65 protein-coding genes (2 of these 65 only partly in view) are annotated in these 53,311 nt (G+C 63.0%); 48 read left to right on the top strand and 17 right to left on the bottom strand.

All coding sequences use genetic code 11. The features are described from left to right. From V1273_RS12725 to V1273_RS12770, 10 genes are all read left to right on the top strand, one after another. On the top strand, positions 1–509 hold the 3' portion of the coding sequence (locus V1273_RS12725) for a DUF3305 domain-containing protein (RefSeq protein ID WP_334409801.1). Its footprint begins 10 nt before the window's first position; the window shows 509 of its 519 coding nt (coding positions 11–519); the start codon falls outside the window, past its left edge; it ends in the stop codon at positions 507–509. Beyond that, positions 506–1,210 carry a DUF3306 domain-containing protein gene (locus tag V1273_RS12730; RefSeq protein ID WP_334412202.1) on the top strand — a complete coding sequence of 235 codons (705 nt, stop codon included), beginning with the start codon at positions 506–508 and terminating at the stop codon, positions 1,208–1,210. The genes V1273_RS12725 and V1273_RS12730 overlap by 4 nt, the downstream gene beginning before the upstream one ends. A 124-nt stretch (positions 1,211–1,334) precedes the next feature. Continuing rightward, positions 1,335–2,123 (top strand): molecular chaperone TorD family protein, encoded by a 789-nt coding sequence (locus V1273_RS12735; protein WP_334409802.1) that lies wholly within the window; start codon positions 1,335–1,337, stop codon positions 2,121–2,123. A gap of 33 nt (positions 2,124–2,156) precedes the next feature. Next, a complete protein-coding gene (locus tag V1273_RS12740; RefSeq protein WP_213285296.1) occupies positions 2,157–2,372 on the top strand; it encodes a hypothetical protein in 216 nt (71 codons plus the stop codon). 13 nt (positions 2,373–2,385) lie between these two features. Beyond that, positions 2,386–5,352, top strand: a complete 2,967-nt coding sequence (locus V1273_RS12745) for a formate dehydrogenase subunit alpha (RefSeq protein ID WP_334409803.1) — start codon at positions 2,386–2,388, stop codon at positions 5,350–5,352. A gap of 14 nt (positions 5,353–5,366) precedes the next feature. Next, a complete protein-coding gene (gene fdh3B, locus V1273_RS12750) occupies positions 5,367–5,963 on the top strand; it encodes a formate dehydrogenase FDH3 subunit beta (protein WP_028348819.1) in 597 nt (198 codons plus the stop codon). A 68-nt stretch (positions 5,964–6,031) separates the two neighbouring features. Then, positions 6,032–7,072, top strand: a complete 1,041-nt coding sequence (locus tag V1273_RS12755; RefSeq protein ID WP_334382869.1) for a formate dehydrogenase subunit gamma — start codon at positions 6,032–6,034, stop codon at positions 7,070–7,072. A gap of 35 nt (positions 7,073–7,107) precedes the next feature. Continuing rightward, positions 7,108–7,263 (top strand): hypothetical protein, encoded by a 156-nt coding sequence (locus V1273_RS12760; RefSeq protein WP_334409804.1) that lies wholly within the window; start codon positions 7,108–7,110, stop codon positions 7,261–7,263. A gap of 14 nt (positions 7,264–7,277) precedes the next feature. Further along, a complete protein-coding gene (locus tag V1273_RS12765) occupies positions 7,278–7,658 on the top strand; it encodes a DUF971 domain-containing protein (protein WP_334368010.1) in 381 nt (126 codons plus the stop codon). A gap of 12 nt (positions 7,659–7,670) precedes the next feature. After that, complete coding sequence (locus V1273_RS12770; protein WP_334409805.1) at positions 7,671–9,005, top strand: c-type cytochrome; 1,335 nt, start codon at positions 7,671–7,673, stop codon at positions 9,003–9,005. A gap of 31 nt (positions 9,006–9,036) precedes the next feature. Here the strand turns inward: V1273_RS12770 and V1273_RS12775 are convergent, their stop codons facing one another. Beyond that, the gene (locus V1273_RS12775; RefSeq protein ID WP_334368012.1) at positions 9,037–9,252 is read right to left on the bottom strand and encodes a hypothetical protein; all 216 of its coding nucleotides are present in this window, start codon (positions 9,250–9,252) and stop codon (positions 9,037–9,039) included. Positions 9,253–9,843: 591 nt separating this feature from the next. On the opposite strand from V1273_RS12775, the gene V1273_RS12780 reads away from it, so the two are divergent. Both V1273_RS12780 and V1273_RS12785 read left to right on the top strand, forming a co-directional pair. Next, entirely contained in the window at positions 9,844–10,191 is a 348-nt protein-coding gene (locus V1273_RS12780; RefSeq protein ID WP_334409807.1) for a cupin domain-containing protein, read from the top strand. Positions 10,192–10,222: 31 nt separating this feature from the next. After that, positions 10,223–10,372: a hypothetical protein gene (locus V1273_RS12785; RefSeq protein WP_176722018.1), complete on the top strand. Its 150-nt coding sequence runs from the start codon at positions 10,223–10,225 to the stop codon at positions 10,370–10,372. 195 nt (positions 10,373–10,567) lie between these two features. Here V1273_RS12785 and V1273_RS12790 read toward each other — a convergent pair whose 3' ends face one another. Further along, positions 10,568–10,795: a DUF2188 domain-containing protein gene (locus tag V1273_RS12790; protein ID WP_334409808.1), complete on the bottom strand. Its 228-nt coding sequence runs from the start codon at positions 10,793–10,795 to the stop codon at positions 10,568–10,570. A gap of 122 nt (positions 10,796–10,917) precedes the next feature. Next, on the bottom strand, positions 10,918–11,112 hold the full coding sequence (locus V1273_RS12795; RefSeq protein WP_334409809.1) for a hypothetical protein: 195 nt from the start codon (positions 11,110–11,112) through the stop codon (positions 10,918–10,920). A 122-nt stretch (positions 11,113–11,234) separates the two neighbouring features. Here V1273_RS12795 and V1273_RS12800 point away from each other — a divergent pair, with 122 nt between their 5' ends. The 4 genes from V1273_RS12800 (at position 11,235) to V1273_RS12815 (ending at position 12,730) form a co-directional block, all read left to right on the top strand. Beyond that, positions 11,235–11,390, top strand: coding sequence for a hypothetical protein (locus tag V1273_RS12800; RefSeq protein ID WP_334409810.1), 156 nt, complete (start codon positions 11,235–11,237; stop codon positions 11,388–11,390). 47 nt (positions 11,391–11,437) lie between these two features. Beyond that, on the top strand, positions 11,438–11,623 hold the full coding sequence (locus tag V1273_RS12805; protein WP_057847714.1) for a hypothetical protein: 186 nt from the start codon (positions 11,438–11,440) through the stop codon (positions 11,621–11,623). Positions 11,624–11,706: 83 nt separating this feature from the next. Next, a complete protein-coding gene (locus V1273_RS12810; RefSeq protein ID WP_057847844.1) occupies positions 11,707–11,943 on the top strand; it encodes a hypothetical protein in 237 nt (78 codons plus the stop codon). 211 nt (positions 11,944–12,154) lie between these two features. Further along, positions 12,155–12,730 carry an NUDIX domain-containing protein gene (locus V1273_RS12815; protein WP_334409811.1) on the top strand — a complete coding sequence of 192 codons (576 nt, stop codon included), beginning with the start codon at positions 12,155–12,157 and terminating at the stop codon, positions 12,728–12,730. Positions 12,731–12,917: 187 nt separating this feature from the next. On the opposite strand, the gene V1273_RS12820 is transcribed toward V1273_RS12815, so the two are convergent. The 3 genes from V1273_RS12820 to V1273_RS12830 all read right to left on the bottom strand — a co-directional run bounded on the left by V1273_RS12820 (position 12,918) and on the right by V1273_RS12830 (position 14,501). Then, entirely contained in the window at positions 12,918–13,097 is a 180-nt protein-coding gene (locus V1273_RS12820) for a CsbD family protein (RefSeq protein ID WP_334368018.1), read from the bottom strand. 167 nt (positions 13,098–13,264) lie between these two features. Next, positions 13,265–13,987: a DUF72 domain-containing protein gene (locus tag V1273_RS12825; RefSeq protein WP_334409812.1), complete on the bottom strand. Its 723-nt coding sequence runs from the start codon at positions 13,985–13,987 to the stop codon at positions 13,265–13,267. A 202-nt stretch (positions 13,988–14,189) separates the two neighbouring features. Beyond that, positions 14,190–14,501 carry a hypothetical protein gene (locus tag V1273_RS12830; RefSeq protein WP_334368020.1) on the bottom strand — a complete coding sequence of 104 codons (312 nt, stop codon included), beginning with the start codon at positions 14,499–14,501 and terminating at the stop codon, positions 14,190–14,192. A 514-nt stretch (positions 14,502–15,015) separates the two neighbouring features. Between V1273_RS12830 and V1273_RS12835 the strand changes: the two genes are divergently transcribed. Then, positions 15,016–15,225, top strand: a complete 210-nt coding sequence (locus V1273_RS12835; RefSeq protein ID WP_334409813.1) for a DUF6496 domain-containing protein — start codon at positions 15,016–15,018, stop codon at positions 15,223–15,225. A gap of 279 nt (positions 15,226–15,504) precedes the next feature. On the opposite strand, the gene V1273_RS12840 is transcribed toward V1273_RS12835, so the two are convergent. Both V1273_RS12840 and V1273_RS12845 read right to left on the bottom strand, forming a co-directional pair. Next, on the bottom strand, positions 15,505–15,936 hold the full coding sequence (locus V1273_RS12840) for a CBS domain-containing protein (RefSeq protein WP_334368021.1): 432 nt from the start codon (positions 15,934–15,936) through the stop codon (positions 15,505–15,507). A gap of 135 nt (positions 15,937–16,071) precedes the next feature. Then, entirely contained in the window at positions 16,072–16,404 is a 333-nt protein-coding gene (locus V1273_RS12845) for a hypothetical protein (protein ID WP_334384274.1), read from the bottom strand. Positions 16,405–16,547: 143 nt separating this feature from the next. Here V1273_RS12845 and V1273_RS12850 point away from each other — a divergent pair, with 143 nt between their 5' ends. Then, positions 16,548–17,003: a host attachment family protein gene (locus tag V1273_RS12850; RefSeq protein WP_334382862.1), complete on the top strand. Its 456-nt coding sequence runs from the start codon at positions 16,548–16,550 to the stop codon at positions 17,001–17,003. A 162-nt stretch (positions 17,004–17,165) separates the two neighbouring features. On the opposite strand, the gene garD is transcribed toward V1273_RS12850, so the two are convergent. Beyond that, complete coding sequence (gene garD, locus V1273_RS12855; RefSeq protein ID WP_334409815.1) at positions 17,166–18,701, bottom strand: galactarate dehydratase; 1,536 nt, start codon at positions 18,699–18,701, stop codon at positions 17,166–17,168. Positions 18,702–19,023: 322 nt separating this feature from the next. On the opposite strand from garD, the gene ytfQ reads away from it, so the two are divergent. The 11 genes from ytfQ (at position 19,024) to mmsB (ending at position 31,400) form a co-directional block, all read left to right on the top strand. Further along, positions 19,024–19,989, top strand: a complete 966-nt coding sequence (gene ytfQ, locus V1273_RS12860; protein WP_334382861.1) for a galactofuranose ABC transporter, galactofuranose-binding protein YtfQ — start codon at positions 19,024–19,026, stop codon at positions 19,987–19,989. Positions 19,990–20,125: 136 nt separating this feature from the next. Continuing rightward, positions 20,126–21,670 carry a sugar ABC transporter ATP-binding protein gene (locus V1273_RS12865; protein WP_334382860.1) on the top strand — a complete coding sequence of 515 codons (1,545 nt, stop codon included), beginning with the start codon at positions 20,126–20,128 and terminating at the stop codon, positions 21,668–21,670. A gap of 11 nt (positions 21,671–21,681) precedes the next feature. After that, entirely contained in the window at positions 21,682–22,665 is a 984-nt protein-coding gene (locus V1273_RS12870; RefSeq protein ID WP_442894151.1) for an ABC transporter permease, read from the top strand. Further along, the gene (yjfF, locus tag V1273_RS12875) at positions 22,662–23,645 is read left to right on the top strand and encodes a galactofuranose ABC transporter, permease protein YjfF (protein WP_334382858.1); all 984 of its coding nucleotides are present in this window, start codon (positions 22,662–22,664) and stop codon (positions 23,643–23,645) included. The genes V1273_RS12870 and yjfF overlap by 4 nt, the downstream gene beginning before the upstream one ends. After that, on the top strand, positions 23,642–24,421 hold the full coding sequence (locus V1273_RS12880) for a FadR/GntR family transcriptional regulator (protein WP_334382857.1): 780 nt from the start codon (positions 23,642–23,644) through the stop codon (positions 24,419–24,421). The genes yjfF and V1273_RS12880 overlap by 4 nt, the downstream gene beginning before the upstream one ends. Next, positions 24,418–25,350 (top strand): Gfo/Idh/MocA family protein, encoded by a 933-nt coding sequence (locus V1273_RS12885; RefSeq protein WP_334382856.1) that lies wholly within the window; start codon positions 24,418–24,420, stop codon positions 25,348–25,350. The genes V1273_RS12880 and V1273_RS12885 overlap by 4 nt, the downstream gene beginning before the upstream one ends. Then, entirely contained in the window at positions 25,347–26,486 is a 1,140-nt protein-coding gene (locus V1273_RS12890; protein ID WP_442893724.1) for an aldose epimerase family protein, read from the top strand. The genes V1273_RS12885 and V1273_RS12890 overlap by 4 nt, the downstream gene beginning before the upstream one ends. Continuing rightward, positions 26,483–27,385 carry an SMP-30/gluconolactonase/LRE family protein gene (locus V1273_RS12895; RefSeq protein ID WP_334409818.1) on the top strand — a complete coding sequence of 301 codons (903 nt, stop codon included), beginning with the start codon at positions 26,483–26,485 and terminating at the stop codon, positions 27,383–27,385. Before V1273_RS12890 ends, V1273_RS12895 begins: the two co-directional genes overlap by 4 nt. A gap of 113 nt (positions 27,386–27,498) precedes the next feature. Next, a complete protein-coding gene (gene chvE / locus V1273_RS12900) occupies positions 27,499–28,572 on the top strand; it encodes a multiple monosaccharide ABC transporter substrate-binding protein (RefSeq protein WP_334409820.1) in 1,074 nt (357 codons plus the stop codon). Between the two features lie 84 nt (positions 28,573–28,656). Beyond that, complete coding sequence (mmsA, locus tag V1273_RS12905; RefSeq protein WP_334409821.1) at positions 28,657–30,222, top strand: multiple monosaccharide ABC transporter ATP-binding protein; 1,566 nt, start codon at positions 28,657–28,659, stop codon at positions 30,220–30,222. Continuing rightward, positions 30,219–31,400, top strand: coding sequence for a multiple monosaccharide ABC transporter permease (gene mmsB, locus V1273_RS12910; RefSeq protein WP_213252346.1), 1,182 nt, complete (start codon positions 30,219–30,221; stop codon positions 31,398–31,400). Before mmsA ends, mmsB begins: the two co-directional genes overlap by 4 nt. A gap of 10 nt (positions 31,401–31,410) precedes the next feature. Here the strand turns inward: mmsB and kdgD are convergent, their stop codons facing one another. Then, on the bottom strand, positions 31,411–32,361 hold the full coding sequence (gene kdgD, locus V1273_RS12915) for a 5-dehydro-4-deoxyglucarate dehydratase (protein ID WP_334409823.1): 951 nt from the start codon (positions 32,359–32,361) through the stop codon (positions 31,411–31,413). Positions 32,362–32,425: 64 nt separating this feature from the next. After that, positions 32,426–33,352, bottom strand: coding sequence for a LysR family transcriptional regulator (locus V1273_RS12920; protein WP_334409824.1), 927 nt, complete (start codon positions 33,350–33,352; stop codon positions 32,426–32,428). Between the two features lie 237 nt (positions 33,353–33,589). On the opposite strand from V1273_RS12920, the gene V1273_RS12925 reads away from it, so the two are divergent. Genes V1273_RS12925 through V1273_RS12935 form a run of 3 tightly spaced genes read left to right on the top strand, consistent with a single transcriptional unit; the run spans position 33,590 to position 36,557 of the window. Then, on the top strand, positions 33,590–34,570 hold the full coding sequence (locus tag V1273_RS12925; RefSeq protein WP_334409825.1) for a Bug family tripartite tricarboxylate transporter substrate binding protein: 981 nt from the start codon (positions 33,590–33,592) through the stop codon (positions 34,568–34,570). 10 nt (positions 34,571–34,580) lie between these two features. Beyond that, entirely contained in the window at positions 34,581–35,030 is a 450-nt protein-coding gene (locus tag V1273_RS12930) for a tripartite tricarboxylate transporter TctB family protein (RefSeq protein WP_334409826.1), read from the top strand. 27 nt (positions 35,031–35,057) lie between these two features. After that, the gene (locus tag V1273_RS12935; RefSeq protein ID WP_334409827.1) at positions 35,058–36,557 is read left to right on the top strand and encodes a tripartite tricarboxylate transporter permease; all 1,500 of its coding nucleotides are present in this window, start codon (positions 35,058–35,060) and stop codon (positions 36,555–36,557) included. A 12-nt stretch (positions 36,558–36,569) separates the two neighbouring features. Here V1273_RS12935 and V1273_RS12940 read toward each other — a convergent pair whose 3' ends face one another. From V1273_RS12940 to V1273_RS12950, 3 genes are read right to left on the bottom strand one after another with little or no spacing between them, the layout of a single operon-like run. Further along, positions 36,570–37,259 (bottom strand): DUF1045 domain-containing protein, encoded by a 690-nt coding sequence (locus V1273_RS12940; protein ID WP_334409829.1) that lies wholly within the window; start codon positions 37,257–37,259, stop codon positions 36,570–36,572. 20 nt (positions 37,260–37,279) lie between these two features. After that, positions 37,280–38,473, bottom strand: coding sequence for an alpha-D-ribose 1-methylphosphonate 5-triphosphate diphosphatase (locus tag V1273_RS12945; protein ID WP_334409831.1), 1,194 nt, complete (start codon positions 38,471–38,473; stop codon positions 37,280–37,282). Continuing rightward, positions 38,470–39,135, bottom strand: a complete 666-nt coding sequence (locus V1273_RS12950; RefSeq protein WP_334368040.1) for a transferase hexapeptide repeat family protein — start codon at positions 39,133–39,135, stop codon at positions 38,470–38,472. The genes V1273_RS12945 and V1273_RS12950 overlap by 4 nt, the downstream gene beginning before the upstream one ends. Positions 39,136–39,450: 315 nt before the next feature. Between V1273_RS12950 and phnC the strand changes: the two genes are divergently transcribed. The 3 genes from phnC to phnE all read left to right on the top strand — a co-directional run bounded on the left by phnC (position 39,451) and on the right by phnE (position 42,424). Further along, positions 39,451–40,356 carry a phosphonate ABC transporter ATP-binding protein gene (gene phnC, locus V1273_RS12955; protein ID WP_334409832.1) on the top strand — a complete coding sequence of 302 codons (906 nt, stop codon included), beginning with the start codon at positions 39,451–39,453 and terminating at the stop codon, positions 40,354–40,356. A 69-nt stretch (positions 40,357–40,425) separates the two neighbouring features. Beyond that, on the top strand, positions 40,426–41,535 hold the full coding sequence (gene phnD, locus V1273_RS12960; protein ID WP_334409833.1) for a phosphonate ABC transporter substrate-binding protein: 1,110 nt from the start codon (positions 40,426–40,428) through the stop codon (positions 41,533–41,535). Between the two features lie 55 nt (positions 41,536–41,590). Further along, positions 41,591–42,424: a phosphonate ABC transporter, permease protein PhnE gene (gene phnE, locus V1273_RS12965; protein ID WP_334368043.1), complete on the top strand. Its 834-nt coding sequence runs from the start codon at positions 41,591–41,593 to the stop codon at positions 42,422–42,424. 169 nt (positions 42,425–42,593) lie between these two features. On the opposite strand, the gene phnF is transcribed toward phnE, so the two are convergent. Then, positions 42,594–43,322: a phosphonate metabolism transcriptional regulator PhnF gene (gene phnF / locus V1273_RS12970; protein ID WP_334409835.1), complete on the bottom strand. Its 729-nt coding sequence runs from the start codon at positions 43,320–43,322 to the stop codon at positions 42,594–42,596. Positions 43,323–43,426: 104 nt separating this feature from the next. Between phnF and phnG the strand changes: the two genes are divergently transcribed. From phnG to V1273_RS13015, 9 genes are read left to right on the top strand one after another with little or no spacing between them, the layout of a single operon-like run. Next, on the top strand, positions 43,427–43,888 hold the full coding sequence (gene phnG / locus V1273_RS12975) for a phosphonate C-P lyase system protein PhnG (RefSeq protein WP_334409836.1): 462 nt from the start codon (positions 43,427–43,429) through the stop codon (positions 43,886–43,888). Between the two features lie 4 nt (positions 43,889–43,892). Then, positions 43,893–44,501, top strand: a complete 609-nt coding sequence (gene phnH / locus V1273_RS12980; RefSeq protein WP_334409837.1) for a phosphonate C-P lyase system protein PhnH — start codon at positions 43,893–43,895, stop codon at positions 44,499–44,501. Positions 44,502–44,504: 3 nt separating this feature from the next. Further along, on the top strand, positions 44,505–45,608 hold the full coding sequence (locus V1273_RS12985) for a carbon-phosphorus lyase complex subunit PhnI (protein WP_334409839.1): 1,104 nt from the start codon (positions 44,505–44,507) through the stop codon (positions 45,606–45,608). After that, the gene (locus V1273_RS12990; protein WP_334409841.1) at positions 45,605–46,489 is read left to right on the top strand and encodes an alpha-D-ribose 1-methylphosphonate 5-phosphate C-P-lyase PhnJ; all 885 of its coding nucleotides are present in this window, start codon (positions 45,605–45,607) and stop codon (positions 46,487–46,489) included. The genes V1273_RS12985 and V1273_RS12990 overlap by 4 nt, the downstream gene beginning before the upstream one ends. After that, positions 46,482–47,282 carry a phosphonate C-P lyase system protein PhnK gene (gene phnK / locus V1273_RS12995; protein ID WP_334409842.1) on the top strand — a complete coding sequence of 267 codons (801 nt, stop codon included), beginning with the start codon at positions 46,482–46,484 and terminating at the stop codon, positions 47,280–47,282. The genes V1273_RS12990 and phnK overlap by 8 nt, the downstream gene beginning before the upstream one ends. 8 nt (positions 47,283–47,290) lie before the next feature. Further along, entirely contained in the window at positions 47,291–47,989 is a 699-nt protein-coding gene (phnL, locus tag V1273_RS13000) for a phosphonate C-P lyase system protein PhnL (protein ID WP_334368050.1), read from the top strand. A gap of 13 nt (positions 47,990–48,002) precedes the next feature. Continuing rightward, positions 48,003–49,157 carry an alpha-D-ribose 1-methylphosphonate 5-triphosphate diphosphatase gene (locus V1273_RS13005; protein ID WP_334409843.1) on the top strand — a complete coding sequence of 385 codons (1,155 nt, stop codon included), beginning with the start codon at positions 48,003–48,005 and terminating at the stop codon, positions 49,155–49,157. Continuing rightward, positions 49,154–49,762: a phosphonate metabolism protein/1,5-bisphosphokinase (PRPP-forming) PhnN gene (phnN, locus tag V1273_RS13010; protein WP_334368052.1), complete on the top strand. Its 609-nt coding sequence runs from the start codon at positions 49,154–49,156 to the stop codon at positions 49,760–49,762. Before V1273_RS13005 ends, phnN begins: the two co-directional genes overlap by 4 nt. Position 49,763: 1 nt before the next feature. Continuing rightward, complete coding sequence (locus tag V1273_RS13015; RefSeq protein ID WP_334368053.1) at positions 49,764–50,375, top strand: pyridoxamine 5'-phosphate oxidase family protein; 612 nt, start codon at positions 49,764–49,766, stop codon at positions 50,373–50,375. A 21-nt stretch (positions 50,376–50,396) separates the two neighbouring features. On the opposite strand, the gene V1273_RS13020 is transcribed toward V1273_RS13015, so the two are convergent. Continuing rightward, on the bottom strand, positions 50,397–50,660 hold the full coding sequence (locus V1273_RS13020; protein ID WP_334368054.1) for a hypothetical protein: 264 nt from the start codon (positions 50,658–50,660) through the stop codon (positions 50,397–50,399). 135 nt (positions 50,661–50,795) lie between these two features. Between V1273_RS13020 and V1273_RS13025 the strand changes: the two genes are divergently transcribed. From V1273_RS13025 to V1273_RS13040, 4 genes are all read left to right on the top strand, one after another. Continuing rightward, positions 50,796–51,122, top strand: coding sequence for a hypothetical protein (locus V1273_RS13025; protein WP_334368055.1), 327 nt, complete (start codon positions 50,796–50,798; stop codon positions 51,120–51,122). Positions 51,123–51,415: 293 nt separating this feature from the next. After that, positions 51,416–51,496, top strand: a complete 81-nt coding sequence (gene pqqA / locus V1273_RS13030; protein WP_035728097.1) for a pyrroloquinoline quinone precursor peptide PqqA — start codon at positions 51,416–51,418, stop codon at positions 51,494–51,496. A 267-nt stretch (positions 51,497–51,763) separates the two neighbouring features. Beyond that, positions 51,764–52,624 carry a hypothetical protein gene (locus V1273_RS13035; RefSeq protein WP_334368056.1) on the top strand — a complete coding sequence of 287 codons (861 nt, stop codon included), beginning with the start codon at positions 51,764–51,766 and terminating at the stop codon, positions 52,622–52,624. 122 nt (positions 52,625–52,746) lie between these two features. Then, on the top strand, positions 52,747–52,983 hold the full coding sequence (locus V1273_RS13040) for a hypothetical protein (RefSeq protein WP_334368057.1): 237 nt from the start codon (positions 52,747–52,749) through the stop codon (positions 52,981–52,983). 18 nt (positions 52,984–53,001) lie between these two features. Here the strand turns inward: V1273_RS13040 and V1273_RS13045 are convergent, their stop codons facing one another. Beyond that, positions 53,002–53,311: the 3' portion of a hypothetical protein gene (locus tag V1273_RS13045; protein ID WP_028350821.1), read on the bottom strand. Its footprint extends 35 nt past the window's final position; 310 of the gene's 345 nt are visible here — the last part of the coding sequence; its start codon lies beyond the right edge, outside the window — the gene reads right to left on this strand; its stop codon occupies positions 53,002–53,004.

A 53,311-nucleotide genomic window follows, 5' to 3' on the forward strand; every position in this document is an offset into this window, starting at 1 on the left:
CGGAAGCATCCCGCGAGGTCGGCGTGGTGGTGCGGCGCCGTTCGATCGACAATCCCTGGATCGACCAGTTGTGGTCGCCGGCAATGATCCTGGATGAGGTGCCGGCGACCGCACCCTGGACTGCGCTGTCCACCGAAGCCGACGCGACGATCTATTACGCTGGATCGGCCAGCATCGACCTGTTCAGCTCGGAAACGGCGAACTACCGCGACAACCTTGCCGATGGGGAGCCGCGGATCTGGGTCGCGTTGCGGCGCCAGGATGGTGGTCCTGAGCTTGAGCTGACGAAAGTGACCGCCGACCCGACCGAAGGGGAGGCGATGTTCGAAAGCGGCTGCGACGTGATCGGTACCGTGCCGATGCCGCCCGAAATCGCGTCATGGATTGCCGCCTTCGTCGATCGATTCCATGTCGAGCGTGTGTTTCACAAGCGCAAGCGGGATCGTGCCAGCGGCGATCGGCCGCGCGTGCCGGGCGGCGGGCCGGACGAGAAGATGGGTCGCAAATGAGTGGTCCGGACGAAGCCGATCGGGACAAGGGCTTTCTGGCGCGATGGTCGCAGCGCAAGCAGGAAGCCAAGCAGACCGAGCCGAAGCGGGATACGCCGGCTGCCGAAAGTGGCGATTCGTCAGCTCCACCTTTAGCGCAGCCCGAAGAGGTCGTGCCGGAGTTCGATCTGTCGACGCTGCCAAACCTCGAGGAGCTGACGGAGACCAGCGATATCACCGCCTTCCTTCGCAAAGGCGTTCCCGAACATTTGCGGAATGCGGCTTTGCGAAAATCCTGGGCGCTGGATCCCGCGATTCGCAACTACGTCAGTCCAGCACTTGAATATGCCTACGACTGGAATGCGCCGGGCGGAGTGCCCGGCGGTGGCGAGCTCGGCGCAGGCGTCGACGTGGCGCGGCTCGTCGCGCAAATCATGGGCGAGCAACCGTCTGAAACAACGAATTCCGACGCAAGTTCCGGAACCGAGATGGCAGGTCCTTCGCCACAACCGGCCGAACGTGAACTCTCGGCAAAACCGCAGGAAGACCTTCCTGAGGAGTCTTTGCGACAGTCTGATGAACCCTCGACAGAAACGGAACTCGTTTCAGAAGCGAAACGGGGTACAGGGGAATCCGCGCCGGTGGGCGAATTCGAGGCAGCCAAATCTGTTGCATCGCAGCAACGAGTGCGACGCCATGGCACCGCAAAACCAATTGTTTAGACAAAAGTATTTGCGGACATAGGCCTCGCCTATGCTACAAATTCTCCCTGGAATAATTCCAGTTCTAAAGTGTGTGCCTGAATAAGAGGCACTCGGGCGCGGGCGGGGAGAATTCGGTAGCACCATGCGTGATGCCGGGCTGGAACTAGCAATCAAGGCAGCAGGTGGCGTCGGATCGCTGGCGCGGGGGCTCGGCATTGCGCAGCCGTCCGTTTCCGCATGGTCGCGTATTCCCGCCGAGCGGGTTCTCGCGGTCGAGGCGCTGACGCAGGTGGACCGTCTCGCGCTGCGTCCCGATCTCTACGGATCGTCCGAGGATCAGGTGACATCGAAATCCGAAATCGACGAGATCGATCAACTGCGTGCCGCGGAATACGGCCTGTTGTCGTTGCTGCTTGGCAAGGCGCCCGATGCGGAAACGCTGCAACGGGTAGCAACGCTGAAGGGCGACGGATCCGATCTCGGCATGGCGCATGTCGAACTCGCGTCCGCCGCTGCGGCGACGGATGATCGTGCCGTTAGCAAGGAATTCTTCGATCTCTTCATCGGGCTCGGCCGTGGCGAGCTGCTGCCCTATGCCTCCTACTATCTGACCGGCTTTCTTCACGAGCGTCCGCTGGCGCGGGTGCGCGAGGATCTGCGTGCGCTCGGAATCGAGCGCGCAGGTACCTCGCGTGAGCCGGAAGATCACATCGCCATCCTGCTCGAAGTCATGGCGGGCCTCGCACGCGGCGACTTCGAGGCCGAGTTCGCCGAGCAGGCGCGCTTTTTCGAGCGTCATCTCAAGCCGTGGGCGGCGCGGATGTTCGCCGATCTCGAAATGTCGCAATCGGCGCGCTTCTACCGCGCCGTCGGCCGCACCGGCCGTGTCTTCATGGAATTGGAATCAGAGGCCTTCACGCTGTCCGAGTGACGGTGAAAGGCGACGAGAATAGGAGAGATCGCAATGAGCAAGCCATCTGAGAGTAAGGGAAAGTCACAGGCCGCCGGGGTGGATCGGCGCAGCCTGTTTCTGATGGGCGGTTCGGCGGTCGCCGCGGCAGCCGTTGTCCCGCTTACTGGAAGCGAGGCGGCTGCGGACGAGTCGCAGGCCGAGCGCGTCAAGGCGCGCTACAAGGAAAGCGACCACGTCAAGAATTTCTATCGCGTCAACCGCTATTGATGGGACCACGCACATGTTGATGAAGCGAAGAGATGGATCCGCGGGCAAGGCGCGTTTGCAAGGTATCGCCGCCGGCCTCGCGTCGGGAGTTCTCGACCGCCGTACGTTTCTGCGGCGGTCCGGTCTGGCGGCCGGCGCGGGCGCCGCGATCGGCCTGATGCCGCTCGGCTCGGTGCGCAAGGCGCAGGCAGGACCTGAGAAGGTCGGCGCGCCCACCGAAATCAGAAAGAACATCTGCACGCATTGCTCGGTCGGTTGCACCGTGATCGCCGAAGTGCAGAACGGCGTCTGGGTCGGCCAGGAGCCGGCGTGGGACAGCCCGATCAACCGCGGCTCGCATTGCGCCAAGGGCGCAGCCGTGCGCGAACTCGTCCATGGCGACCGCCGGCTGAAATATCCGATGAAGCTGGTCAACGGCGAGTGGCAGAAGATCTCGTGGGATCAGGCCATCAACGAGATCGGCGACAAGATGCTGGAGATCCGCGCCAAGTCCGGCGCCGATTCCGTCTATCTGCTCGGCTCCGCGAAGTTCTCCAACGAGGGCGGCTATCTGTTCCGCAAGTTCGCGGCGTTCTGGGGCACCAACTCGATCGATCACCAGGCCCGCATCTGTCATTCGACCACCGTCGCCGGCGTCGCCAATACCTGGGGCTACGGCGCGATGACGAATTCCTACAACGACATGCGCAACTCGAAGACGATCATCTTCATGGGATCGAACGCCGCCGAAGCGCATCCAGTGTCGTTGCAGCACATCCTCTCCGGCAAGGAGCTCAATCGCGCCAACGTATTCGTGCTCGATCCGCGCTTCACCCGCACCGCGGCGCATGCCACCGAATATGTGAGATTCCGCGGCGGCACCGATATTGCCGTGATCTGGGGCATGTTGCACCACATCTTTAACAATGGCTGGGAAGACAAGGAATTCATCAAGCAACGCGTCTACGGCATGGACCAGATCCGCGCCGAAGTTGCGAAGTGGACGCCAGAAGAGGTCGAGCGCGTCACCGGCATTCCCGGCGAGCAACTGAAGAAAGTTGCCGAGACCTTTGCCAAGCAGAAGCCATCGACCATTGTCTGGTGCATGGGCGGCACCCAGCATACGGTCGGCACGGCCAACGTCCGCGCTTACTGCAACCTGCTGCTGGCGACCGGCAATGTCGGCTCCTTCGGCTCGGGCGCCAACATCTTCCGCGGCCACTGCAACGTGCAGGGCGCGACCGATATCGGGCTCGATATCGTGACGCTGCCGCTCTACTACGGCCTCGTCGAAGGCGCCTGGAAGCATTGGGCGCGCGTCTGGGAAGTTGAGTACGACTACCTGCAGTCGCGCTTCGACGAAGTGCCAGCGAAGGCGGGCCGTCCGGCACGCACCCGCAAGCAGAACATGGAACTGCCGGGCATTCCGTGGACCCGCTGGTTCGATGCGACGCTGTCCAACCCCGACGACGTCGATCAACGCGACGCCGTGAAGGGCGTGGTCATCATGGGCCACGGTGGCAATACCGTGCCGCGCATGACGGAGATGGTGAAGGGCCTCGAAAAACTCGAACTGCTCGTGGTCGCCGATCCGCATCCGACGACCTTCGCTGCGATCTCGGAGCGCAAGAACGGCACCTATCTGCTGCCGGCCTGCACCCAGTTCGAGACCTCGGGCTCGCGTACGGCCTCCAACCGCTCGCTGCAGTGGGGCGAGCAGATCGTCAAGCCGATCTTCGAATCGAAGGACGACTACGAGATCATCTATCGGCTGTCGGAAAAGCTCGGCTTCGCCGACAAGATGTTCAAGAACATCAAGGTCGAGAACAAGCATCCGTCGGCCGAGGACCTCTTGCGGGAAATCAACCGGGGCGGCTTCTCGACCGGCTACTCCGGCCAGTCGCCGGAGCGGTTGAAGGCGCACATGAAGAACCAGGGCAAGTTCGACCTGGTGACCCTGCGCGCCAAGGCGGATGAGCCGGAGATCGGCGGCGACTATTACGGCCTGCCGTGGCCGTGCTGGGGCACGCCGCAGATCCGACATCCGGGCACGCACACGCTCTACAACACCAACCTGCACGCCAAGGATGGCGGCGGCACGTTCCGCGCGCGCTTCGGCGTGGTCTACGAGGAGAAGCAGCCGGACGGCTCGGTCAAGAATGTCAACATGCTGTCCGAAGGATCCTACAGCAAGGGGTCGGAGCTCACCGACGGCTATCCCGAGTTCACCTATGGCGTGCTCAAGAAGCTCGGCTGGGACAAGGATCTGACCGCGGACGAGCTTGCGACCATCAACAAGATCGGCGGCAACAACCCTGATGGCGTCGGCTGGGCGGTCGATCTGTCGGGCGGTATCATCCGCGTCACGCTGGAGCACGGTGTGATGGCGTATGGCAACGGCAAGGCCCGCGCGGTGGCGTGGAATCTGCCGGATCCCGTGCCGGTGCATCGCGAGCCGATCTACACCGCGCGGCCCGATCTGGTCGCGAAGTACCCGACGCGTCCGGACGGGCGTCAGTTCCGCATGGCCAATCTCGGCTTCTCGATTCAGAAGGCGGCGGTCGAGAAGGGACTCGCCAAGCAATTCCCGATCATCCTGACTTCGGGACGCCTCGTCGAATATGAAGGCGGCGGCGAAGAGACCCGATCCAACAAATGGCTCGCGGAATTGCAGCAGGACATGTTTGTCGAGGTCAACACCTCGGATGCCGCCGAGCGCGGCATCAAGGATGGCGGCTGGGTTTGGGTTTACGGTCCGGAAAACAGCTCGAAGGCCCGCGTCAAGGCGCTGGTCACCGACCGCGTCGGCAAGGGGGTGGCGTTCATGCCATTCCACTTCTCCGGATGGTTCCAGGGCGTCGACCAACGCAGCAAATATCCGAAGGGCTCAGACCCGATCGTGCTGGGCGAAAGCGTCAACACGATCACGTCCTACGGCTACGACCCGGTCACCGGCATGCACGAGGGCAAGGTGACCCTGTGCCAGATCCAAGCGGCGTGAGAGGAGAATAGATCATGGCTCGCGTCAAATTTCTTTGTGATGCCGACCGTTGCATCGAGTGCAATGCGTGCGTGACCGCCTGCAAGAACGAACATGAAGTGCCGTGGGGCATCAATCGCCGCCGCGTCGTCACCATCAATGACGGCAAGCCCGGCGAACGCTCGGTCTCAATGGCCTGCATGCATTGCACGGATGCGCCGTGCGCCGCGGTTTGCCCGGTGTCGTGCTTCTACACCACCGCCGACGGCGTCGTGCTGCACTCCAAGGATCTGTGCATCGGCTGCGGCTACTGCTTCTACGCCTGTCCGTTCGGCGCGCCGCAATATCCGAAGGTCGGCAACTTCGGATCGCGCGGCAAGATGGACAAGTGCACCTACTGCGCGGGCGGACCGGAAGCCGACTCCACCCCGGCCGAATACGCCAAATACGGCGCCAACCGTCTGGCCGAGGGCAAGCTGCCGATTTGCGCCGAGATGTGCTCGACCAAATCACTGCTCGCCGGCGACGGCGCGATCATCGCCGAGATCTACAAGGAGCGGGTGATGAAGCGCGGCTATGGCTCGGGCATGTGGGGCTGGAAGACGGCCTACAGCGATTCACCGACCGGCTGATGCAACGGCCGCCGCGCTTCGGCGCGGCGGCATCAGGGTAATTCCGATAACCGAAAGGCGTTGTGCAAATGCCAGGCTCATCTTCAATTCTCAGGTTCGCAAATCTCAAATTCGCGGTTTTCAAGCCGCTGCTTGCCGCGCTCGCGCTGTTGTTCGTTTTCGCACAGCCCGCGGCAGCGCAGATTTCCTTCAAGCCGACCGCCGAGGCCGTTCAGGAAGACAAGCTTCTGAACGCGCTGAAGGAGGGCGACAAGATCACCGGGCGCGTAACTATCCCCGACCGGAATGCGGCCAATCTGATCCAGCCCGCAGGGCGCGACTGGCGCGACTTCCAGCGCAGCAAGCTGCCCTGGATCGGCGGCATTGCCATTCTTGGAATGCTGGCTGTGCTCGCGATCTTCCTGATGGTGCGTGGACGAATTCGCGTGCACGGGGGATTTTCGGGCAAGACGATGCTACGCTTCGCGAGCTTCGAGCGCTTCACGCACTGGCTCACCGCAAGCTGCTTCATCATCCTGGCGCTCTCGGGCCTGAACGTCAGCTTCGGACGCACCCTGATCCTGCCGCTGTTCGGCCCCGATGCTTTTGCGACCATGTCGGCCTGGGCCAAGCTTGCGCACAACTACCTGGCATTCCCTTTCATGCTGGGGCTTGCGATCATGTTCCTGATCTGGATCAAGGACAACATTCCGGGCAAGCTCGATTGGGAGTGGCTCAAGCAGGGCGGGGGCCTTCTGTCTGACGACAAGCATCCGCCGGCCAAGCGTTTCAACGCGGGCCAGAAGGGGATTTTCTGGATCGTGATCATCGGCGGCGTGCTGATGTCGGTGTCCGGCTGGTTCCTGCTGTTCCCGTATCTTCCGGGCAACGTCACGGCGCTCCAGTTCTGGACCGTGATCCACGCCGTGATCGCGATGCTCTTCATCGCCGCCATGCTGGCGCACATCTATATCGGCTCGATCGGCATGGAGGGGGCGTTTGATGCAATGGGAACCGGTGAGGTCGATCTCAACTGGGCCAAGGAGCATCACGCGATCTGGGTCAAGGAACAGCAGGCAAAGGGCGAAGCTCCATCTGATGGCACGGCCCGCGCAGTACCGGCCGAATAGTCCGGTCTGGCGCAAGCAAAACGTGAGGAAGTGACATGAAATCCTTTATTGCGGCTCTGGCGTTTGCCATCGTCGCTGCCGGCGGCGTTGCGATGGTGCTCAACAACATTCAGCAGTCGAGCTCCGTCGCCTATACGACCACGGGCGCCAGGGTCAGCGATCCCGGCCATCATCTGATCGGCCCGGGCTGACGCCGGCGGTGGGCGTGCCTGACGTCACGCTGGCGTGGCCGGTCGAAATTCGCCTGCCGAAGGATCGCCGCACGTTGCGCGTTGCCTTTGACGATGGGCGCACATTCGATCTCTCCGCCGAATTGCTTCGGGTGACCAGCCCGTCGGCCGAAGTGCGGGGGCATTCCGAGGCCGAGCGCAAGACCGTCGGCGGCAAACGCAATGTCACCATTCTTTCGGTCGATCCTGTCGGCAATTATGCCGTCAGAATAGGGTTCGACGACATGCACGCGACCGGCATCTACTCCTGGGCGTTTTTGCGCGATCTCGGTGAGAATGCCGAGCGGCGCTTTCAGGACTACCTCGACGACCTGCAGGCCAAGGGGCTCGACCGCGACCGGCCGGGCGTACGCTGAGGGCCAGCGGGAATGGCATCCAGCGATTCGGCGAAAGCTTCGCGTCGCAAGGCGGGCCGGTCGGCGCTTCTGGCGCTTGCGGCCGTGCTGATCGCGCTGCCGATCGGCGCAACGGCCGCCGTCGCGCAACTCCGCGGGCATGGTGGGCCGGTTCGGGCCCTGGCGATCTCGGCCGATGGCCAAAGCGCGATCTCCGGCAGTTTCGATTCAACCGCGATCCGCTGGTCGATGACGCGCAATGCGGCCGAGCAGGTGCTTCGTTTCCATTCCGACGCGATCAACGCGGTCGCGCTGCTCGGTGAGGGACGCGCGGCGACCGCCGGCGCCGATGGCCGCATCGCCATCTGGACCTTTGGCAAGGCAGAGCCGGACGCGGTGCTCGAAGGTCACACGGCGCCGATCGTGGCGCTGGCCGTATCGCCTGATGGCGCGACGCTCGGGTCGGCGTCGTGGGATCACACGGTGCGGCTCTGGCCGCTCGCAGGCGGCGCGCCGCGCGTGCTCGATGAGCATACGCAGAACGTCAACGGCGTGGCGTTTACGGCCGATGGCCGCACGCTGGTCAGCGTCAGCTACGACCTCAGCGTTCGCATCTGGCCGCTGTCGGGCGCGCAGCCGCCGACGGTCGTTCCGTTGCCGACACCGCTCAACGCCGTGGCCACGGGCCGTGACGGTGAAATCGCGGTCGGCGGTGCCGATGGCAAGGTCTACTTCCTGACCGCCGGCGGCGCGCGAGCCGGTGACGTTGTGGCAGGGCCACGGCCGGTGATCTCGATTGCGATTTCGCCTGATGGCGCGCATGTGGCCGCCGCGGGCATCGGCGGCACGGTCGCGGTGATCGACCGCAAGGCGCGTACGCTCGCGCGCACGCTGGTCGGCCCGGGCCTTCCGGTCTGGTCGGTCGTATTCGCACCCGACAGCCGCACGCTGCTCACGGGCGGCGCTGACAACATCATCCGGCGCTGGAACGCCGCGACGGGCGAGCCGGTCGATCCGCTCCTCGTGGAAACGGCAGGAGATCCGCTCGCCGCCTATGCTGGCGATCGCGGCGCGGAGGTCTTTCGCGCCTGTGTGGCCTGCCATACGCTTGGTGCCGATCAGGTCAACCGCGCAGGCCCCACGCTCGCCGGCATCTTCGGCCGACGAATTGCAACCGCGCCCGGATATAATTTTTCCGAAGCGCTCAAGCGCCTCGATATCGTCTGGACGCCGGAGACGGTTTCCAAATTGTTCGAAGTCGGGCCGCAGGCCTACACGCCCGGCACCAAGATGCCGGAGCAGCGCATAGGCTCGGAGCAGGACCGCGCCGCGCTGGTGCAATTCCTCGAGCGGGCGACAAAGCGATAGAGCGCTCGGCGCGGCGACTACGCCGATTGCGTCAATGCTTCGCGGGTGGTGTCGAGAAGACCAGCGACATATCCTCGTATTCCTCGATCGGAAGCCTGGTGACGCCCGCGGAGGCCGGAGATTTCTTCGACAACGCCACGCCGGTGGTTACGGTAGAACGTTCATCGGAAATTGAGTACGAGCGCATCGTGGTTGCGACCGCGAGCAGGGCGACTGCCACGAATCCGGAAATCAACAGACGGTTCATGAAATGCTCCGTTGGTTCGAAATACAGTGTGGCTTGCACCACTGCATTACGGCCAACGGTCACGCGCGAATGTGGCCTGCGTCACCTATCACGATCTTGTTTTTTGACGATCGGGCCGGTTCCCTTGCGCGCAACGAAAACGCGCGTCCGCATTTGCCGAACGTTTCCAGCGGCGAACTACGCACATGGACCGGAAGCTGCTTACGGAGCAGGACGACGGCCGGTCCGCGGGTTGAGCGGACCCGTTGGCCGGCGCCTCAAGGCTTCCGGCAAGAACTTTTCACCCGGAGCGGCAACGGCGATAGAGCGAACGTCCGCCGCGCATTGGGCGCGTTCGTGCTCAGTCTGATTGTCCTTGAACCTTCGCTTGACGTCGAGGCCCCCAACGGGATCGTTGACGCCGTGTTGAATGTCCCTGAAGTCGTCCACAAGATCCTCCCCGACTTCCATCGGCCCGCTCGTTCGGGAAACGCGGACCGGAGATTCAGGTTCCTCCTGCATCCGTCGGGAGGCGGCGTTAAATTGAAGCATTAAATGGAACCGGCAGTGCCCAAGCCCAATTGACTCCAGTGAAGCGAGATGGAGCGGCAGATGAGCGACAGCACCGTCAAGAAGGTATCCAGCAAAACGGCACCCAAGGGAACGATGGGTCAAACCTACTATCTCGTTTCCGGCAAACGCCTCTCGATGCGCCTATGGGAAAACGAACAGCCGCAAAGCGACGTATCCCGGCCGAGAGATTACGAAACGGTGGGCTATGTCGTGAATGGACGTGCTGAACTTGTTATCGAGGGCCAGACGATAAGGCTGGAGCCAGGCGACTCTTGGCTGGTGCCTGCGCATGCCGAACACAGCTATCGCATTCTCGAACCATTTACGGCCGTGGAGGCGACCGCACCGCCCGCGCAAGTGCATGGCCGCGACGAAGTAAAAGCGTAGCCGGCACACAACAAGATTTTGGGAGAACGTAATGGGACTCGAAGCAGTCTATTTCATCGGAGCGTTCGTGCTTCTTACCGCGCTGATCTATGGGACGCTGAGCTATCGTTATCGCAACAGGGCCGCGACGCAGGCCGGCGATGAAATCGTGAAGCAGCGGTATCGGGAGAACCAGGGCTGAGGCCGGGAAAATTCGATTTTCTAACAGGAGTATCTTCAACAGGAATATCTTGGCCCGGATCAGCCAACGGATCGCGCGAATGCGCGCCCCGCGACGAGCGCAATAGCGCGTAGTGATGACAGGCTCGGTGACGTCCGCGTTGTCTCGGGCACGTGTCTACGACGATCTATATCCGACTTCGCTGGACTGCGGGCATCACAGCACGCCTTGCGCGTCCTCGGCGCCGAGTGGGGTCTTGTAACCGCCGTCGCGACCGGGGACGCCGATATGAATCTCGTGCCCTTGGCGCATCGCCAGCGACGCGGCAGCGACGGCCGCCTCGAAGGCCGCTTCCTTCGTGTCATATCTATTCTGCGCATTCCCGTCATGGAGGACCGTCCAGCCGTCCGGCTCGGAGACGATCATGTATTCGGCCAATCCCATCGGAGCCTCCCTGCTGTTCGCAAGGCCAACGTCGAGACCGTTGCCGGGTTCCGATCGCGTGACCGCTTGGCAGGGCGTTACGCGCGCTGTGCCGGGCTCCGGGGGTATCCCTGCAGCGACGGTCAGGTTTTCGGGGGACGTCCACGCTTGGCAAATGTCAGTCCCTGCATGTCGGCCGCGTTCTGTAGAAGACCTGCGCGCTTCAAAGCTTCGCTTCGTGCAGGACCATGAGGCATGGCCCGCGCCTTCTCCAGCGCCGCCAGCGCTTCGGAATGCAGGTCCCGCTGGGGCCGATCTTCGACCTTTTTCTTGTCCATTCAGAAAGATTAGGAGGCGGGAACATCGCCTGTCTGTACGATTCTAGACGTTGGAACCCTGATCCACCGATTTATCGGAACTAAATCCCGTGCATTCCGCTTCCAATTCTGGAGGTGTCCCAATGAGCAAGGAAAAGCCCACCGATGATCCGCGCCAGCAGACCGACTGGGGATCACACAAGCAGACTGACAAGCCGTGGAAAGAGATGCCGGAGAAGGAGCAGCGGTCGTCGTCGAAAGTAGACTTGGAAAAGTGGCATGAGACCAACACCCATTAGTCTACTGCGTCTAGACGCAGTAGAATTAGCTCGGCACCGTGGGATGGATGGAGACGCTGCAGATGCTTGAAGAGAAATTGAAGGAAGCAATCGTTGCTGAACTGAAACGGCAGGCAGCGAATGATCCGCGGGCGCTCAGCATCGATGACTCCGAAGGCCTCGTCGTCAAGGGCAGGATCGATCTGGACGATCTGACGATGGTGATTGCGGGAGCTGTTGCCGGAGGACCGTGAGCGTTTCCGCAAAGGCTGCCATCTGCTACTGCAGGAACGGAGATTGCCGCCGGGCGTTCTTTCAAAAATGGTCGGACGCGAAGATGACGGAACCGCTGCCCCTGTTGATAGAGAGTTCAATTGAAATCGCCTGGGACTATCTCGAACGTACGGGAGAATTGGGCGATGCAATGGTGGCCGGCCGCTTTCTCAGCGACACGATAGAACTGATGGTGCGGCGTGGCGAGCGGCGGCGGTTGATGCTGGCCAACAAGGCAATCGCGGCCTATCAGCAATTCAGGCGGCAGCAGTCCGAACATCCGGTGCTCGCCTCGGCCTGATGATCCCGTTTGCGCGAGCGCAAGTTGAAGAGGCGCTTCTGTTTTGACGTGTTTTCTTGACGTGAACCGGTGTCCACCTCGGATCAAGTCCGGGGGAGGCTTTCGCTGGAAAACGCTTCGCTGGTGTTCGTTTTCCCGAAGGGATCGAAGCCTGATCACCGGCGTTTAGAGCCCATGAAAATGGACGGCGAGACCGTATGGACGCGAGACCGTGCGCATATGCAAGGTCGAGACCATTGCTCAGGGCAAGGGAAAGCTGATCCGCGTGAGCTACGAACAGCGCAGGCGCGACGGCGAACGCCAACGGCGCCAGCGCGAGATCTACGACAACGGCAATTCGGCCGTCATTCTTCCCTATGATGAGGATCGCAAGACCGTGCTGCTCACCCGGCAATTGCGGCTGCCAGTATTCCTGCAGGACGGCATGGAGCGAACCGTAGAGGCGTGCGCCGGCAAGCTCGATGGCGAGGAGGCCGAAGGGCGCATTGTGAAAGAGATGCAGGAAGAGCTCGGTTACAAGATCTCGAAACTGGAACGGTTGTTCGAGCTCTATGTGAGCACAGCCGCGATCATGGAAAAGGTCGCTTTCTTCACCTGTATTTATTCGCCGGCGAACAAAGTGTCCGACGGCGGCGGGCTCAAGGAAGAGGGAGAAGATATCGAGGTAGTCGAGACCACGTTGGAAGCGGCTGCTGCGATGATCGCGACCGGCGAAATCGTCGACGCAAAGACGGTCGTTCTCATCCAATATTTGAGCAACCGCATGCAGGCGACGCCTCGCGGCTAAGCCGCGGCGGCGAGCACCGGCTGTGCGAGCATTCGCTCATTGTAGGAAGTTTCGCCGTGGTCTGGCAGCGGATTCATCGCCGTGCGCGGCATCGGCTGATGCTGGCTGGGAAAGGTGGCCGCGGATAGTGCAGCACTGTATCTCTCTCCCAAAGCGGCGGCGGCTCTGCAGCCCCTTGGTGGTGCGGCTAGGTGAGGCGGTGGAGGTTTCCCAACGGATTGAGCTCGCTGGGATCCTTATCCTCATCCTCGATCTTGCGCTGTTCCGCCTTGGCTTCCTCTTGCAACTTTCCGTCGCCGACGACTTCGGCGATGACTTCCTTGGTCTTCCCCGCAACTCGGCGGGTCGTCCGTTTAATGGTACCCATAATCGTGACCTGCGGCGGTGGGGTCTGGTCCAGGTCAATGTCCGACCGCCGCCTTCGTTCCTGTGCGCACGGGAGTGCGGTCGCGCTCCGTAATGCAACACGTGTTGTTGCTCGCAGAGAAGGGGACGCCGACTAGCCGATGGACGGCCGCGCCGCGATCAGGCGTGTCACATTAGCTCGATCAGGCGTCGGGCATCGGCCGGCGCGGCGCTCTTCTGGTCATTGTCGAAATAGACGAACACGTCGCAGCCCTGCCTTTTCCAGGACCTGATGTGACGGGCCCAACCGGCAAGGGCGGCCTCGCCATAGTGATCTCGATAGCGGCCTCCGGGCCCATGCCCGCGGACGTATACGAAATCGGCGGTGCGTTTCCACGGCGCCGGTGCGTCATGATGATCGGAAATGCAAAGCGAGACGTTTTGCTCGCGCAGCAGCCGGAGGATCCTGGGCTCGTACCAGCTCGGATGCCTGAATTCGAAGCTGTACCGGCGCTTCTTCGAGAGCAGCTTGAAGAACGAGGCAAGCCGGTCGGCGTTGGCCTGGAAATTCGGTGGTAGCTGAAACAGCACCGGTCCCGCCTTCCTGCCGAGCAGGGAGAGGCGGCTTTCGAGCAGTTCGAGGCTGTTGACCGAATTCTCCGAGAGCCGCTTCCAATGCGTGATGAATTTGGATGCCTTCCAGGCGAATACGAAATTGCTTCCGGTCTGCGCGCGCCAGGCCTTTACCGCTTCCGGCGTCGGCGTCCGGTAAAACACCCCGTTCAGTTCGGTGGTGGGGAATTGACCGGCGTAAAATTGTAATTGCTCCTTGAGCGGCAGTCCCTTTGGAAAGAACGGCCCGCGCCAGGAATCGTATTGCCAACCCGACGTGCCGATCAGGACCCGCGGCATGGCATCACGGCTTCACGACGACCTTGATGAAGCCGTCCTTCTCGTGCTCGCAGCAAGCATCGCCATTGCTATGCCACGCCGGCGCTTTCATTCCAAAGCTCTCCGTATCAGTTGATGATGAGAATGATCGGCGATGCCGAGTTGTTCCGGCATCGGCTCAGGGTGAGGAATGGGACATGCGACAACGCGACCTGAGTGAGCATCAGGCGTGGTCCGGAGCCTCTTCGAGGTCGTCCAGTTCCACGAGAAAGGCCAGCAGCAGGTCTTCCTGCGGCTGCGCGGCATCCCGTGCGGCTTCCCGGTACAGGGCAATTTCGTTCTCGGTCGAGCGTCGGGCCCGGAGCCGCGCCTTGCCATCCCAGAGAGGTGCACCGTTCGAGGTCAAGCCGGCGATATCCTGACGCAGCCAATGCTCGTGACAAAGCTGCTGAGATTCCCGCAAGTTCTTGGCTTCGAAAGCGAGGGTGGGTCTTCCGCCAATGTCCAGGGTAAAAATCGCGGGCAGCAACGTCATCCAAGCCAAGCCATATGTCTGATGAAGGGGCCGCCGAAGGCGACAAGTGCGCCGGACATTCCGATCCGCATCGCAATTCGCGTCAGGTTCATGCCGGCGGCCTGATGTTGTCTGTCAGGCGGTTCAGTTCTTCTGAATCGAGCGGATCTGCAACGAACCTGATTTCGGTCGCATTACATTTTGCGCATTCGAAGGTTCGCTTTTCGGAACGGTCGGCACCCATGACAACGTGGGCCAGTTGCATTCGAGTCAGGCATCTGACGCAATGCGGACATTCGATGGGTAAGAGGGCGGCGAACATCTGGCTAACCTCGCTGCAAGATTAACCCGCCGAGGAACTGTCGTCTGTCGGATCCCTGACATATGCCTTTGCGGCAATGCCGAGCAAAACGCAGGAAAATTTCCTGCAGTGCGAAAACGCGGCCGAACCCGCCGCCGGGATCGAAGCGAGGTGCAAAGGAACCATAGGGAGTATCGCTGATTGATACAGAGCTGTTGCGGGACCTAGCAAGAGATGGCGAAGAAAGCGAAGAAGCGCAAATATTCAAAGGGCGCGGTAAAGAAGGTAGGCCGCGCCATGAAGAAGCGCAAAGCCGGCACGCTGAAGAGCGGCCGCTCCGGCAAGAAGGTAAAGAGCAGGAAACAGGCGATCGCAATCGGCTTGTCCGAAGCCCGAAAAAGGGGCGCCAAGGTGCCAAAGAAGCGTTCGAAGAAGAAGTCCTAGTCCGATCGGGCCAGATCGGTGGCCGGATACGCTACCATCCAATCGTCAAGCAGTTCATCCCCGGAATCGTCGAGCGCACGAGGCCGACAGCGCTCGGGATTTCGGGACGGCGAGATTTTTCGGCTTCGGGGGAACGTTGGCTTTCGTGTCATCGGTCTACGCCGCTCCGTCGGCGTCCCCCCGTCCGCGGGACGACGATTAGAACGGCGAGGGGTTGACCGGGGTTCCTGTCACCCGCGCAAAATCGACGGGGGACGTCTCTACCGGCTTTTCCGCAGATCAAACCTGCGCATGCTGCCCGCCGGGACGTGAAATTCGGCTCAACGCCGCACCCGTCCCGTTGCCGCTTTGCACCAGCGCGATGTCGCCCAGCGCAATGATGCCGACGAGCCGCTTGTCGCGATTGAGCACGGGCAGGCGGCGGACCTGGATGTCACCCATGTTGGCGCACACCTCGTCGAGATCCTGGTCTTCGTAGCAGTACTTGACGTCGGCCGTCATCACGTCGCCGACCCGCGCCTCCGGGCCTCGGCCCATGCCGATCCCGCGGATCGCGATATCGCGGTCGGAAATCATGCCGACCAGGCGTTCATTGTCCGTTACCGGGAGCAACCCGACACCGAGCGCCGCCATGGCCTGCGAGGCGTCTCTTAACGTGTCATCGGGAGTGCAGAGTTGAACCTCGGGTGTCATCGCATCGGAAACTTTCATGTGAGTCCCTCCGCTTGCCGGTTCTTCACCCGCTAACAGGCACGTCGGATCGCCGTTCCAGTAGGGCAAATGCAATATTCCGACACTGGTGGAGAGACCTCAGACAAGCCCGAAGTCTCTCCTCGATTGTCCTACCTACCAGCGGTTGCTGTCCACGCCGACGCCCACGCTTACGCCAGGTGCCCGGAAACCAACGCCGGCTCGCGGCCCGTCGTCCCAATCGCGATCGCGATAATATCGACGCTCGATATATCTTTCGCGCGGTGCATAGGCGTATGAATCGCGGACGATGACGCGGCTGCCGCCGCGAGTGCGATAACAGCGCCCGTCTTCGTCACAGACCATGCGGACCTGCTGTATCAGGTCGGAGTTTTTGTATTCGCTGTCGGTGTAGATGTCGGAGGCATTTGCGCTGCCTGTCAGGAGCAGACCCGTGCCGGCCAGCAGGCCGATTGCGATTTTCCTCATTAAAGTTCCTCTCGTTCGAATGCTGCCCGCGGGCACAAAGCCTCGTAACCGCTTTGGTTCCGGGACTAAGTCGATGGAGGAGAAAGTTCCTGTAGAGGCAACCAGCCAGAAATTCATGCGTTGGGCCACATGGAGCACCGAATATGACCTCTGAAGCGAAACCCCGCATTTCTCACAACGCACTTGTTCTCATCGGCGATGGCCAAAAGGCCCTCTTTCTCCGCAACAAAGGCACCCCGCAGCAACTCAATTTGGAGGTCGAGCACGTGCTTGAGCAGGAAAATCCGGCGACGCGCGAACAGGGAACCGATCGCCCCGGGCGGTCCGTCCAGAGCATCGGCGCAGCCCGAAGCGCAATGGAGCAAGCCGACTGGCATTATATCGCTGAAGAGCGGTTCGCTGGCACCATTGCCGACGCGCTCTATCGGCTTGCCCACGGCAATCGTTTCGAAAAATTGGTTGTGGTCGCACCGGCGAAAGTTCTGGGCAACCTTCGACAGGCCTTTCATGCCGAAGTGACAGAGCGGATCGTAGGCGAGATTCCGAAGCAGTTAACTTCCCACCCGATACCCGATATCGAAAGGCTGATGGCGGCTTAGCTCTCGCATGTCCCGGACGCGGCGCAGCGCTTAGCGCTGCACCGCAGAGCCGGGACCCACCGCCGCAGCGTGTGGACCCCGGATCAGCAGCGCACCACGCCGCTACCGCGGCGCGCTGCGCAGCATCCGGGGAACGCTGGCCACCGACGGTTCAGTTTTGACTCAGGTCACCGGACCGGGATTGAACAGCGCGAGCGCGTTGGTCAGCTTCCAGTGCTCGGCCCAGGTCTCGCGGCCGCTCGCCACGTCGAGGATCAGGCGGAATATCTCCCAGCCGACGTCCTCGATCGTCGCATCGCCGGTTGCAATGCTGCCGGCGTCGACGTCGATCAAGTCGTGCCAGCGTTGCTTCAACTCGCTGCGGGTCGAGATCTTGATGACCGGCACGGCGGCAAGTCCATAGGGCGTGCCGCGGCCGGTGGTGAAGACATGCAGCGTCATGCCGGAGGCCAATTGCAACGTACCGCAGACAAAATCGCTTGCCGGAGTCGCGGCAAAAATCAGCCCCTTTTGGCTAACACGCTCGCCCGGCGCCAGCACGCCCGCGATCGGGCCGGTGCCGGACTTGATCACCGAGCCCATCGCCTTCTCGACGATGTTGGAGAGGCCTCCCTTCTTGTTGCCCGGCGTGGTGTTGGCGCTGCGATCGGCTTCGCCGCCGGCGAGATAGCGGTCATACCAGGCCATCTCGCGCACCAGTGCGTCGGCAACGTCCTGGGTCGCTGCGCGCGGCGTCAAGAGATGGATCGCGTCGCGCACCTCCGTCACTTCGGAGAACATCACGGTGGCGCCGGCGCGCACCAGCAGATCCGCAGCAAAACCCAGCGCAGGATTGGCAGTGACACCCGAGAACGCATCGCTGCCGCCGCATTGCATGCCGACAACCAGCGCCGAGGCCGGGCAGGTTTCACGGCGGCGCCGGTTCAAAATCTTGAGGCGCGCATCGGCCATCTGCACGATGTCCTCGACAATCTCGCCAAAGCCGGTGAGGCCTTCGTCCTGCATGCGTATGATTTCGTCATCGGCGCTCATCCCCTCGGGCAGCAGCAGTTCGGGCTGCAGCTTCTCGCAGCCGAGGCCAACGATCATCACCTCACCGCCGAAATTGGGATTGCGCGCCAGGTTCTGCAGCGTGCGGATCGGTACGGCGGCGCCCGGTGCGTTGATCGCAACGCCGCAGCCATAGGCATGCGTGACCGTAACGACGTCGTCGACGTTGGGATATTTCGGCAATAGCTCCTTGCGAATCCGCTCTAGTGCGAATTCGACCGTGCCGGCGACGCATTGCACGCTGGTCGAGATCGCGAGGATGTTGCGGGTGCCGACCGAACCGTCGGCATTGCGATAGCCTTCGAACGTGTAGCCTTCCAGCGGCGGCAGCCGGATCGCGCCGCCGTTCGGCCTTGGCAGATTATCGAACGAGGGCGCGTCGGGCATTTGCACCAGCGATTCCCTGACCCAGCTCCCCTTAGCGATCGGCGCTGCGGCATGACCGATGATCTCGCCGTAGCGGCGAATGGCTTCGCCTTCTCCGATATCGGCGAGGGCAACCTTGTGGCCTTGCGGGATCTGTTCGATCAGCCGCAAACCGCACGAGAACTCAGCGCCCGGCTGCAGACCTCCGCGGTTCGCGACGATCGCGACGTTATCGTCCGCGTGCATGCGGATGTAGAGCGGTTTCGCGGTGACGGGCTGCATATCGAATCCTTGTTCGCGGGCGGTATCAGAACAACGCGTAGCTGCGCTGTGTCAGTGAGGCAATCAAGGTCAAACCTCGCGCGTGATCAAGCAGCCCCGGGCAAGGCGCCGGGCGATGAGGGCGCTGGCCTTCTGTGGGAGCAAATGCTCGGCTGACGCGGGCTCGGTTTGGAACCAAATAGTCAAATAATATGACTAGTCAGGGCTAATCTTCCGTGAAATATTCCCCAGCGCTGCCGCCAATGGACAGCGCTAGAGGTGCTTTGATACCGATTTCGGTGATGCGAGGCACCCTGACAACATTTTTGGGAGAATGCGCCTCATGACCTCCAAAGCCCTCCTTGCGGCCACCGCCCTGGTCGCCATCACCCTCTCGCTGCCGGCAACCGCCGCTGAATTGACCGTCGGCTTCTCCCAGATCGGATCCGAATCCGGCTGGCGGGCGGCGGAGACCTCGGTCTCCAAATCCGAGGCCGCCAAGCGCAAGGTCACGCTCAAGATCGCCGACGCCCAGCAGAAGCAGGAGAACCAGATCAAGGCGATCCGTTCCTTCATCGCCCAGGGCGTCGACGCGATCTTCCTCGCGCCGGTCGTGTCGAGTGGATGGGATGCGGTGTTAAAGGAGGCCAAGGAAGCCAAGATTCCGGTCGTGCTGCTCGACCGTGACATCGATCCGTCGGGCAAGGAGCTGTATCTCACCGCCGTCACCTCGGACAGCGTGCATGAAGGTGCGGTCGCCGGCGAATGGCTGGCGAAGACGGTAGCCGGAAAAGCATGCAACGTCGTCGAGCTGCAGGGCACGGTCGGCGCGAGCGTCGCGACCAACCGCAAGAAGGGTTTTGACAGCGTCGTCGCCAAGAACGCCAACCTCAAGGTGGTGCGCAGCCAGACCGGCGACTTCACCCGCGCCAAGGGCAAGGAGGTGATGGAAAGCTTCATCAAGGCCGAGGGCGGCGGCAAGAATATCTGCGCGGTCTATGCCCATAACGACGACATGATGGTCGGCGCGATCCAGGCGATGAAGGAAGCCGGCCTCAAGCCGGGTAAGGACATCCTGACGGTGTCGATCGATGCGGTGCCTGATATCTTCAAGGCCATCGCGGCCGGCGAGGCCAACGCCACCGTGGAGCTGACGCCAAACATGGCGGGGCCGGCACTGGACGCCATCATGGCCTACAAGGGGAAGGGAACGGTGCCGCCGCAGTGGATCCAGACGGAATCGAAGCTCTACACGGCGGCCGACGATCCACAGAAGATTTACGACAGCAAGAAAGGCCTCGGCTACTGATCGGCCGACGCTATGCCGCCGGGTCCCAAGCCAGCCCCGGTCCCGGCGGCAAAAGCCTTCTCGACGAACCCGCCTCATGAGGCGCACATGCCAGGCGTTCGCGGTCGACGCGAACGTCGGTGGGAGTAATGCCGGCATGAATGCAGTTTCCGACCCGAGCCCGGCTCTGCTGGAAGTGCGGGGCCTGAGCAAGAGTTTTGGCACGCTGCGGGCTCTGCAGGAGGTGGATTTCACCTTGCAGGCCGGTGAAATCCACGCGCTGCTCGGCGAGAACGGGGCAGGCAAGTCGACGCTGATCAAGGCGGTGACCGGTGTCTTCCCGCGCGATGCCGGCATTGTCAGGCTCAGTGGCACCGAGGTTGCGCTGCGCTCGGCCAAGGCAGCGGTCGATGCGGGGATTGCGACCGTCTATCAGGAGGTCAATCTGCTCCTGAACCTGTCGGTGGCGCAAAACCTCTATCTCGGCAGGCAGCCGACGCGGTTCGGTTTGGTGCGCGAGGCCGAGATGCGCCGGAACGCCACAGCGCTGCTGGCCGAGTTCGATCTGCATATCGACGTCGCCGAGCCGCTCGGAACTTATTCGGTCGCGGTGCAGCACATCGCCGCGATCGCCCGCGCCGTCGACCAGTCGGCGCGCGTGCTGATCCTCGACGAGCCGACCGCGAGCCTCGATCGCCACGAAGTCGAGATCCTGTTCGCGGTGATGCGCAAGCTGGCCACGCGCGGGATCGGCGTCGTCTTCGTCACGCATTTTCTCGATCAGGTCTATGAGATCTGCGACCGCATCACGGTCCTGCGCAATGGTCGGCTGATCGGCGAGCGGAGGACTGCCGAACTGCCGCGGATCGAGTTGATCCGCATGATGCTCGGCCGCGAACTCGCCGAGACGACGAGTGAGCGCGCGGCAGCGCAGGTGCGGCAGGCGGGGGAGCTCTGCGCGCGCTTCGAGGGGTACGGCAAGGCCGGCTATGTTGCGCCGTTCGATCTCGCGCTTCGCCGCGGCGAGGTGGTTGGCCTGGCCGGCCTGCTCGGATCGGGGCGCACCGAAACCGCGCGGCTGGTGTTTGGCGCCGAGCGCGCCGATAGCGGCAGCGCCACAGTCGACGGCAAGCCGGTCCGGCTGCAATCGCCGCGCGATGCGGTTGCCCATGGCTTCGGCTATTGCCCCGAAGAGCGCAAGACCGAGGGCATCATTGCTGACCTGACCGTGCGCGAAAACATCGTGCTGGCGCTGCAGGCCAAGCGCGGCCTCGCAAAACCGCTGTCTCGTTCCGAACAGGACGAGATCGCGATGCGGTTCATCCGCCTGCTCGACATTCGCCCGCCGGAGCCGGAGCGGCCGATCGGGCTATTGTCGGGCGGCAACCAGCAGAAGGTGCTGCTCGCCCGCTGGCTCGCCACGGCGCCGCGCGTTCTGGTGCTGGACGAGCCGACCCGCGGCATCGATGTCGGTGCGCATGCCGAGATCATCCGCCTGATCCGCGAACTGTGCGACGACGGCCTGGCGCTCCTGGTGATTTCTTCCGAGCTCGACGAGATCGTGACCTATTCCGACCGGGTGATCGTGCTGCGCGATCGAGCCCATGTCGACGAGCTGGAAGGGGAAGCCATCGACATCTCCAATATTCTGGCGGCGATTGCCGCTAGCAGCACCATTGGCGCGGAAGCCGGGCAAGCATGATGCCAACCATGATGCAAAGACTGCTGCAAAGCCGTGGCCTCGCTCAGATTGTCGCCTTGCTGGTGATCCTTGCGATCGACCGCGCGGTCTCGCCGCAATTCTTCGATCTGCGGATGCAGGACGGACGGCTGTTCGGCAGCCTGATCGACGTCTTGAACCGCGGCGCGCCGGTCGCGCTGCTTGCGCTGGGCATGGTGCTGGTCATCGCCACGCGCGGTATCGATCTGTCGGTGGGGGCGGTCATGGCGATTGCCGGCGCCATTGCCGCGAGCCTGGCCGATGCCTACGGCCTGCCGCTGGCGCTTGCCGCCGCGCTCGGCGCCGGGTTGCTGTGCGGGTTGTGGAATGGCTTCCTTGTTGCGATGCTCGGCATCCAGCCGATCGTCGCCACGCTGATCCTGATGGTGGCGGGCCGCGGTGTCGCGCAACTCATCACCGAAGGCCGGATTGTCACTTTCACCGCGCCGGACCTGGTCTGGCTCGGCAACGGCGCCGTGCTCGGCGTGCCGACGCCGGTCGTGGTCGTCCTCGGTATGCTGGTTGTCACAGGCGCGGTGGTCCGCGGCTCGGCGCTTGGCCTGTTGATCGAGGCGACCGGCGGCAATGCAAGGGCGAGTGAACTGGCGGGGATCGGCACCCGCGCCATGATCCTCGCGGTCTATGTCTGGTGCGGCCTGTGCGCGGCGCTTGCCGGCGTTATCGCCGCCGCCGACATCATGGGCGCGGACGCCAACAATGCCGGGCTCTGGCTCGAGCTCGACGCCATTCTGGCCGTCGTGATCGGCGGCACGTCGCTGTTCGGCGGACGCTTTAGCCTCGTGCTGGCGATGGTCGGCGCACTAATCATTCAGGCCATGAACACCGGCATTTTGCTGTCGGGCTATCCGCCGGAGTTCAATCTCCTCGTGAAAGCGGCCGTCGTGTTGATCGTCCTGCTGCTGCAGTCGCCGCGCTTCGCCAGTGCCGGGGCCGTGCTGGGGAGGGCGCGACAATGAGGCGGCTGCCGCCGGTCGCGATAACGGCCATCGTTTTCGTCGTCGGATTTGCGCTCTGCACGGCGCAATTCCCCAATTTCGCTTCCACCCGCGTGGCGGCCAATCTGCTGACCGACAATGCCTTTCTCGGTATCGTCGCCACCGGCATGACCTTCGTGATCATTTCCGGGGGCATCGACCTGTCGGTCGGCTCGGTGATCGGCTTCACCACCGTCTTCGTCGCGCTGGCGATCGAGCGCCTCGGCGTGCCGCCGCTGGTAGCCTTCGCGGCGATCCTCTTGCTATGCGCCGCCTTCGGTGCGGCCATGGGCGCCATCATCCACGTCTTCGACATGCCGCCCTTCATCGTCACGCTGGCCGGCATGTTCCTCGCCCGCGGTGCCAGCTTCCTGATGTCGACGGAATCGACGCCGATCAGCGCGCCGCTCTATTCGACGGTGTCGGATTTCGCGCTGCGGCTGCCCGGGGGAGGCCGGCTCACCGCCATTGCCTTGATCATGCTCGCGGTGATCGCGGCGGGCGCCGTGCTGCTGCATTTCACCCGCTTCGGGGCAAATGTCTATGCGCTCGGCGGCAGCCGCGCGACCACCGCGCTGATGGGCATACCGGTCGGATCGATGACGGTGCGCATCTACATGCTGTCGAGCGTGCTTGCGGGGCTCGCCGGCATTGTGTTCTCCTTCTACACTGCAGCGGGCTACTCCTTGTCCGCCGTCGGCGTCGAACTCGATTCGATCGCGGCCGTAGTGATCGGCGGCACCTTGCTGACCGGCGGTCAGGGATCGGTGGTCGGCACGTTGCTCGGCGTGCTGATTCAGGGCCTGATCCAGACCTACATCAATTTCGATGGAACCTTGTCGAGCTGGTGGACCAAGATCGTGACCGGTATGCTGCTTTTCGCTTTCATCGCCCTGCAGCAGGCCATGCTCGGCATCTCCCGCCGCGCCGGCCCCCGTAAGGCAGGAGTTCTCAAATCATGACCTCCCGGCTTGTCGTCATCCCGACGCGGCGCGCGCATTCCAACCACGCCGAGGTCGCCCGCAGCATCGGCGTCGACATCATCGCCGGCCGCTACGCCGAAGGCGTCCGCCTTCCGGGCGACGCCGAACTCACGGCGATGTTCGGCGTGTCCCGGCCGGTCTTGCGCGAGAGCGTCAAAACTTTGGTCGCGAAGGGGCTCCTCACCACCAAGGCGCGGGTCGGCACCGTGGTGCGCGAGCGCGGCGCCTGGAACATGTTCGATGCCGACGTGCTGGCCTGGCATCTCGATGCCGGCATCGACCGGCGCTTCCTCAACGACCTCGCCGAAATCCGGCTTGCGGTTGAGCCGCGGGCGGCTGCGCTCGCCGCTAGCCGCCGCTCGGAAGCCGACATCGCCGAACTCAATCGGAGTATGGAGCGGATGCGGCGTGAGGCTTCCGACTCCGTCGGTTTTGCCGACGGCGATCTTGCCCTGCATCTGGCCGTCGCCAACGCGTCCGGCAATCTGTTCATGCGCTCGATCGGCAACGTCATCGAGGCGGCGTTGCGCGCTTCGTTCCTGCTCAGCGCCCCGGTCGAAACGCAGGACCGCGAGACCGTGCTGCTGTGGCATCAGCGCATCGTCGATGCGATCGCCAGCGGCGATGCCGAGGCAGCCGCCGCAGCCATGACCGAGGTGATCCACAACGGATTGCGCCGTCATGAGGACGTTTCGCCATCGTCCGGCGCCGCGCCTGCGGTCTCCGCAGCGGTCGAACCTGGAGAGCAATCATGAGCCCGCTTCGCGTCGCCATCGTCGGCTTCGGCAAGATCGCACGCGACCAGCATGTGCCGGCGATTGCTGCAACCGACGGCGTCGAGCTGGTTGCCGTCGCGAGCCGCAATGCCTCGCTTCCCGGCGTGCCGCATGCGGCGACGCTCGATGAACTCCTGCGCGACGGTCCGCCGATCGACGCAGTGGCGCTGTGCACACCGCCGCAGGTTCGCCACGCACAAGCGGCGACGGCGCTTGCCGCCGGCAAGCATGTGATGCTGGAAAAGCCGCCCGGCGCCACGGTGGCTGAGATCAATCCGCTCGTGACCGCCGCGAGGACCGCGCAACGCACGCTGTTCGCCACGTGGCACTCGCGCTTCGCTCCGGCCGTCGAGCCTGCGCGGCAATTGCTGGCCGGGAGGAAGGTCACGGCTGTCAAAATTACCTGGAAGGAAGACGTGCGGGTCTGGCATCCCGGGCAGGCCTGGATCTTTGAGCCGGGCGGGCTCGGCGTGTTCGACCCCGGCATCAACGCGCTTTCGATCCTGACGCGTATTTTGCCGCAACCATTGTTCGTGACCTCGGCCGATCTCGCGTTCCCCGCCAATCGCGACGCGCCGATCGCCGCGACCCTTGCACTCAGTGACGCACAGGGGCTGAAGATCATGGCCGAGTTCGACTTCCGCCAGACCGGTCCGCAAAGCTGGGACATTGATCTCGATACCGACGGCGGTCCGGTCACCCTTTCCATGGGCGGGGCGAGGTTGAGGGCAGGGGGCGTCGAGCTCGTCGATGCCGCTGAGGCCGAGTATGCCGGGCTCTATCACCGCTTTCGCGAACTCGCCGCAACCGGCGACAGCGACGTCGATCTTGCGCCGCTGCAACTCGTCGCCGACGCGTTCCTGCTGGGGCGCCGCCGCACGGTTGAGCCATTCGAGGACGAGACATGAACACGCTGTCCGCCTCGCGCGTGGCGCGCTCCCGCTTCGGCGTCCTGCCTGACGGCAGCGAAGTCGAGCGCATTGTGTTGCAATGTGATGGCGGACTGGAAGCGCGCATCATCACCTATGGTGCAAGCCTGCAGGCCTTGCTGGTGCCGGATGTCGCCGGACGTCGCGACGACATCGTGCTTGGTCACGACGCCTTCGAGGGATATCTCGCCCGGCGGCAGTTCTTCGGCGCCACCGTCGGGCGTTACGCCAACCGTATCGCCGGCGCGCGCTTTGCGCTCGATGGCACTGAGGTGCAGCTCGCGGCCAACAACGGCCCCAATGCGTTGCATGGCGGGCTGGAGGGCTTCGATCGCCGCAACTGGCGGATTGCCGGGATCGAGGACGGAGACCGTCCGGCCGTGACGCTCGCCTACGCCAGCGCCGATGGCGAGGAGGGATATCCCGGCGCGCTCGATGTGGAGGTGACCTGGCGTCTCACCGGGCCGATGGAACTCTCGCTGGAGATGACGGCGCGGACCGATCGTCCCACCGTGGTCAATCTCACCAATCACAGCTTTTTCAATCTGGCGGGTGCGTGCTCCGGCCAGAACATTCTCGATCATCGCCTCACCGTGGCGGCGGACCATTTCCTTGCCATCGATGCCGGCGCGATCCCGCTGCCGGAGCCACCTTCCGCGGTGGACGGTACGCCGTTTGACTTCCGTACGGGTATCGAGATCGGCGCGAGGATCCGCAACGACCATCCGCAGCTCCGTGTTGGCCGCGGTTATGACCATAATTTCTGCCTCGCGCCGCCAAGTGGCGAGCCTCGCTTCGCCGCGCGGCTTGCAGCGCCAACATCCGGCCGCGTGCTCGAACTGTTCACCAACCAGCCCGGGCTACAAGTCTATTCCGGAAACTTTCTCGACGGCTCAACCGCTGGAAAAGGCGGCCGCCTGTATCGGCAGTCCGATGCCATCTGCCTCGAGCCGCACGCGTGGCCCGATACGCCCAATCGGCCGGACTTCCCGACGGCACGGCTTTCGCCGGGCGAGGTCTATCGCCACTCCACGCTGTATCGCTTCATGCATGCGATCGGAGGCGCAATCGGGACACAATCCGTGGTAGAGTTGCCCGGGGAGAGCGGGCGATGATTGGCGGTTGCAAGAAGGAAGAGGTGCCGACGACCGTTCTCTGCAGCGAGCGGTGCCATCTTGGCGAGGGGCCGACCTACGACGTCGTCACCGATACCGCCTGGTGGTTCGATATCATCGGGCGCCGGCTGTTCGAGGCGCAGCTCGATACCGGGCGGACCACCATCCATTCCCTCGGTGTGATGGCTAGCGCGCTTGGGCGGATCGACGTGCATCGGCAGTTGCTCGTCGCTGATGACGGTCTCTATGTCCGCGATACGACGGAAGGACGGATGACGCTGTACCGCCCGCTGGAAGCCGACAATGCCGCGACGCGTTCGAACGATGCGCGGGTGCACCCGTCCGGCACCTTCTGGATGGGCACCATGGGCCGCCAGGCCGAGCGCGGACTGGGCGCCATCTATGCGCTGCACCGCGGCGAGCTATCGCGCCTTTATGATCACATCACGATTCCCAACGCGATCTGCTTCGCGCCGGACGGAACCATCGGCTATTTCGCCGACACCGGGGAGAACGTGCTGTTCCGCGTCGAGCTCGATGCGGCGACCGGCCTGCCGCGCGGCACACCCGCCCCGTTGATCACCTGGCGAGGCGGCGGCGGCGTCGACGGCGCGGTGGTCGATGCCGACGGGTTGATCTGGAACGCGCGCTGGGGTGGCGGCTGCATCGACGTCTACAGCCCGCAAGGCGAGCATCTGCGCAGTCTCCGCGTTCCGGCACGGCAATCGAGTTGTCCCGCTTTTGTCGGCCGAGATTTTTCGCGCCTGCTCGTTACCTCGGCCTGGCAGGGAATGGGGGAGGACGCGAAACGCGCCGACCCCGATCATGGCCGCACCTTCCTGCTCGACGTTGCAGCGCGTGGCCGCCCTGAACCAGACGTCAAACTTGCAACGGATTGATGGAGGAATACGAGGCGCGGCACAAACGCGCAGAGCGACAGAGTTTCGAGAACCGCAGCCAGCGGTCTGAAAATCCGGGAATCACAGATCCTCGGCGATCAAGGGAGAGAAGCATGATTAGTCTGAAAACCACATTGTCGGCCTTGGCGCTGGCAGCGACCATGGCGACGACGGCGGTGACCGGCGCGTTCGCCCAAAGCAAGGGGACGGTCGGCATCGCGATGCCGACCAAATCGTCGGCGCGCTGGATCGACGACGGCAACAACATCGTCAAGATCCTGAAGGAGCGCGGCTACGGCACCGACCTGCAATATGCCGAGGACGACATTCCGAACCAGCTCTCGCAGGTCGAAAACATGGTGACCAAGGGCGCCAAGGTGCTGGTGATCGCGGCGATCGACGGCACCACACTATCCGACGTGTTGAAGCAGGCCAAGGCCAAGGGGATCATCGTGATCGCCTATGACCGGTTGATCCGCGACACGCCCAATGTCGACTACTATGCCACCTTCGACAACTTCCAGGTCGGCGTGCTGCAGGCCCAATCGATCGAGCAGAAGCTGGGCTTGAAGGAAGGCAAGGGGCCCTTCAACATCGAACTGTTCGGCGGCTCGCCGGACGACAACAACGCCTACTTCTTCTACAACGGCTCGATGTCGGTGCTGCAGCCCTATATCGACAACGGCAAGCTGGTGATTGGCAGCGGCCAGAAGGGCATGGACAAGGTCTCGACCTTGCGCTGGGACGGCGCCACCGCCCAGGCACGGATGGACAACCTGCTGAGCGCGTTCTACGGCCGCAAACGGGTCGATGCGGTGCTCTCGCCCTATGACGGCCTTTCCATCGGCATTCTCTCTTCGCTGAAGGGCGTCGGCTACGGCAGCGGCAACATGCCGATGCCGATCGTCAGTGGCCAGGATGCCGAGGTGCCGTCGATCAAATCGATGCTGAGCGGCGAGCAGTATTCGACCATCTTCAAGGACACCCGCGATCTCGCCCGAGTCACCGCCGACATGGTGGACGCAGCCCTCAGCGGCAAGGAAGTCACCGTCAACGATACCAAGACCTACAACAACGGCGTCAAGGTGGTACCGTCCTATCTCCTGAAGCCCGTCGTCGTCGACAAGAGCAACTGGGAGAAGGTGCTGATCGACAGTGGCTATTACAAGAAGTCACAGATCGACTGAGCAGGACGGCGGCGCCGGCGATAACCGGCGTCGCCACTTGCCTGTCTGTGCGGCGGGCAGAGAGATAAAGGATATGATGGCGCGATGACCGCAATTCTGGAAATGCGCGGTGTGAGCAAGAGCTTTGCCGGCGTGCAGGCACTGCGCGACGTCAATTTCACGGTGGAGGCGGGGCAGATCCATGCGCTGGTCGGCGAGAACGGCGCCGGCAAGTCGACCCTGATGAAGGTCCTCAGCGGCGTCTATCCCCACGGCGATTACGAAGGCAGCATCATATTCGACGGCGAGGAGCGGCGCTTTCGCGACGTCAATGATTCCGAGGCTCTCGGCATCATCATCATCATCCATCAGGAGCTGGCGCTGATTCCGCTGATGTCGATCGCGGAGAACATCTTCCTGTCGCATCCGCCCTCGCGTCTCGGCGTGATCGACCGCGACACGGTTTACCGCCGCACTCAGGAACTGCTGGCCCAGGTCGGCCTCACAGACTTGCCCGATACGCTGGTGACGGACCTCGGTGTCGGCAAGCAGCAACTGGTGGAGATCGCCAAGGCTTTGTCCAAGAGGGTACGATTGCTGATCCTCGACGAGCCGACCGCCAGCCTGAACGAGAACGATAGCGCTGCATTGCTGGACCGGCTGCTTGCCTTCCGCGCCCAGGGCATCGCCTCGATCCTGATCTCGCACAAATTATCGGAGGTCGCCCGCGTCGCTGACCGGATCACGGTGCTGCGCGACGGCCGCACCGTCGACAGCATCGATTGCCGGGCCGAGCCGGTGGAAGAGGACCGGATCATCAGAAGCATGGTCAATCGCGACCTTGCGCATCGCTTTCCGCAACGCAGCGCAACCATCGGCGCACCGGTCTTCGCCGTGCAGGACTGGACGGTGCATCACCCGTTGCACAGAGATCGCCGGGTTATCAAGGGCGTCGATTTCGAAGTCCGGCGCGGCGAGGTGGTTGGAATCGCCGGGCTGATGGGCGCCGGCCGTACCGAATTCGCCATGAGCCTGTTCGGTCGCGCCTGGGGGGAGCGGATCAGCGGGCGTATCTGGCTCGACGGAAGGGAGGTCAACCTGACGAGCGTGGCGGCGGCGATCGACGCTGGCCTTGCTTACGTCACCGAGGATCGCAAGGAGCTCGGCCTGATCCTGGATGCCGACGTCCGCAAGAACATCACGCTGGCGAGCCTTGGCCGCGTGGCGCGGCAGGGCAGGATCGATGACATGTCCGAGCTGCGTGTCGCGAGCGAGTACCGCAACCGGATGCGGATTCGCTGTTCCGACGTCTATCAGGAGACCGGCCAGCTCTCCGGCGGCAATCAGCAGAAGGTGGTGTTGTCGAAATGGCTGATGACCGATCCGAAAGTATTAATCCTCGACGAGCCTACGCGCGGCATCGATGTCGGGGCAAAATACGAAATCTATTGTATCATCAACGAGCTTGCCGAGGCAGGCAAGGGCGTGGTGATGATCTCGTCGGAAATGCCGGAACTGCTCGGGGTTTGCGACCGCATCTGCGTGATGAATGACGGCGCTTTGGTCGGAGAATTCGCCGCCGCCGAGGCCACCCAGGAAAGGATCATGCGCGCCATCATGCGCAACAAGGAAATGCACAAGAAAGTACTTCAGGGAGATTTGCGGCCATGACCGACAAGACGGTTGCGCTGCCCGGGCACGCCGGCTTCATCAAGAACAATTTGCGCAACTACGGCATGCTGCTGTCGCTGTTTGCGATCATGTTGTTTTTCCAGGTCATGACCGACGGCACGCTGCTGCAGCCGCTGAACCTGACCAATCTGGTGCTGCAGAACAGCTACATCGTGATCATGGCGCTCGGCATGCTGCTGATCATCGTCACCGGCCACATCGACCTGTCGGTCGGCTCGGTGGCGGGCTTTGTCGGCGCCGTCGCAGCCGTGCTGATGGTGCGCTATCACATTGCCTATCCGCTGGCCTTCATCGCCTGCCTGCTGGTGGGCGCCCTGATCGGCGCTGCGCAAGGCTATTGGGTTGCCTATTTCAAGATCCCGTCCTTTATCGTGACGCTGGCCGGCATGCTGGTGTTCAAGGGGCTTGCGCTTGCCATCCTGGCGGGTCAGTCGGTCGGGCCATTTCCGCCGACTTTCCAGAAGCTGTCCTCGGGCTTCATCCCGGAACTGTTTCCCGGCGCCGGCACGCTTTATCCGACGTCACTCTTGATCGGTGCGGTATTGGCGGTGGCGCTGGTCTATACCAGTGCCAAGAGCCGGGCGCGGCAGGCCTCGCATGGCATCGAGGTCGAGCCGTTTGGTTTCTTCGTCGCCAAGAGCGCAGTGCTGTTCGCCGTGATCGTGTTCTTCGCGGGCCTGATCGCCTCGCATCGCGGCCTGCCCAATGTACTGGTGATCATGACGGCGCTGATCGCGCTCTATGGCTTCGTCACCACCCGCACCGTGATCGGCCGCCACATCTATGCGATCGGCGGCAACGCCAGGGCCGCCAGCCTGTCCGGCATCAAGACCGAACGGCTGACGTTCCTGACCTTCGTCAATATGGGCGTGCTGGCGGCTCTCGCCGGTCTCGTGTTCGCCGCGCGGCTTAATACCGCGACGCCGAAGGCCGGCGCCGGCTTCGAGCTCGACGTCATCGCCGCCTGTTTCATCGGCGGCGCGTCCGCCTATGGCGGCGTCGGCAAGGTCGGCGGCGCCGTGATCGGCGCCATGATCATGGGCGTCATGAACAACGGCATGTCGATCCTCGGCATCGGCATCGACTACCAGCAGGTGATCAAGGGCCTGGTGCTGCTCGGCGCGGTCTGCCTGGACGTCTACAACCAGCGACGATAGGGCGTTGCGGCTACGCGGCCGCGAGCTCCCGCTTCGCGAACTCGCTGGTTTTGAGACGCGCGACGAGTGCCGCCACTTCCTCGGTCTCGGCGGGCGTCAGGTCCGTCAGTGGCGAACGCACATGGCCGCTGTCACGGTCGATCACCCTCATCCCCGCCTTGATGATCGAGACAGCGTAGCCGCGTTTGCGATTGCGGATCGCGATCAAGGGGAGGATGAAATCGCGCAGCCCTGCCTGCACCGTCTCGCGGTCGCGGCGGCGCACGGCCGCGTAGAACTTGGTCGAGAACTCCGGGACGAAGTTGAATACCGCGGAGGAATAAGTGGTTACGCCCATTTCCAGATAGGGCAGTGCAAAAGTCTCGGCCGTCGGCAATCCGCCGATATACGTTAGCCGGTCGCCCAGGCGCAGGTGGATGCGGGTCATCAGCTCGATGTCGCCGATGCCATCTTTGTAGCCGACCAGGTTGGGGCAGCGCTGGCACAGTCTCTCGAGTGTATCCTCGTTCAGGATCGCATTATCGCGGTTGTAGACGATGACACCGAGCTTGGTCGCGTTGCACACCGCTTCGACATGGGCCGCCAGTCCTTCCTGTTCCGAAAAGACCAGATAAGGCGGCAGCAGCAGCAAGCCGTCGGCGCCGGCCGCCTCGACCCCAATGGCAAGTTGCGTCGCCACCGCGGTGCCATGGCCGATCCCGGCGAGCACCGGCACGCGTCCCTTGGTCTCGTCCACAGCCGTGGCCACGACCTTCGCGACCTCGGCCGGGCTCAGCGAGAAGAATTCGCCGGTGCCGCCGGCGGCAAACAGGCCCGCTACCTCATACCCGCACAGCCAGTCGAGATTGGAGCGGTAGCGGGTCTCGTTGAACGTGTTGTCGGGCCGAAATGGTGTGACGGGGAACGACAGCAGGCCATCGCCGATTCGGCTGGCCATCTCCTCGGGGGTCATCTTGCTCATGCTCTGGTCCTTCAGCGGCTTACGCCAAAGGATTAATGCAAGATGCCCACGGACGGAGACCCAATCACTGTATCGATCGATCCATTGATTGGATCGAGCCGGGTTGGCCGGCAAGGTCTCGGGCAATGCCGGCAATGACGGGGAGAAGCGGGTTGTCATTGTCGCCGCGCCGGACAAAGAACAATTCGGCCGGCCGCTGCCACTGCATCAGGACGGGCCGCAGCACGACGCCGCTGAAGCGCAGATTCGCCGCGGTCTCGGGGACTAACGCCACGCCGACACCCGAATGCACCATGGCAAGGATCGAATGGATCTGCGCAAGATGCTGCGCGTAATTCGGCACTAGATTTGCGCGTGAGAACAGCTCGACCAGGAGATCGTGGAAATAGCGGGCTTCATAGGGCTCGTACATGATGAAGGGCTCGCTTGCGAGATCCTCCAGACGTGGCTCGTCCGCCTGAGCCAGCGGATGGTCGCTCGGCAGTGCCGCAACCAGCGGTTCCGCTGTCACGCGGAAGGCGTCAAGACCACCGCGCGGTATCGGCGGGCGGAGCAGGCCGATATCGATCTCGCCGGAATCGAGCCGCTTGAGTTGGTCGCTGGAGACCATTTCCTTCAGCGATATCTCGATATCGGGAAGTTCACGCCGGCAGGCCGCGACCAGCGCCGGCACGTAGCTGTAGGCGGATGTGGCCGTGAAGCCGATATTGATCGATCCGGCCTTGCCGCTTGCCATCCGCCGGGCCAGCACGGCCGCGCTGTCCGCCAGCTTGAGGAGCTGCCGCGCATCGATCAGAAAACGCTGGCCCGCCGGCGTCAGCCGGACGGCGCGGTTGCTGCGCTCTAGTAGCGTCACATCGAGGACGCGTTCGAGAATCTGGATCTGTCGGCTGAGCGGCGGCTGCGTCATGTTCAGCCGCTGCGCCGCGCGCCCGAAATGCAGTTCTTCCGCAACTGCAACAAAGCAGCGCAACTGGCTCAGCTCAAACATGAAATCTGTATCTTCAACCTGAGACGAAGGGCCGGTGACCGGCCGGATGTCCGACTTCTACCGGCTGATGCGCGGCCGATCCATCCAAAAAAGGTATCGACCTATCCGCAGACTAATTCATAGGCCACCCTGCCCATGACCTATCATTCCTCCCCAACGCTGCCTCGAAGGTCTGCAGCCTGCCGGTGAAAACGGCGGGATCGCGCGGAATTGCGCTTTGAAACGGAGGAACGACCGATGTCTATGCCATCTCTCGCCCGGGCGATTGCCGCCGCTGTCCTTACGGTGTGTGCCTTGGCGCCAAGCGGAGCCGGCGCTCAGAATTTTGAGCGGCCCGTGCGGCTGATCGTGCCGTTCGCTCCCGGCGGCACCTCGGACATTTTGGCGCGCCTGATCAGCCCAAAACTATCCGCCGCCATCGGTCAGTCGGTCGTGGTCGAGAACAAGCCGGGCGCAGCGGGCAATCTCGGGGCCGACGCCGTCGCCAAGGCGCAGCCCGACGGCCACACCCTGTTGCTGATGGATGTCGGATCGCTGGCGACGGCGCCCAGCCTGTTCTCCGATCTCACGTTCGACGTTCAGAAGGACCTCGCGCCGATTTCCATGGTGATGTTCGGCCCCTATGTTCTGGCCGTCCATGAATCGGTCCCGGCGAAGACGTCCAAGGAGCTGATCGAATACGCCAAGGCCAATCCGAACAAACTCACCGTGGCCAATTCCGGCGTCGGCGGCGCCAATCATATCACTGCCGTGGTGATGGCGAAGGAACTGGGAATTCAGTGGAAGAACGTTCCCTACAAGGGCGGGGCGGCCGCCTCGCGCGCCGTCGTGTCCGGGGAGAGCGGCGTGATCATCAACGGCGCTGCGGCGACGATGCCCTTTGTAACAAACAAGCAGCTTGTCGGACTTGCCGTCACCGGCGAGCAGCGGATTGCCTCGGCTCCCGATCTGCCGACTTTCAAGGAGGCGGGCCTGCCCGGCGGCGATGCCGGGACCTGGCAGGGCATCCTGACCACCGGTGGCACGCCGCCCGCCATGGTCGCGCGATTGAACGCCGAAATCCGCAAGATCCTGGAGCTGCCCGAGATTCAGCAGAAGATCGCCGAGCAGGGTGGCGTGGTGCGGGCCCAATCGCCGGAGGAATTCCGCAACTGGCTCAAGGACGCGACGACGCGCTGGGGCACGATCATTCGCGAGGCCGGCATCAAGGGCAGCTAAGGGCGTGCCGATGACGCGTTCCCGGATCGACGTGCAGGACCTGCTGTTTGGCCTGTTCTTCGTGGCGGTGGCGACGGGTACGCTCGTCGCCACGCGCAATCTGACGGTCGGTCACGCCGCCGATATGGGTCCGGGCTATATGCCCCGCGTCGTCGCACTCGCGCTGATGGCGTTCGGCCTTTTCTTCAGCGGACGTGGGCTCTGGCGCGCGGGTCGCGGCATCGCGCCCATTCAGTTGCGCCCGCTGCTGGCGATCCTGGCTTCTGTCGGCGTTTTCGCGCTGACGGCGGAGCGGTTGGGCCTCGCGATCGCCTCCGTCGCCGCCGTAATTCTCGCCAGCTTCGCCACCCGAGAAGGCCGGCTTGTCGAGACCGTGGCATTTGCCATCGTGCTTTCGGGCGCCGCCGTTCTTCTGTTCGTCAAGTTGCTGGGCTTGCCGATCCCGATCTGGCCCCGCTAGGGCGGCACGCTTCGCAGGCAGACGCATATGGAACTCTTTGACAATCTGCTGATGGGTCTTTCGACGGCCCTTCAACTCAACAATTTGATTTTCTGCCTGATCGGCGTGGTCATCGGGACCGCAATCGGCGTGCTGCCCGGCATCGGTCCGATTCCCACGGTGGCGTTGCTGTTGCCCTTCACCTTCGGCCTGTCGCCCGCAAGCGCCATGATCATGCTGGCCGGCATCTTCTACGGCGCGCAGTATGGCGGTTCGACCACCGCCATCCTGGTCAATGTGCCGGGCGAGACGTCGTCGGTCGTCACCTGTATCGACGGTCACGAGATGGCCAAGCAGGGCAGGGCCGGAACCGCGCTGGCCATTGCCGCGATTGCCTCGTTCTTTGCCGGCACGATGGCGACGATCGTGATCGCGGTACTCAGCGTGCCGTTGTCGGTGCTGGCGCTTAAATTCACCGCGGTCGAATATTTCAGTCTCCTCGTGCTCGGCCTGATTGCCGCGGTCGTGCTCGCGCATGGTTCGGTCGCCAAATCGCTGGCAATGGTGCTGCTGGGGCTGTTGCTTGGCCTCGTCGGGATCGATGTCTCCTCGGGCGTCGCACGCATGACCTTCGGCATCGCCGCTCTGTCGGATGGTCTTGATTTCGTGCCGATCGCGATGGGCCTGTTCGGGCTGGGCGAAATCATCGCCAATCTGGAGAGACCCGCCGAGCGCCGCGTCGTCAGCCAGTCGATCCGCAGCCTGATCCCGAGCTGGGGAGACTTGCGGGCGGCTTTTCCAGCCGTGGTGCGCGGCACGGCGCTGGGCTCCGTGCTGGGGGTGTTGCCCGGCGGCGGTGCTGCGCTTCCGCCATTCTCATCCTACGCGCTGGAGAAGAAGCTCGCCCGCGATCCCTCACGCTTCGGCAAGGGCGCCATCGAGGGCGTTGCCGGTCCGGAGGCCGCCAACAATGCCGGCGCCCAGACCAGCTTCATTCCGCTCTTGACGCTCGGCATTCCCGCCAACGCCCTGATGGCGCTGATGATCGGCGCGCTGATGATGCAGGGCATCCAGCCCGGTCCGCAGATCATGACCGAGCAGCCCAAGCTCGTCTGGGGCGTCATCGCCAGCATGTGGGTCGGCAACCTGATGTTGCTGATCATCAACCTGCCGCTGATCGGCCTGTGGGTCTCGATGCTGAAGATACCCTATCGCCTGCTGTTTCCCGCCATCGTGCTGTTCTGCTGCATCGGCACTTACGGGATCGCCAACAGCCTGTTCAATGTCTGGCTGATGATGGGCTGCGCCTTGATCGGCTATTTCTTCATCAAGATCGGCGTCGAGCCGGCGCCGCTCCTGCTTGGCCTCGTGCTTGGTCCGCAATTAGAAGAAAACTTCCGGCGCGCGATGTTGATCGCTGATGGCGATTTCACCGTCTTTCTGTCGCGGCCGATCAGCGCGGTCATCCTCGCAGTCGTCGCCGCCTTGTTGCTGGCAATGCTTTCGCCGGCAATTCTGAGAACGCGGAAAGAGGCGCTGGCGGAATGAGCGGTGCGGGCGTCAGTCGCGCAATTGCCAGCGGCCGATGACCCGAAACCGCGAATTCGCATTGTCCTGACGACACAAGGCGATGGCGTCGATCGCGATCGGGCCGATGCCGGTTGTCGAAAATCTGCTGCGTAGCATTGCCACAATCGGCTCGCGCCGTTCGGCGGGAAGCCGTCCCGTCAGCGTCATGTGGAAGCGAAATTCTTCGAAGACATAAGGATATCCCCAGCGGTCGAGATAATCGCGCTGCCGTGGCGTCAGCGCCTCCGGACTTCGCCGCGCGTGATCTTCCGGGCTGAGTGGAGCACGGAACGAATCGAATGCCCTCGTCGCCTGGGCGGCAAGCAGGTCGAGATCTGCCGACCGTTCGCCGGGAATGACCGCAATGAAGCCGCTGATCGAATCGACGACCGGTTGGATCACGGGCACTGGCCGGGCCAGATCGGCGAACAATTCGCAGGCCGCAGCAAGCTGCGCCTCGGCCTTGCCGTCGGCCAGCGCTATCGGCGCCTTCAGCGTGGCGTGAAAGCCGTATTTGCGCGGATCGCGCGTCAGCTCGCGCCAGTCCAACGGGAGACCGTCCGGAAAGGACAGGTCTTCGCCGCTATGGGCATCGTAGCCGAGCAGCAAGGCGCCGAACCGGTCGAGCGCGCTGTCGGGCGTGGCGGTGTAATAGATTGCGTAACGGGGGTAATTTGCCATTGCGCCAGAATAGGGCCGCCTCACGCGGCTGCAACCGCCTTGCGTGATGCTGCGGACGAATGGACGAGACGGTTCGCCTCCGTCAGATGTACGAGACGCCCCGCGGCAATGACGGCGACGATGCGCGGGCGCAATGGCACCGTGTCATCGACGAGAAGGATATCGGCGCGCTGCCCCGCGGCGAGCGTGCCGCGATCGGCGAGGCCGGCGGCGCGCGCCGGTGCCGCCGAGATCAGTTGCCATGCCGCGGCCAGCGGCAGAACGCCGTCGGCCGCAAGCCGGAATGCCGCCAATAGCGGCGCCGGATAATAATAGTCCGACGCAAGCACCGAACAGAGGCCCTTGGCGATCATGTCGGAGGCCCTGGTCCAGCCTGTATGGCTGCCGCCGCGCACGACATTGGGCGCGCCGAACACGATGAAGTCTCCGGCTTCGGCAGCATCGCGTGCAGTTTCCTCGTTGACCGGGAATTCGGCGATTGCAACGCCCTGCGCACGGAAGGCCTGCCGCATCGCCGGGCTTTCGTCGTCGTGGGAGAGCATCCGGACGTTTGCCGCGCGTGCTGCCTGCGCCAGCCGGGCGATCGAAGCCGGCACGTCGTGGCCGCGGCAGACCACACGTTCCACCAGGCGATCGAACGCCTCATTGCTGAGACCCGTGCGCTCGACCATTCGGCTGCGCTTTTGCGGCTTGGCGAGGCTGGCGACCGTCGAGTCCATGTGGTCGTTGAAGGCGAACAGGTCGACGCGTCCTTCCGAAAGCCAGCCGATGATTTCGCTTTCCGCGTCGAGATTGTAGGTCTCGTGCCGGAGATGGAAGCGGGTGTCGGCGGCGAGCTGCGGCCGCATTTGCTCGATCGCCTCCAGCAAGCGCCTGGCATTGTCGGCGCTGCGCAGGCCGGGCTCCCACGACCAGGTCGTGGCATGATAGACGGTCGTGATCCCGTTGCTGATCGCCTGCCGGTCGCTGTCAACAAGCGCCACATCGATCGGGAAATCGACCCCGGGGCGCGGCATCATCTGCCGCTCGAAGGCATCGCCATGCAGATCGACAATGCCCGGCAATACCAGGAGGCCATCGGCATTGACGCCGCCGATGCCGTGGTTGCTGTCCGCACCTACGGCTGCGATCTCGCGGCCAGCGATCCGCAATGAGGTTTCGACGATTTCGTGGCCGAGCAGGGCCCGGCCACCTTCGATGAACAGTTCAGTCACGATGCGGCACTCTGGTTGAATGAACGGCGAGTAGCTGCTGCGCCGGCTTCGTACTTTTCGAGAAAGCCCTCTACATCGAGCTTGCGGAAATCGGGCAGGGCGCGGCGAAGCGCCTCATGGTCCCAATCCCACCACGCGAGTTCCGCAAGCCGCCCCGCAATGGATTCCGGAAAACGCCGCTTGATCGGCCGTGCCGGATTGCCTGCAACGATCGTATAGGCAGGGACATCCTTGGTCACGATGGCGCCGGCCGCGACCACGGCGCCGGTGCCGATCGAGCGGCCAGGCAGAATAACCGCGCCATGGCCGATCCAGACATCGTGGCCGATATGGACGTGATGCTTGCGGCGCCACGCAAAAAACTCGGCATCGTCGCTCTCGCCCGAAAAGTAGCTGCTGGCGCGGTAGGTGAAATGCGCCTGCGAGGCCCGGTGCATCGGATGATTACCCGGGTTGATGCGCGTCATCGCCGCGATCGAACAGAATTTCCCGATCATCGTATAGGTGATCTGCGAGTCGTTCACGACGTAGGAATAATCGGCCATCGTGACCTCGAGCAGGATGGTCCGGGCGCCGACCTCGGTGTAGGCGCCGAGCTGGCAGTCGCGCACTGACGCGGTGGGGTCGACCAATGGTTCAGTGGAAAGCATCTTGCCGGCCAACGGTAACGTCCATCAACAATCGGGGAAAGGGGCACCGGCTCGTCTTCGATGCGCTTGATGACAAGATCATGACGGATGCGTGACGTCAGTCCCGCTGTGGACGAAGGCCCCCGTTCGGGCCGACTGTCACACAACTGTTGAATCCGGACGCTAGCGATGGCGGCGCTGTAGAGCAATACATGCTGCGTCGTTCTTGATGCACCCGGCGGATTCGCCGGAGTGATCGGACGTTGTTGAAGATCGCCAGGCAATTCATCTGACTGTCACAGGCCGTTGTTAGCGATCGTGACCGCAGACCCACGAGGAGCGTACCGCTTGACATCGCATGCCATGATCGATGCACGAGATATCTCGAAGTCCTATCAGCGTGGCGTGCCTGTTCTGAACGGCGTCACGCTGTCGCTGCGGCGCGGCGAAATGGTCGCGCTGATCGGTGCGTCAGGCTCCGGCAAGTCGACATTGATTCGTGCGATTGCCGGGCTGACGCCGATCGACGGCGGCCGCAATGGCGGAGGCGGCCGAATCGAAGTGATGGGCGAGCCGATCCAGCGGGGTGGCCGCCTCAACAAGAATCGCGGCCTGCGCGCGCGCATCGGCGTGATCTTTCAGCAATTCAATCTTGTGCCGCGGCTTTCGCTGCTGACCAACGTCTGCTTCGGACTGCTGGGGCGATTGCCGATCCTGCGCGGAACCCTTGGTCAATTCAGCGAGGCCGACAAACGCGTGGCCATGCAGGCGCTGGCGCGTGTGGGCATCGCCGAACATGCGCTCAAGCGCGCCAGCGAACTGTCCGGCGGCCAGCAGCAGCGCGCTGCCATCGCGCGTTCGTTAGTGCAGGGGGCCGAACTGTTGATCGCGGACGAGCCGATCGCCTCGCTCGATCCGGCCGCTGCGCGCCGCGTTATGGATTTGCTCGCCGACATGAACCGCAATGACGGCCTGACCGTGTTCATTTCGCTTCATCAGGTCGAATACGCTCTCAAGTATTGCGCGCGCACGATCGCGCTCAAATCCGGCAAGGTCGCCTATGACGGCCCATCCAGCGCGCTGACGCCGGCTTTCCTCAACCAAATCTATGGCGCGGAGTCCGAGGAGCTGTTTCTGCCCTCGTTTGAGGAGCAGGCGCGGCTTGCACAAGAACGCCGAGACAGCAACGAACGGTCAATAGCGCGCGCGCCGGCGAACCCCCCAGCTTTTGATGTCGAACGGCTGTCCGCCTGAAGTCAGTCAGGTACGACCTCGCGCTTGGCGCTACCGAAAATGCAACGCGTTCAAAACAGGAGAAGCGATATGCGCAAGCTAGCTCTGATCGGCACGGCCGTGGCGGTAGGCATTTCGGCCAACGTTGCCCGCGCCGAGACGACCGAACTCAATTTCGGCATTATTGCGACCGAAGCGAGCACAAATCTCAAGACCGTCTGGGAGCCCTTCCTCGACGCGATGGCCAAAGGGACGGGCTTCAAAGTCAACGGCTTCTACGCCTCGGACTATGCCGGCGTGATCGAAGCAATGCGCTTTAAGAAGGTGCAATTGGCCTGGTTTGGCAACAAGTCGGCGATGGAAGCCGCCAACCGCTCGAACGGCGAGATATTTGCGAAGTCCGTCGATTCGGACGGCAACCCCGGTTACTGGTCGCATATCATCGTCCACAAGGACTCGCCGATCAAGAATCTGGAAGACGTCCTCAAATGCGACAAGTCGATCGACTTCAGCATCGGCGACCCGAATTCGACCTCGGGCTTTCTCGTCCCGACCAGCTACATTTTCGCTGCCAAGAACGTCGATCCGAAGGCTTGCTTCAAGACCGTTCGTAATGCCTCGCATGAGGCAAACGGCATGGCGGTGGCGAACAAGCAAGTTGATGCCGCAACGAACAACAGCGAAAGCCTGCGCCGTTTGGAAGTCACCGCTCCCGAAGCCCGCAAGAACATCCGTGTGATCTGGACCTCGCCGCTCATTCCGAGCGACCCGCTGCTCTGGCGCAAGGATCTGGCCGCAGACGTCAAAGCCAAGCTCTATACCTGGGTCCTGAGCTATGGCCGCATCGGAACGCCGGAAGAAATCGCATCCGCGAAGAAGGTTTTGTCTGGTCTGCAATGGGCGCCGTTTATTCCGTCGTCGGACGACCAGTTGCTCCCGATCCGCGTCCTTGAAGCCAACAAGTCGATCATGAAGATCAAGGGTGACGCCAAGCTATCGGCGGAAGAAAAAGCCACCAAGACCGCCTCGCTCGAGGCTGACATCAAGACGTACCAGCAAGCGGCCGACAAGGCCGAGCATGGCGCGTTCATGAAGCAGGTCGCGCCGTTCTTCGAGGCAGACAAGGCCAAGGATCAGGCCAAGCTCAAGAAGCTTATCGGCGAGCTTGCGGCGAACGCTGCGACTGCGCCTACCAACTGATGCTGACGAAGGGCGCCAGCCGCCGTGGTTCGGCGCCCTTTAAACATTTTAGGCCATGACAGACATCATCGCTCCCATCGAAAGCCGGCCGTCGCGGCAGGCCCAGGAACCTCCAGTCCCGCTTTATCCCTTCGCCCGACGAGTGCGGGGTTGGCTGGGCTGGGCGTTCGTTTTCGGCTTGCTGGCCTGGAGTTGGGCTCCGGCCGAAATGTTCCGTGTGTCGGCGCTGTTCACCGACTGGCGCAATATGGCCGAGTTCGGCAGCGCCTTTCTCCATCCGAATTTTCGCGAATGGGATCAGTACATCAGCGACATGGTGGTGACCATCCAGATCGCGATCTGGGGCACCGCCCTGGCAGTCGTGTTTGGCATTCCGTTCTCAATTCTGTGTTCCGCCAATATCTGTCCGCCTTGGATAGTACAGCCAGTTCGTCGGTTGATGGATTCCTGCCGCGCCATCAATGAGATCGTGTTCGCGTTACTGTTCGTTGTGGCGGTGGGCTTAGGCCCATTCGCTGGCGTGATGGCGTTGTTCGTTCACAATCTCGGCGTGTTCGCGAAGCTGTTTTCCGAAGCGGTCGAAGCGGTCGATCCGCGGCCAGTGGAAGGCATTCGCGTGACCGGTGCGGTGCGCGTGCAGGAGGTGATCTTCGGTGTCATTCCTCAGGTGCTGCCGCTGTGGAGCTCGCTTACCCTCTACCGGCTTGAAACTAACGTCCGCTCGGCGACGACACTTGGCATTGTCGGAGCCGGTGGCATCGGCCAGACCCTGTATGAAAGCATCCGGAGTTTTCAGTACGCCGATACGGCCGCGCAAATCATTATCGTGGTCGTGACGGTGATGGTGCTCGATCTCATCAGCGCCTGGATCCGCAAAGTGCTGGTATGATCGTACGCTTCGTCGACTAGACTAGGCTGACTAGACGGCGCTGCAGCGCTCGGCGTCTTGGTGAAGGCGAATAGCCCCCTTACAAATCCATCGATGAAGGGCAATCGATCGGATTTTGCAACAAGCTTCGCTTCTGCGATTGCCAGATCGCGCGGTCGTCTAATCGCCGCTATTGACCATTCTCGATTAGGAACTCGACACGCTCCGCGGCGAAGCGCGCGCGTTTGGTTACCAACGGTTTGCCGCCGGTATCGACATCGGTACTATCGACCACGAGAACGGGACGCCCGAGCGCGAGATCGAGCCTTGCGGCGTCGGAGGCGTCCACGATGGTGGCGGTGACGCGGGTTGAGGCGCGGCGGTAGTCGCGAACGCCGTAATGCGCCAGCAGTTTGGTCATTGAGCGTACGTTGGCGAAGACCGCTCCGGCGTCCGGAAAGCGATCGGCGGAAAGCCAACTGGTGCTAATGCAGATCGGCGTGCGGTCAGCGAGCCGCACCGATTCGATCCGGACCAGCGGTGCGCCGGTCTTCAGTCCGAGCTCACGGGCCAGTTCGCGCGTCGCGGGCTCTTCGGAGGCATCGATCAATTGGCCGCGCGGCTCGCGGCCGCCGGCGCCGACGATTTCGGAAAATCGCGTCCGCGAGCGCAAGGGATAGGCGAGGCGCTGCGCCTCGACATAGGTGCCGCTGCCGCGTTCGGCGCGCACCAGGCCGCGTTCGGCAAGCGCAGCCAGGGCACGCCGCACGGTGTGGCGGTTGACCCGATAGGTATCGGCGATCTCGATCTCGCCCGGCAGCTTTTCGCCCGCAGCAAAGCGGCCGTCGGCAATGCCGCGCTCGATACCGTCGGCGACCTGCCGCCACAAGGCGACACCGGAACTCTCCTGCAGGCTCATGGCGTGGTGATACCAGATATTATCCGTTTGTCACGAAACAGTCATGGCGCTCCGTTATCAAGTTGTCTATTATCATAGACAACTTGATTCAGGCAAGGTTGCTCATGGGATTGACCGGGCGGAACAGCAGAGAGGCGCAGCGCAAGGCCGCGATGGCGGTGCTGGCGCATTCCGAAGCTGGCGATATTGCGGGCCATCTCGCGGCGATCGCGGTACCCGCACACGAGAACCTGCGCGAGCCCGAGAATGGCCTCGTGATGGTGCGCGGCCGCGTCGGCGGCGACGGTGCGCCGTTCAATTTCGGCGAGGCCACGGTGTCGCGCGCGGCGGTGCGTCTTGCGACCGGCGAGATCGGCTTCGGCTACGTGCTCGGCCGCGACAGGCGGAAGGCGCAGATGATCGCGCTCTGCGATGCCATGGTGCAGTCGACAGAGCTTTCAGGCGAGGTCGAGACCAAGGTGATCGGGCCTTTACGCGCCGCCATGATCGCCGATCGCAACCGCAAGGCGGCCGAGACGGCGGCGACGCGGGTCGATTTCTACACCATGGTGCGCGGCGAGGGGTGATGCGATGACGACGGTTGCAGAATTGCCCGCAGGGTTTGCCGACAAGGTGTTGTCGGCGCAGTCGACCTTCCGCTCCGTGATGGATGCGATGGCGCGTCCCGGAAGCGCGCAACGGGTCACGGCGGCTGTCGGCGCGCCGGCCGGGGTGATGCGCGGCGCGGCCGCGATCGCGCTCACGCTGTTCGATCACGATACGCCGATCTGGCTCGATGCCGCGATGTCGGCCACGCCTGATGTGGCGAAGTGGCTCAAGTTCCATACCAGTGCATCGGTGGTCGCGGATTCCTCGATCGCCAGCTTCGCTCTGGTCGGCGACGCCAAGAATCTGCCGGCGCTCGATCGCTTCGCGTTCGGCAGCAACGAGTATCCTGACAGGTCGACGACGCTGATCCTGCAGGTCGAGAGCCTGACGCAGGGGCCTACATTCGAGGTGAAGGGGCCGGGCATCGACGGTACAGCGCTGCTGCAGGCGACGCTCCAGCCGCGCGACCTCTTTCGGCGGCTCACCATCAACGAAGCCCTGTTCCCGCGTGGCATCGATGTCGTGCTGGTCCATGACGACTTGATTGTCGCAATCCCCCGAACCACGCGGCTGGTCGCAAGCGGAGCATAGCCCATGTATGTAGCCGTCAAAGGAGGCGAACGCGCCATTGAGAACGCCCACCGCCTGCTGGCGCATGAGCGACGTGGCGACCGTGATGTGCCAGAACTCTCGCTGGCGCAAATTGCCGGGCAGCTCTCGCTCGGCGTCGACCGCGTCATGACCGAAGGCTCGCTCTACGACCGCGAGCTGGCGGCACTCGCGATCAAGCAGGCGCGCGGCGACTTGATCGAGGCGATCTTCCTGGTCCGCGCCTTCCGCGCCACGCTGCCTCGTTTTGGCGCAACCGAGCCGGTCAACACCAGCGAGATGCAGGTGCGCCGGCGCATCTCCTCGACGTTTAAGGATATTCCGGGCGGCCAGATCCTGGGGCCGACTTTCGATTATACCCATCGCTTGCTGGATCCGCAGCTTGCGGACGGCTTTGTGCCGGAGCAGCCGGCGACGTCAGAGCCAACGCAGGCGGCAGCGCCGCGCGTCACCGACATTCTCGGTCGCGATGGCCTGATCGAGCCTTCGCCGGCAGCGGATGCCGGCGCGCCGGTCGGCGATCTCACGCGCGAGCCGCTGAGTTTTCCGGCCGACCGCGATCTGCGGCTGCAAAATCTTGCGCGTGCCGACGAGGGGTTCCTGCTGGCGCTCGGCTATTCCTCACAGCGCGGCTATGGTCGCAATCATCCCTTTGCCGGCGAAATCCGCTTCGGCGAGGTGGAGGTGGAATTCTACGCCGAGGATGCGGGCTTTGCCGTCCCGCTCGGCTCAATTGGGCTGACCGAGTGTCAGATGGTCAACCAGTTCAAGGGATCGGCGACGGAAGCGCCGTGCTTTACGCGCGGCTATGGCCTGGCCTTCGGGCAAAGCGAGCGCAAGACCATGTCGATGGCGCTGGTCGATCGCAGCCTGCGCGCCCGCGAGCTGGGCGAGGAAGTGATCGCTCCGGCACAGGACGAGGAATTCGTGATGTCGCACTCGGACAATGTCCAGGCGACCGGCTTCGTTGAGCATCTCAAGCTGCCGCATTACGTCGACTTTCAGTCCGAGCTTGGTCTGTTGCGCAAGCTGCGCAAGGAGTTCGCCGATGCCAATGAGGCGCCGGACATGCAGGAGGCCGCGGAATGAACGCGCCAGCTTACAATTTCGCCTATCTCGACGAACAAACAAAGCGGATGATCCGCCGCGCGATCCTGAAGGCGATCGCGATTCCGGGCTATCAGGTGCCGTTCGCCAGCCGCGAGATGCCGATGCCCTATGGCTGGGGCACGGGCGGCGTGCAGGTGACGGCCGCGATCCTGGGGCCCCAGGATGTGCTGAAGGTGATCGACCAGGGTTCGGACGACACTACCAACGCGATCTCGATCCGGAAATTCTTCGGCAAGACCGCGGGCGTCGCAACGACGACCGTTACGTCGGACGCCACCGTGATCCAGACCCGGCATCGGATTCCCGAAGCGCCGCTGCATGCCGGGCAGGTGCTGGTCTATCAGGTGCCGATCCCCGAGCCGCTGCGGTTCCTGGAGCCGCGCGAGACCGAGACGCGGCGGATGCATGCGCTGGCCGAATATGGCCTGATGCACGTCAAGCTGTATGAAGACATTGCGCGCTTCGGCCATATCGCGACCTCCTACGCCTATCCGGTGAAGGTGAATGCACGCTATGTGATGGATCCGTCGCCGACGCCGAAATTCGACAATCCGAAGATGGACAATTGCCCGGCGCTGCAATTGTTCGGCGCAGGGCGCGAAAAGCGCATTTACGCGATTCCGCCGCACACCCACGTGGTGTCGCTCGACTTCGAGGATCACCCGTTCACGCGCTATCGGTTCGACGCGCCTTGCACGCTGTGCGGCGCCGGCGATTCCTATCTTGACGAGATCGTCACCGACGACAAGGGCGGCCGAATGTTCGTCTGCTCGGATACCGATTATTGCGAGTCTCGCCAGTTGGCCGGCCATCGCGGCAGCGAGAGCGCGGCGCCGCACAAGGAGAGGGCGCATGGCTGAGCCGCAAGACCTCATGCAAGACGACCAACCGCTTCTGGTCGCCGAAAACGTTGGCAAGAACTATGGCCGGTTGACCGCCTGCCGCGACGTTTCGTTTGCGCTCTATCCCGGCGAGGTGCTGGCTATCGTCGGCGAGTCCGGCTCGGGCAAGTCCACGCTGCTGCAACTGTTGTCCGCGCAGCTCGCGCCGAGCGCCGGGCGGGTGTCATACCGGATGCGGGACGGCGTGTTGCGCGATCTCGCCAGCCTCGGGGAGGCCGAGCGCCGCTTCTTGTTCCGTACGGATTGGGGCTATGTGCACCAGGACGCCGCGCAGGGCCTGCGCATGGCGGTCTCGGCCGGCGCCAATGTCGGCGAACGGCTGATGGCGGTGGGCTGGAATCACTATGGTCGCATCCGCGATACCGCCTCGTCCTGGCTGGAGCGCGTCGAAATCGATACCGCGCGTATCGACGACGCGCCGCGCACCTATTCCGGCGGCATGCGGCAACGGTTGCAGATCGCGCGCAATCTGGTCACCGAGCCGCGGCTGGTGTTCATGGACGAGCCGACCGGCGGGCTCGACGTGTCGGTGCAGGCGCGGCTACTCGATCTGATGCGCAATCTCGTCAGCGAGCTCGGCCTTGCCGCCATCGTCGTCACCCATGACCTCGCTGTGGCCCGGCTGTTGTCGCACCGCGTGATGGTGATGAAGGGTGGGCACGTCATCGAAACCGGCCTGACCGACCAGGTGCTCGACGACCCCCGCGAGCCCTATACCCAACTCCTCGTTTCCTCGATTTTGCCGGCATGAGCACGCCAATGACTGCGATGATCGATATCACCAGCGCCGAAAAGACCTTTACCATGCATCTGCAGGGCGGCGTCGAGCTGCCCGTGGTGCGCGGCGTCTCGTTTCAGGTCGAGCCAGGCGAATGCGTTGTGCTGTCGGGCCCTTCCGGCGCCGGCAAATCCTCGATCCTGAAAATGATCTTTGGCAATTACCGCTGCGATGGCGGCCGGATCGGCATCCGGCATCAGGGCACGGTGATCGATCTTGCTGCGGCCGAACCGCGGCAGGTGCTCAGCGTGCGCCGCACGACCATCGGCTATGTCAGCCAGTTCTTGCGGGCGGTGCCGCGGGTCGCCACCATCGACGTGGTGGCGGAGCCGCTGATCGCGAACGGAATTGCACGCGCGGAAGCCCGCGAGAAGGCGGGCGCGCTGCTGCGCCGCCTCAACATTCCCGAGCGGCTGTGGGCACTGCCGCCATCGACGTTCTCCGGCGGCGAGCAGCAGCGCGTCAACATCGCGCGCGGTTTCATTTCCGATCTGCCAATTCTGCTGCTGGACGAACCGACCGCCTCGCTCGACGCGGCCAATCGCGCTGTAGTCGTTGAGTTGATTGAACAGAAGAAACGACAGCGCGTCGCGATGGTGGCGATCGTCCATGACGATGAAATTCGCCATCTGATCGCCGACCGCATTGTCGACGTGACATCGTTCGCCGCCGCGGCATGAAGGAAGATGTGAGATGACTTCGAAGCACGAAACCATCCTCGGCAATGCCCGCCTCGTACTGGCCGATCGCGTGATCGAGCACGGCTGGGTCGCTTTCGCAGATGGCCGCATCGCCGAATATGGCGAGGGCACTGCGCCGTCAGGCAGCGAGGACGCCGGCGGCGACCTGATCATGCCAGGCCTGATCGAGCTCCACACCGACCATCTCGAAATGCACTATGTGCCGCGCCCGAAAGTATTTTGGGATCCGATCGCGGCGGTAGTTTCCTATGACGGACAGTTGGCCACCTCGGGCATCACCACGGTTCTGGATTCGCTCCGGGTCTGGCGCGAGGACGGCGCCGAGGACGTTGACGGCAGGGCAGGCGTGCTCGCGGGTGCGATCACGGCGGCGCGTGAGGCAAACCTGCTGCGCGCAGAACACTTCCTGCATCTGCGCTGCGAAATTCCGATGCCAAGCGTCGTCGAGGAAGCCAAGGAGCTGATCGGCCGGCCGGACGTGCGGCTGATGTCGCTGATGGACCATACGCCGGGTCAGCGCCAGTTCCGCGACGAGGTCAAGCTCCGCGATTATTACCGCGGCAAGGGCGGCGGCATGACCGACGCCGAGCTCGATGTACTGTTCGAGAAGCGCTTTGCCTATCAGAAGGCCTATGCCGCGACCAACATGCGCGAAATCGTGGCGCTTGCCCATCGATATGAAATTCCGCTCGCCAGCCACGACGACACCACTGAGGAAAATGTCGCCGATGCGATCCAGGATCGCGTTTCCGTCGCTGAGTTTCCGACCACGATGGAAGCCGCGCGCGGCCTGCATCAGGCCGGCATCGGCATCCTGATGGGCGCGCCGAACGTGGTCCGCGGCGGCTCGCATTCCGGCAACATCGCCGCCATCGATCTCGCCCGCGAGGGGCTGTTGGACATCCTGTCGTCCGACTACATCCCTTCCAGCCTTTTGATGGCAGCCCTGCAGTTGCCGCAGCATGTGCCGGCGATCGATCTGGCCTGCGCCGTCCGCACCGTCACCAAGACACCAGCCGAGGCCGTGGGCCTTGCGGACCGTGGCGAGATCGCAGCCGGCAAGCGGGCCGATGTGATCCGGGTGCATGTCGCCCGCAACATTCCGGTGGTGCGCAGCGTCTGGCGGGAAGGGTGGCGCGTGGCATGACGGAAATCTTGACAACCACAGCGCCGGGCCAGGCCGCCGCAATCGGGCCGGGCCGTTTGATCCTGGTGGTCGGTCCGAGCGGCGCCGGCAAGGATACGCTGCTCGGCCTCGCCACGGCCGCCTGCGCCGATGACAGCAAAATTGTGTTTCCACGCCGCGTGATTACGCGCGAGGCGTCGGCGTCGGAAGAAAACGAACAGGTCAGCGCCGGAACGTTCCGGGAGGCGCTGGCGCGTGGCGAATACGCCATGCATTGGGAAGCCCACGGCCATTGCTACGCACTGTCGCGCGCGATCGACAACGAAATCCGCGCCGGGCGAACCATCGTTGCCAATGTATCGCGCACCGTGATTGGCGCGATGCGCCGCGCCTATGCCGACGTGGTGGTGGTTTCGATCACGGCCCCGCCAAACGTTCTGGCCGAGCGGCTGGCGATGCGGCAGCGGAGCAGCGACGGCAGGCTCGAAGCCCGCTTGGGTCGCACGGTGGAGGATGCGGCCGCGCCCGACGTTACCATCGTCAATACCGGCAGTGCCGAATATCATGCCCGCCAGCTCGTCCGCGTCATCAAGGCCGAGAAATGGGACGATCGACGGGAGAGCTAAAGTGACTGTTATCGCGACCATCGAGCAGCTCGAGGCCATCTACGGCTTTCCCAACGATGCCTCGACCGTCAAGGTCGCGGACAGGATCACGCCAGCCTATCGGGCGTTGATGGACAAATCGCCGTTCGCAGCGCTCGCGACCTGCGGACCCGAGGGGCTGGACTGCTCGCCGCGCGGCGACCTGCCGGGCTTCGTTCGCATCCACGATGAGAAAACGCTGATGATGCCGGATCGCCGCGGCAACAACCGTTGCGATTCGCTGCGCAATATCGTGCGCGATCCGCGGGTGGCGCTGTTGTTTCTCATCCCGGGCTCGGGCAGCACGCTGCGCATCAACGGTCGCGCACACGTCTCCGCCGATCCGGAACTGCTCGCGTCGTTCAAGATGGAGGGCAAGGCGCCGCGCACCGTCATCGTCATGACGGTCGAAGAGGTTTACTTCCAATGCGCGCGCGCCATCGTGCGTTCCGATCTCTGGAATCCCGACAAGCGCGTCGACCCTAGATGCTTGCCGACGCCCGGCCAGATCCTTGCCGAGATGAGCGACAACACCGTCGGTGGCGAGAAGTACGATCGGGAATGGCCGGAGCGCGCGCGGCAGACCATGTGGTGATGCGCTGATGGTCGTCGCTGATCATCCTGCCGGCACATGCGGGCAGGTCATGGATCGCGGCTTGCTGCCGCGCCTGTCGATGGGCACGTTGCAATTGTCGATCCGTTGCTCGTCCATCCACTTTTTTCCCAGGCGCTCTTTTCCGGTCAGCGATGACCCGTCAGCCGGCAGGGCGGTTTCCGCATTCGGTGTGGTTTGGCCAGGCTGCCTTTCCTGCGCAAGCACTCCCGATGCAAAGCACAGCGCGAAAAGAAAACTGATCAACCCTCGGTGAATCGGTTCCATCGGATTGTCCTCATCAGAAATCCACGCGTCAGATTAAACATGTCGATATTTACGTAGCCACCCGGAACCTGCGGACAACGGGTCGGTTGCCTCTCATCGTGTTGCGCGCTTCACAAGAAAAGGAAGGAGAGACAGATGAAAATGAAACGGCTCATTCTTGCTGGTTGCTCGATCCTGGTCTTGAGCTCCGGCGCAGCACTTGCTGGTCCTTGCGAGACGGGACGCGCGGCCAACCTGAAGGATGCTGGCTCCGGACCGGCCAAGATGGGCGACAGCCAGACAACGGGTATGGCTGGCAGCACCGATCAACATCCGCCGACCGATAAGATGAATCGAGCGGCGGGAGACACTGCTGCATCTTCACAAGATACGCAGCGGCAGATGCAAGGCGAACCGACGGCGGCACAGCAGGCTGAAGGTGCCAAGGCCGACAAGGTCACAGAGGCTGACAAGGACTGCTGAAGATACGTATCGACCCTGGTCGTCATACTGCTTCAGCAGACAAGCGCGGATGAATAATAGAAGGTCGTTCGAACTGTGATTGGACGAACCCTCGCGGTGCAAGCGTCGATGCGGCGCCCTCATCCGCAGGGTTTGTCCAAGAGGGAAGTAGGCTTGCCCAAGAGCGAACTTCTTCCTTCGGAGATGGTGCGCATAGTGCGACCTTCGACCTTCCGTACTTGCGCTCTGTCCACGGTGACCCTAGTTTTCATCCCGGCACGAAGGTCGTGCCAGCACTGCTTGGGAGGACCCTGATGAGTTGGAAGACTCCGAAGATCGTCGAAGTGTCGGTGGGCATGGAAATCAACATGTACGCCTGCGCGGCGCGTAAATAGGCGCGTCGAAGCGGTCTGCCCGGCTCCGGCAACAGCATGTTGCTGCGGGCCGGGCAGGCTGTTCAACTACCGCGAAGTCGCCCGTTGCTTGCACCAAGCGTGAGCCAGCGCGGCCGACGGTGCTGATCCCAGTTTCTCCACTGCTCCACCTGCGTTCTGTGTCTTCCCATGGCTCGCGGAAGATTGCCGCATCATGCTAGGGTATGCCCGGCCGGCACTGCCGGGAATCACCCGTTCAACCCCATGACCCGCTGAATGCGAACATCTATGCGTGCAAGGACCTTCCAGGCGGCGGTCGTGTCCTTTGCTGCGCTGCTGCCGGCTTGTGGCTATGCCGAGGGCATCGACACCGAGCATCTGTTCGGCTTTATGATCGGGACCGATGTCGGCAATGTCGGCGAACGGGAGTTTCAGAGCGAGACGACCGGGCGCTTCGGCAGGAACGGGGGTACTTACCGGGCGGTCGGCCAGGAATTTGAACTGGAGTTTGTGCCGGCCCGGAATTTTAGAATCGAGGTGGGAAGCACGTTTGCGTCGCATCTGATCAGTGGCGTGCCGGGCATTGACGACCAGCGCGGGCTGTCATGGCAGGGTGGGTCGATCGATTTGCGCTACCGCTTTCTCGATCGGGAAACGGCACCATTCGGAGTTACGTTCGCGACGGAAGCGCACGTGCATCGTGTCGAGGAGACGACCGCCGAAGCGGTCCGGAGTTTCGGGACTGAATTCAGGCTGGCGTTCGATCGCGAGCTCGTACCGAACCGCGTCGTCGCAGCGTTCAACCTGATCTACGAACCAGAGTGGACACGATTGATCGGCAGTGGCGCGATGGAGCGGGAGTCTACCGCCGGCACGGCGCTTGGCGTCATGGCGCAGTTGCTTCCCGGTTTCTTGCTAGGTGGAGAGGCGCGTTACCTGCGAAAATATGAGGGGATCAGTCTGGAAAAACTCGCAGGGCAGGCGTTGTTTGTCGGTCCGACCGCATATTTCCAGTTGTCGAAAAGTTCGCGGCTGACCGCGAGCTGGAGCTTGCAAGCGTGGGGGCGTCCGGTGGGGTCGACTGCCGGTCTTGATCTCGTCAATTTCGAACGTCACCAGGCGCGGCTGGTATTTGGCGTCAATTTTTAGGGCTGGCGGCTGCGCGCGCGGCCCGAGTTCCGGCTTTTTCACGAGGTAGTGAAACCTCGGGCCGCCTATTGCCGTAGCTCTTTGCGTTAATCTGTTCGGGAACAATGCAAGGGATATTAGATATGACTCCAATAGATTTGGTCGTGACCGTTTGTGCGGTGCTCTCGCCCACCACTTGCGAGGAAACCCATTTGGTCTTTTCTTCAAATGCTTCGTTGCAGCAATGTGCCATGAACGCGCAGCCCTACATCGCGCAGTGGATTGGCGAACACCCGAAATGGACCGCGGTCAAGTGGCGCTGCGAATATCCAGGCACCAATCGAAAGGCATCCAGCGACGCCGTGTGGTCGGCGGGCTGAATGGTCGTCCAGCGGCGGCTATTTGTTACAATCCTTTAAATCCTTGTCGGCGATGGAAAACACGGCGTCAGCCTTGATTTCGACGTCGCGAACGAAGCAGTGCTTTGAGCCGCGATAGCCGACCTTGGCATCATAACGTCCCGGCTCCACGCCCGTGATGCGCAGGCGTTCGTCGTGGTCGACTTCTTTGTCCTTGTCGTTCAGGGTGAGGTTGGGACCCCAGTCGTTCTTGCCGGGCGGGGAAAGCTGAAACTCGGAAATGGTCGCCGTCGTAAGATTCCACAACCGGATGCCTTTTCCCTGCGCGGCCACCTCGTTGGCGCTCGTT

Origin of the sequence: Bradyrhizobium sp. AZCC 1721, from assembly GCF_036924715.1 — a bacterium.
In the GTDB taxonomy this organism is placed as follows: Bacteria; Pseudomonadota; Alphaproteobacteria; order Rhizobiales; family Xanthobacteraceae; genus Bradyrhizobium.

Excerpts from the sequence above, each read along its gene's own strand:
- V1273_RS12730 (WP_334412202.1), top strand. The coding sequence starts at position 506 with ATGAGTGGTCCGGACGAAGCCGATCGGGACAAGGGCTTTCTGGCGCGA.
- V1273_RS12735 (WP_334409802.1), top strand. The coding sequence starts at position 1,335 with ATGCGTGATGCCGGGCTGGAACTAGCAATCAAGGCAGCAGGTGGCGTC.
- V1273_RS12740 (WP_213285296.1), top strand. The coding sequence starts at position 2,157 with ATGAGCAAGCCATCTGAGAGTAAGGGAAAGTCACAGGCCGCCGGGGTG.
- V1273_RS12745 (WP_334409803.1), top strand. The coding sequence starts at position 2,386 with ATGTTGATGAAGCGAAGAGATGGATCCGCGGGCAAGGCGCGTTTGCAA.
- fdh3B (WP_028348819.1), top strand. The coding sequence starts at position 5,367 with ATGGCTCGCGTCAAATTTCTTTGTGATGCCGACCGTTGCATCGAGTGC.
- V1273_RS12755 (WP_334382869.1), top strand. The coding sequence starts at position 6,032 with ATGCCAGGCTCATCTTCAATTCTCAGGTTCGCAAATCTCAAATTCGCG.
- V1273_RS12760 (WP_334409804.1), top strand. The coding sequence starts at position 7,108 with ATGAAATCCTTTATTGCGGCTCTGGCGTTTGCCATCGTCGCTGCCGGC.
- V1273_RS12770 (WP_334409805.1), top strand. The coding sequence starts at position 7,671 with ATGGCATCCAGCGATTCGGCGAAAGCTTCGCGTCGCAAGGCGGGCCGG.
- V1273_RS12775 (WP_334368012.1), bottom strand. The coding sequence starts at position 9,252 with ATGAACCGTCTGTTGATTTCCGGATTCGTGGCAGTCGCCCTGCTCGCG.
- V1273_RS12780 (WP_334409807.1), top strand. The coding sequence starts at position 9,844 with ATGAGCGACAGCACCGTCAAGAAGGTATCCAGCAAAACGGCACCCAAG.
- V1273_RS12785 (WP_176722018.1), top strand. The coding sequence starts at position 10,223 with ATGGGACTCGAAGCAGTCTATTTCATCGGAGCGTTCGTGCTTCTTACC.
- V1273_RS12790 (WP_334409808.1), bottom strand. The coding sequence starts at position 10,795 with ATGGGATTGGCCGAATACATGATCGTCTCCGAGCCGGACGGCTGGACG.
- V1273_RS12795 (WP_334409809.1), bottom strand. The coding sequence starts at position 11,112 with ATGGACAAGAAAAAGGTCGAAGATCGGCCCCAGCGGGACCTGCATTCC.
- V1273_RS12800 (WP_334409810.1), top strand. The coding sequence starts at position 11,235 with ATGAGCAAGGAAAAGCCCACCGATGATCCGCGCCAGCAGACCGACTGG.
- V1273_RS12805 (WP_057847714.1), top strand. The coding sequence starts at position 11,438 with ATGGAGACGCTGCAGATGCTTGAAGAGAAATTGAAGGAAGCAATCGTT.
- V1273_RS12810 (WP_057847844.1), top strand. The coding sequence starts at position 11,707 with ATGACGGAACCGCTGCCCCTGTTGATAGAGAGTTCAATTGAAATCGCC.
- V1273_RS12820 (WP_334368018.1), bottom strand. The coding sequence starts at position 13,097 with ATGGGTACCATTAAACGGACGACCCGCCGAGTTGCGGGGAAGACCAAG.
- V1273_RS12825 (WP_334409812.1), bottom strand. The coding sequence starts at position 13,987 with ATGCCGCGGGTCCTGATCGGCACGTCGGGTTGGCAATACGATTCCTGG.
- V1273_RS12830 (WP_334368020.1), bottom strand. The coding sequence starts at position 14,501 with ATGACGTTGCTGCCCGCGATTTTTACCCTGGACATTGGCGGAAGACCC.
- V1273_RS12835 (WP_334409813.1), top strand. The coding sequence starts at position 15,016 with ATGGCGAAGAAAGCGAAGAAGCGCAAATATTCAAAGGGCGCGGTAAAG.
- V1273_RS12840 (WP_334368021.1), bottom strand. The coding sequence starts at position 15,936 with ATGAAAGTTTCCGATGCGATGACACCCGAGGTTCAACTCTGCACTCCC.
- V1273_RS12845 (WP_334384274.1), bottom strand. The coding sequence starts at position 16,404 with ATGAGGAAAATCGCAATCGGCCTGCTGGCCGGCACGGGTCTGCTCCTG.
- V1273_RS12850 (WP_334382862.1), top strand. The coding sequence starts at position 16,548 with ATGACCTCTGAAGCGAAACCCCGCATTTCTCACAACGCACTTGTTCTC.
- garD (WP_334409815.1), bottom strand. The coding sequence starts at position 18,701 with ATGCAGCCCGTCACCGCGAAACCGCTCTACATCCGCATGCACGCGGAC.
- ytfQ (WP_334382861.1), top strand. The coding sequence starts at position 19,024 with ATGACCTCCAAAGCCCTCCTTGCGGCCACCGCCCTGGTCGCCATCACC.
- V1273_RS12865 (WP_334382860.1), top strand. The coding sequence starts at position 20,126 with ATGAATGCAGTTTCCGACCCGAGCCCGGCTCTGCTGGAAGTGCGGGGC.
- V1273_RS12870 (WP_442894151.1), top strand. The coding sequence starts at position 21,682 with ATGCAAAGACTGCTGCAAAGCCGTGGCCTCGCTCAGATTGTCGCCTTG.
- yjfF (WP_334382858.1), top strand. The coding sequence starts at position 22,662 with ATGAGGCGGCTGCCGCCGGTCGCGATAACGGCCATCGTTTTCGTCGTC.
- V1273_RS12880 (WP_334382857.1), top strand. The coding sequence starts at position 23,642 with ATGACCTCCCGGCTTGTCGTCATCCCGACGCGGCGCGCGCATTCCAAC.
- V1273_RS12885 (WP_334382856.1), top strand. The coding sequence starts at position 24,418 with ATGAGCCCGCTTCGCGTCGCCATCGTCGGCTTCGGCAAGATCGCACGC.
- V1273_RS12890 (WP_442893724.1), top strand. The coding sequence starts at position 25,347 with ATGAACACGCTGTCCGCCTCGCGCGTGGCGCGCTCCCGCTTCGGCGTC.
- V1273_RS12895 (WP_334409818.1), top strand. The coding sequence starts at position 26,483 with ATGATTGGCGGTTGCAAGAAGGAAGAGGTGCCGACGACCGTTCTCTGC.
- chvE (WP_334409820.1), top strand. The coding sequence starts at position 27,499 with ATGATTAGTCTGAAAACCACATTGTCGGCCTTGGCGCTGGCAGCGACC.
- mmsA (WP_334409821.1), top strand. The coding sequence starts at position 28,657 with ATGACCGCAATTCTGGAAATGCGCGGTGTGAGCAAGAGCTTTGCCGGC.
- mmsB (WP_213252346.1), top strand. The coding sequence starts at position 30,219 with ATGACCGACAAGACGGTTGCGCTGCCCGGGCACGCCGGCTTCATCAAG.
- kdgD (WP_334409823.1), bottom strand. The coding sequence starts at position 32,361 with ATGAGCAAGATGACCCCCGAGGAGATGGCCAGCCGAATCGGCGATGGC.
- V1273_RS12920 (WP_334409824.1), bottom strand. The coding sequence starts at position 33,352 with ATGTTTGAGCTGAGCCAGTTGCGCTGCTTTGTTGCAGTTGCGGAAGAA.
- V1273_RS12925 (WP_334409825.1), top strand. The coding sequence starts at position 33,590 with ATGTCTATGCCATCTCTCGCCCGGGCGATTGCCGCCGCTGTCCTTACG.
- V1273_RS12930 (WP_334409826.1), top strand. The coding sequence starts at position 34,581 with ATGACGCGTTCCCGGATCGACGTGCAGGACCTGCTGTTTGGCCTGTTC.
- V1273_RS12935 (WP_334409827.1), top strand. The coding sequence starts at position 35,058 with ATGGAACTCTTTGACAATCTGCTGATGGGTCTTTCGACGGCCCTTCAA.
- V1273_RS12940 (WP_334409829.1), bottom strand. The coding sequence starts at position 37,259 with ATGGCAAATTACCCCCGTTACGCAATCTATTACACCGCCACGCCCGAC.
- phnD (WP_334409833.1), top strand. The coding sequence starts at position 40,426 with ATGCGCAAGCTAGCTCTGATCGGCACGGCCGTGGCGGTAGGCATTTCG.
- phnE (WP_334368043.1), top strand. The coding sequence starts at position 41,591 with ATGACAGACATCATCGCTCCCATCGAAAGCCGGCCGTCGCGGCAGGCC.
- phnF (WP_334409835.1), bottom strand. The coding sequence starts at position 43,322 with ATGAGCCTGCAGGAGAGTTCCGGTGTCGCCTTGTGGCGGCAGGTCGCC.
- phnG (WP_334409836.1), top strand. The coding sequence starts at position 43,427 with ATGGGATTGACCGGGCGGAACAGCAGAGAGGCGCAGCGCAAGGCCGCG.
- phnH (WP_334409837.1), top strand. The coding sequence starts at position 43,893 with ATGACGACGGTTGCAGAATTGCCCGCAGGGTTTGCCGACAAGGTGTTG.
- V1273_RS12985 (WP_334409839.1), top strand. The coding sequence starts at position 44,505 with ATGTATGTAGCCGTCAAAGGAGGCGAACGCGCCATTGAGAACGCCCAC.
- V1273_RS12990 (WP_334409841.1), top strand. The coding sequence starts at position 45,605 with ATGAACGCGCCAGCTTACAATTTCGCCTATCTCGACGAACAAACAAAG.
- phnK (WP_334409842.1), top strand. The coding sequence starts at position 46,482 with ATGGCTGAGCCGCAAGACCTCATGCAAGACGACCAACCGCTTCTGGTC.
- phnL (WP_334368050.1), top strand. The coding sequence starts at position 47,291 with ATGACTGCGATGATCGATATCACCAGCGCCGAAAAGACCTTTACCATG.
- V1273_RS13005 (WP_334409843.1), top strand. The coding sequence starts at position 48,003 with ATGACTTCGAAGCACGAAACCATCCTCGGCAATGCCCGCCTCGTACTG.
- phnN (WP_334368052.1), top strand. The coding sequence starts at position 49,154 with ATGACGGAAATCTTGACAACCACAGCGCCGGGCCAGGCCGCCGCAATC.
- V1273_RS13020 (WP_334368054.1), bottom strand. The coding sequence starts at position 50,660 with ATGGAACCGATTCACCGAGGGTTGATCAGTTTTCTTTTCGCGCTGTGC.
- V1273_RS13025 (WP_334368055.1), top strand. The coding sequence starts at position 50,796 with ATGAAAATGAAACGGCTCATTCTTGCTGGTTGCTCGATCCTGGTCTTG.
- pqqA (WP_035728097.1), top strand. The coding sequence starts at position 51,416 with ATGAGTTGGAAGACTCCGAAGATCGTCGAAGTGTCGGTGGGCATGGAA.
- V1273_RS13035 (WP_334368056.1), top strand. The coding sequence starts at position 51,764 with ATGCGTGCAAGGACCTTCCAGGCGGCGGTCGTGTCCTTTGCTGCGCTG.
- V1273_RS13040 (WP_334368057.1), top strand. The coding sequence starts at position 52,747 with ATGACTCCAATAGATTTGGTCGTGACCGTTTGTGCGGTGCTCTCGCCC.